46 protein-coding genes (1 of these 46 running past the window's edge) are annotated in these 57,671 nt (G+C 73.7%); 23 read left to right on the forward strand and 23 right to left on the reverse strand.

Features of this window, described 5'->3' with window-relative positions:
• The first annotated feature begins 422 nt into the window (after positions 1-422).
• Together E5083_RS25095 and ptsP are read left to right on the forward strand one after the other, a co-directional pair.
• On the forward strand, positions 423-872 hold the full coding sequence (locus tag E5083_RS25095) for a PTS sugar transporter subunit IIA (protein WP_135787980.1): 450 nt from the start codon (positions 423-425) through the stop codon (positions 870-872).
• A gap of 88 nt (positions 873-960) precedes the next feature.
• Complete coding sequence (gene ptsP / locus E5083_RS25100; RefSeq protein ID WP_135787981.1) at positions 961-2,631, forward strand: phosphoenolpyruvate--protein phosphotransferase; 1,671 nt, start codon at positions 961-963, stop codon at positions 2,629-2,631.
• 72 nt (positions 2,632-2,703) lie between these two features.
• Here the strand turns inward: ptsP and E5083_RS25105 are convergent, their stop codons facing one another.
• Both E5083_RS25105 and E5083_RS25110 read right to left on the reverse strand, forming a co-directional pair.
• Positions 2,704-3,600: a hypothetical protein gene (locus tag E5083_RS25105; protein WP_135787982.1), complete on the reverse strand. Its 897-nt coding sequence runs from the start codon at positions 3,598-3,600 to the stop codon at positions 2,704-2,706.
• 28 nt (positions 3,601-3,628) lie between these two features.
• Positions 3,629-4,900, reverse strand: a complete 1,272-nt coding sequence (locus tag E5083_RS25110) for an MFS transporter (protein ID WP_279632519.1) — start codon at positions 4,898-4,900, stop codon at positions 3,629-3,631.
• Positions 4,901-4,945: 45 nt separating this feature from the next.
• Between E5083_RS25110 and E5083_RS25115 the strand changes: the two genes are divergently transcribed.
• Positions 4,946-6,265 (forward strand): aminotransferase class I/II-fold pyridoxal phosphate-dependent enzyme, encoded by a 1,320-nt coding sequence (locus E5083_RS25115; RefSeq protein WP_135787983.1) that lies wholly within the window; start codon positions 4,946-4,948, stop codon positions 6,263-6,265.
• A 6-nt stretch (positions 6,266-6,271) separates the two neighbouring features.
• Here the strand turns inward: E5083_RS25115 and E5083_RS25120 are convergent, their stop codons facing one another.
• On the reverse strand, positions 6,272-8,239 hold the full coding sequence (locus tag E5083_RS25120; RefSeq protein WP_135787984.1) for an acetoacetate--CoA ligase: 1,968 nt from the start codon (positions 8,237-8,239) through the stop codon (positions 6,272-6,274).
• A 211-nt stretch (positions 8,240-8,450) separates the two neighbouring features.
• On the opposite strand from E5083_RS25120, the gene E5083_RS25125 reads away from it, so the two are divergent.
• The gene (locus tag E5083_RS25125) at positions 8,451-10,772 is read left to right on the forward strand and encodes a glycoside hydrolase family 31 protein (protein ID WP_135787985.1); all 2,322 of its coding nucleotides are present in this window, start codon (positions 8,451-8,453) and stop codon (positions 10,770-10,772) included.
• On the opposite strand, the gene E5083_RS25130 is transcribed toward E5083_RS25125, so the two are convergent.
• From E5083_RS25130 to E5083_RS25155, 6 genes are all read right to left on the reverse strand, one after another.
• Entirely contained in the window at positions 10,766-11,299 is a 534-nt protein-coding gene (locus E5083_RS25130) for an NUDIX domain-containing protein (protein WP_135787986.1), read from the reverse strand. The genes E5083_RS25125 and E5083_RS25130 overlap by 7 nt on opposite strands.
• A 75-nt stretch (positions 11,300-11,374) precedes the next feature.
• Positions 11,375-11,983, reverse strand: coding sequence for a GTP-binding protein (locus tag E5083_RS25135; RefSeq protein ID WP_135788291.1), 609 nt, complete (start codon positions 11,981-11,983; stop codon positions 11,375-11,377).
• A complete protein-coding gene (locus E5083_RS25140) occupies positions 11,961-15,629 on the reverse strand; it encodes a hydantoinase B/oxoprolinase family protein (RefSeq protein WP_135787987.1) in 3,669 nt (1,222 codons plus the stop codon). The genes E5083_RS25135 and E5083_RS25140 overlap by 23 nt, the downstream gene beginning before the upstream one ends.
• 24 nt (positions 15,630-15,653) lie before the next feature.
• Positions 15,654-16,052: a DUF742 domain-containing protein gene (locus E5083_RS25145; protein ID WP_135787988.1), complete on the reverse strand. Its 399-nt coding sequence runs from the start codon at positions 16,050-16,052 to the stop codon at positions 15,654-15,656.
• Between the two features lie 9 nt (positions 16,053-16,061).
• Positions 16,062-16,496 (reverse strand): roadblock/LC7 domain-containing protein, encoded by a 435-nt coding sequence (locus E5083_RS25150; RefSeq protein WP_030810398.1) that lies wholly within the window; start codon positions 16,494-16,496, stop codon positions 16,062-16,064.
• Entirely contained in the window at positions 16,493-19,192 is a 2,700-nt protein-coding gene (locus E5083_RS25155; protein ID WP_135787989.1) for a sensor histidine kinase, read from the reverse strand. Before E5083_RS25155 ends, E5083_RS25150 begins: the two co-directional genes overlap by 4 nt.
• A 416-nt stretch (positions 19,193-19,608) precedes the next feature.
• On the opposite strand from E5083_RS25155, the gene E5083_RS25160 reads away from it, so the two are divergent.
• Complete coding sequence (locus E5083_RS25160) at positions 19,609-20,139, forward strand: hypothetical protein (protein ID WP_135787990.1); 531 nt, start codon at positions 19,609-19,611, stop codon at positions 20,137-20,139.
• Positions 20,140-20,162: 23 nt separating this feature from the next.
• On the opposite strand, the gene E5083_RS25165 is transcribed toward E5083_RS25160, so the two are convergent.
• On the reverse strand, positions 20,163-21,323 hold the full coding sequence (locus tag E5083_RS25165; protein ID WP_208754152.1) for an NAD(P)/FAD-dependent oxidoreductase: 1,161 nt from the start codon (positions 21,321-21,323) through the stop codon (positions 20,163-20,165).
• Between the two features lie 31 nt (positions 21,324-21,354).
• On the reverse strand, positions 21,355-21,678 hold the full coding sequence (locus E5083_RS25170) for a bifunctional 3-phenylpropionate/cinnamic acid dioxygenase ferredoxin subunit (protein ID WP_135787991.1): 324 nt from the start codon (positions 21,676-21,678) through the stop codon (positions 21,355-21,357).
• 371 nt (positions 21,679-22,049) lie between these two features.
• On the opposite strand from E5083_RS25170, the gene E5083_RS25175 reads away from it, so the two are divergent.
• From E5083_RS25175 to E5083_RS25195, 5 genes are all read left to right on the forward strand, one after another.
• Complete coding sequence (locus E5083_RS25175; RefSeq protein WP_135788293.1) at positions 22,050-22,793, forward strand: IclR family transcriptional regulator; 744 nt, start codon at positions 22,050-22,052, stop codon at positions 22,791-22,793.
• A gap of 276 nt (positions 22,794-23,069) precedes the next feature.
• A complete protein-coding gene (locus E5083_RS25180) occupies positions 23,070-25,550 on the forward strand; it encodes a GcvT family protein (RefSeq protein ID WP_135787992.1) in 2,481 nt (826 codons plus the stop codon).
• 37 nt (positions 25,551-25,587) lie between these two features.
• Positions 25,588-26,757, forward strand: a complete 1,170-nt coding sequence (gene solA, locus E5083_RS25185) for an N-methyl-L-tryptophan oxidase (RefSeq protein ID WP_135787993.1) — start codon at positions 25,588-25,590, stop codon at positions 26,755-26,757.
• Positions 26,754-27,884 carry an aromatic ring-hydroxylating oxygenase subunit alpha gene (locus E5083_RS25190; RefSeq protein ID WP_135787994.1) on the forward strand — a complete coding sequence of 377 codons (1,131 nt, stop codon included), beginning with the start codon at positions 26,754-26,756 and terminating at the stop codon, positions 27,882-27,884. The genes solA and E5083_RS25190 overlap by 4 nt, the downstream gene beginning before the upstream one ends.
• 61 nt (positions 27,885-27,945) lie before the next feature.
• Positions 27,946-29,490 carry an APC family permease gene (locus E5083_RS25195; protein ID WP_135787995.1) on the forward strand — a complete coding sequence of 515 codons (1,545 nt, stop codon included), beginning with the start codon at positions 27,946-27,948 and terminating at the stop codon, positions 29,488-29,490.
• 59 nt (positions 29,491-29,549) lie between these two features.
• Here E5083_RS25195 and E5083_RS25200 read toward each other — a convergent pair whose 3' ends face one another.
• From E5083_RS25200 to E5083_RS25215, 4 genes are all read right to left on the reverse strand, one after another.
• Entirely contained in the window at positions 29,550-34,211 is a 4,662-nt protein-coding gene (locus tag E5083_RS25200; RefSeq protein WP_135787996.1) for a hypothetical protein, read from the reverse strand.
• A gap of 39 nt (positions 34,212-34,250) precedes the next feature.
• Positions 34,251-35,123, reverse strand: coding sequence for a hypothetical protein (locus E5083_RS25205; protein WP_135787997.1), 873 nt, complete (start codon positions 35,121-35,123; stop codon positions 34,251-34,253).
• 94 nt (positions 35,124-35,217) lie between these two features.
• Positions 35,218-36,747, reverse strand: a complete 1,530-nt coding sequence (locus E5083_RS25210; protein WP_135787998.1) for a hypothetical protein — start codon at positions 36,745-36,747, stop codon at positions 35,218-35,220.
• 96 nt (positions 36,748-36,843) lie between these two features.
• Positions 36,844-37,536: a GntR family transcriptional regulator gene (locus E5083_RS25215; protein ID WP_135787999.1), complete on the reverse strand. Its 693-nt coding sequence runs from the start codon at positions 37,534-37,536 to the stop codon at positions 36,844-36,846.
• 129 nt (positions 37,537-37,665) lie between these two features.
• Here E5083_RS25215 and E5083_RS25220 point away from each other — a divergent pair, with 129 nt between their 5' ends.
• The 5 genes from E5083_RS25220 to E5083_RS25240 are packed head-to-tail and all read left to right on the forward strand — an operon-like array spanning position 37,666 to position 42,079.
• Positions 37,666-38,970, forward strand: coding sequence for an MFS transporter (locus E5083_RS25220; protein ID WP_135788000.1), 1,305 nt, complete (start codon positions 37,666-37,668; stop codon positions 38,968-38,970).
• Positions 38,967-39,806 carry a putative hydro-lyase gene (locus E5083_RS25225; RefSeq protein WP_135788001.1) on the forward strand — a complete coding sequence of 280 codons (840 nt, stop codon included), beginning with the start codon at positions 38,967-38,969 and terminating at the stop codon, positions 39,804-39,806. Before E5083_RS25220 ends, E5083_RS25225 begins: the two co-directional genes overlap by 4 nt.
• Before the next feature lie 28 nt (positions 39,807-39,834).
• Complete coding sequence (locus E5083_RS25230; RefSeq protein ID WP_135788002.1) at positions 39,835-40,602, forward strand: LamB/YcsF family protein; 768 nt, start codon at positions 39,835-39,837, stop codon at positions 40,600-40,602.
• Positions 40,599-41,216, forward strand: coding sequence for a 5-oxoprolinase subunit B family protein (locus E5083_RS25235; protein WP_135788003.1), 618 nt, complete (start codon positions 40,599-40,601; stop codon positions 41,214-41,216). The genes E5083_RS25230 and E5083_RS25235 overlap by 4 nt, the downstream gene beginning before the upstream one ends.
• The gene (locus tag E5083_RS25240) at positions 41,213-42,079 is read left to right on the forward strand and encodes a 5-oxoprolinase subunit C family protein (protein WP_135788004.1); all 867 of its coding nucleotides are present in this window, start codon (positions 41,213-41,215) and stop codon (positions 42,077-42,079) included. Before E5083_RS25235 ends, E5083_RS25240 begins: the two co-directional genes overlap by 4 nt.
• A gap of 26 nt (positions 42,080-42,105) precedes the next feature.
• Here E5083_RS25240 and E5083_RS25245 read toward each other — a convergent pair whose 3' ends face one another.
• Together E5083_RS25245 and E5083_RS25255 are read right to left on the reverse strand one after the other, a co-directional pair.
• Positions 42,106-43,524 (reverse strand): HEAT repeat domain-containing protein, encoded by a 1,419-nt coding sequence (locus E5083_RS25245; protein ID WP_135788005.1) that lies wholly within the window; start codon positions 43,522-43,524, stop codon positions 42,106-42,108.
• A 306-nt stretch (positions 43,525-43,830) separates the two neighbouring features.
• Positions 43,831-44,223 carry an ankyrin repeat domain-containing protein gene (locus E5083_RS25255; protein ID WP_135788006.1) on the reverse strand — a complete coding sequence of 131 codons (393 nt, stop codon included), beginning with the start codon at positions 44,221-44,223 and terminating at the stop codon, positions 43,831-43,833.
• Positions 44,224-44,443: 220 nt separating this feature from the next.
• Here E5083_RS25255 and E5083_RS25260 point away from each other — a divergent pair, with 220 nt between their 5' ends.
• Positions 44,444-44,638: a hypothetical protein gene (locus E5083_RS25260; RefSeq protein ID WP_030810431.1), complete on the forward strand. Its 195-nt coding sequence runs from the start codon at positions 44,444-44,446 to the stop codon at positions 44,636-44,638.
• An 89-nt stretch (positions 44,639-44,727) separates the two neighbouring features.
• A complete protein-coding gene (locus E5083_RS25265) occupies positions 44,728-46,335 on the forward strand; it encodes an ATP-binding protein (RefSeq protein ID WP_135788007.1) in 1,608 nt (535 codons plus the stop codon).
• Positions 46,336-46,435: 100 nt separating this feature from the next.
• Here E5083_RS25265 and E5083_RS25270 read toward each other — a convergent pair whose 3' ends face one another.
• Entirely contained in the window at positions 46,436-47,941 is a 1,506-nt protein-coding gene (locus tag E5083_RS25270) for an SCO1417 family PLP biosynthesis transcription factor (protein WP_135788008.1), read from the reverse strand.
• A gap of 103 nt (positions 47,942-48,044) precedes the next feature.
• On the opposite strand from E5083_RS25270, the gene yczE reads away from it, so the two are divergent.
• The 4 genes from yczE (at position 48,045) to E5083_RS25290 (ending at position 51,530) form a co-directional block, all read left to right on the forward strand.
• Positions 48,045-48,713, forward strand: a complete 669-nt coding sequence (gene yczE, locus E5083_RS25275; RefSeq protein ID WP_135788009.1) for a membrane protein YczE — start codon at positions 48,045-48,047, stop codon at positions 48,711-48,713.
• A complete protein-coding gene (locus E5083_RS25280) occupies positions 48,710-49,477 on the forward strand; it encodes a glycerophosphodiester phosphodiesterase family protein (RefSeq protein WP_135788010.1) in 768 nt (255 codons plus the stop codon). Before yczE ends, E5083_RS25280 begins: the two co-directional genes overlap by 4 nt.
• 64 nt (positions 49,478-49,541) lie before the next feature.
• Positions 49,542-50,888 (forward strand): MFS transporter, encoded by a 1,347-nt coding sequence (locus tag E5083_RS25285; protein ID WP_135788011.1) that lies wholly within the window; start codon positions 49,542-49,544, stop codon positions 50,886-50,888.
• A gap of 267 nt (positions 50,889-51,155) precedes the next feature.
• A complete protein-coding gene (locus tag E5083_RS25290; protein WP_003977404.1) occupies positions 51,156-51,530 on the forward strand; it encodes an RNA polymerase-binding protein RbpA in 375 nt (124 codons plus the stop codon).
• A 99-nt stretch (positions 51,531-51,629) separates the two neighbouring features.
• On the opposite strand, the gene fxsA is transcribed toward E5083_RS25290, so the two are convergent.
• The 4 genes from fxsA to E5083_RS25310 form a co-directional block, all read right to left on the reverse strand.
• A complete protein-coding gene (fxsA, locus tag E5083_RS25295) occupies positions 51,630-52,205 on the reverse strand; it encodes an FxsA family membrane protein (protein ID WP_135788012.1) in 576 nt (191 codons plus the stop codon).
• A 33-nt stretch (positions 52,206-52,238) separates the two neighbouring features.
• A complete protein-coding gene (locus E5083_RS25300) occupies positions 52,239-53,027 on the reverse strand; it encodes a polyprenol monophosphomannose synthase (RefSeq protein ID WP_135788013.1) in 789 nt (262 codons plus the stop codon).
• A 534-nt stretch (positions 53,028-53,561) separates the two neighbouring features.
• Complete coding sequence (locus tag E5083_RS25305) at positions 53,562-55,166, reverse strand: amidohydrolase (protein WP_135788014.1); 1,605 nt, start codon at positions 55,164-55,166, stop codon at positions 53,562-53,564.
• A 62-nt stretch (positions 55,167-55,228) separates the two neighbouring features.
• Positions 55,229-55,672 (reverse strand): Lrp/AsnC family transcriptional regulator, encoded by a 444-nt coding sequence (locus E5083_RS25310; RefSeq protein ID WP_030810457.1) that lies wholly within the window; start codon positions 55,670-55,672, stop codon positions 55,229-55,231.
• 234 nt (positions 55,673-55,906) lie between these two features.
• Between E5083_RS25310 and E5083_RS25315 the strand changes: the two genes are divergently transcribed.
• Positions 55,907-56,350 (forward strand): hypothetical protein, encoded by a 444-nt coding sequence (locus E5083_RS25315; protein ID WP_135788015.1) that lies wholly within the window; start codon positions 55,907-55,909, stop codon positions 56,348-56,350.
• Positions 56,351-56,427: 77 nt separating this feature from the next.
• Positions 56,428-56,667: a hypothetical protein gene (locus tag E5083_RS25320; protein ID WP_135788016.1), complete on the forward strand. Its 240-nt coding sequence runs from the start codon at positions 56,428-56,430 to the stop codon at positions 56,665-56,667.
• On the opposite strand, the gene E5083_RS25325 is transcribed toward E5083_RS25320, so the two are convergent.
• Positions 56,630-57,671: the 3' portion of an acyl-CoA dehydrogenase gene (locus E5083_RS25325; protein ID WP_135788017.1), read on the reverse strand. It continues 131 nt past the right edge of the window; 1,042 of the gene's 1,173 nt are visible here — the last part of the coding sequence; the start codon falls outside the window, past its right edge; the stop codon is at positions 56,630-56,632. The two genes, E5083_RS25320 and E5083_RS25325, sit on opposite strands and share 38 nt — an antisense overlap.

A 57,671-nucleotide genomic window follows, 5' to 3' on the forward strand; every position in this document is an offset into this window, starting at 1 on the left:
AGTTCTCAAGGAACGGTCGCTTCCTTTGTACTCACCCTCTCGGGCTTTCCTCCGGGCTTCCCTTCGGTGTTTCCGACTCTATCAGATCTTTTTCCGATCCGATTTCCTCGGTGCTTTCCAGGTTTTCACTTCGGCGTTTCCGCTTCGGTGTTTTCCTTTCCGGCGGTCCAAACTCTAGCAGGGTTTTTCCGTGTCCCTGACCAGTCGATCGCAAGCATGCGAGAACTGATCCCGAGATAGGATCTGACGAGTTTGGGTGCTGCCGAGGGTGAGCGCGCTGTCGCGCCGCCCGGTCTCAGGCAGGACGATGACTGTACACAAGTCCGGGCGACGACGCAAACCCCCGAGGATGGTGGTCTAGACCACTAGCTGCTAACTTCTCTGGGGAACCGCCACCTACCCCACTCATCGGGAGGCCCCCCATGACCCACGTGACGTCCCCCCTTGCCGGACGCGCCATCGGACTGGCCAACGTGCCCGATCCGGTCTTCTCCGGGGCCATGGTGGGCCCCGGTACCGCGATCGACCCGGTGCGTGAGCCCTCCGAGGTCGTGTCCCCCGTGGACGGCGTCGTCGTCTCCCTGCACCCGCACGCGTTCGTCGTGGTCGACGAGAGCGGGCACGGTGTGCTCGTCCACCTCGGTATCGACACGGTCCAGCTCAACGGCGAGGGCTTCGAGCTGCTCGTGAACAAGGGGGACACCGTCGCACGCGGCCAGGCCGTCGTGCGCTGGGACCCGGCCGCGGTCGAGACCGCCGGCAAGTCGCCCATCTGCCCCGTCGTCGCGCTCGAGGCCACGGCCGAGTCCCTCGCCGAGCTGCGCGAGACCGGTGACGTGAAGACCGGCGACAGCCTGTTCTCCTGGTCCTGATCTCCTTGTCCTGACGGCTCGGCCGTCCTACGGCATGTACGACAACCAACGCGGCGGCGGGGGCCGCCGCATTAGCGGAGACGGTGAGATGGAGACAACGCTGCGAGGCGTCGGTGTGAGCCACGGTGTGGCGATCGGCGAGGTCAGGCACATGGGGACGGCCGTGCTGGAGCCGCCGGCCAAGCAGGTCCCGGGGCAGGACGCGGAGCGCGAGCAGGGCCGTGCCCGGCAGGCCGTGGACGCCGTCGCCGCCGACCTGACGGCCCGCGGCAACCTGGCCGGCGGCGAGGCGCAGGCCGTGCTGGAGGCCCAGGCCCTGATGGCCCAGGACCCCGAGCTGATGTCCGACGTGGAGCGGCGGATCGCCGTGGGCAGCACCGCCGAGCGCGCCGTGTACGACGCCTTCGCGGCGTACCGCGAGCTGCTGGCCAATGCCGGTGAGTATCTGGCGGGGCGGGTCGCCGACCTGGACGACGTGCGCAACCGCATCGTGGCGCGGCTGCTCGGGGTGCCGATGCCGGGTGTGCCGGACAGTGACCACCCCTATGTACTGGTGGCCCGTGACCTGGCCCCCGCCGACACCGCGCTGCTGGACCCGGCGCTGGTGCTGGGCTTCGTGACCGAGGAGGGTGGGCCGACCAGCCACAGCGCCATCCTGGCGCGGGCGCTCGGGGTGCCGGCCGTGGTCGCGCTGCCCGGCGCCGGTGAGCTGCCGGAGGGCACGGTCATCGCGGTGGACGGCAGCTCGGGCGACATCTTCGTGAACCCGACCGGGGAGACCACGGCCCGGCTGGAGTCTGCCGCCGCCGAGCGGAAGGCCGCGCTGGCCGCGTCGAGCGGTCCCGGTGTGACGGCCGACGGGCACAAGGTGCCGCTGCTGGCCAACATCGGCGGCCCGGCGGACGTGCCGGCCGCGCTGGAGGTCGGGGCCGAGGGCGTGGGCCTGTTCCGTACCGAGTTCCTGTTCCTGGACGACAGCAAGAACGCGCCGTCCGAGGAGAAGCAGGTGACGGCCTACCGGCAGGTGCTGGAGGCGTTCCCCGAGGGCCGGGTCGTGGTGCGGGTGCTCGACGCGGGTGCGGACAAACCGCTGGAGTTCCTGACCCCGGCCGACGAGCCGAACCCGGCGCTCGGTGTGCGGGGGCTGCGGACGCTGCTGGACCACCCGGAGGTGCTGCGGACGCAGCTCACCGCGCTGGCGAAGGCCGCCGAGGGGCTGCCGGTGCACCTGGAGGTCATGGCGCCCATGGTGGCGGACCGTGCCGACGCCAAGGCGTTCGCGGACGCCTGCCGGGAGGCGGGACTGCACGCCAAGTACGGCGCGATGGTGGAGATCCCGTCGGCCGCGCTGCGGGCGCGGTCGATCCTGCGGGAGGTCGAGTTCCTGTCGCTGGGCACGAACGACCTCGCGCAGTACACGTTCGCCGCGGACCGGCAGGTGGGCGCGGTGTCGCGGCTCCAGGACCCGTGGCAGCCCGCGCTGCTCGACCTGGTCGCGCTGTCCGCCGAGGCGGCGCGGGCCGAGGGCAAGAGCTGCGGGGTCTGCGGTGAGGCCGCGTCCGACCCGGTGCTGGCGTGTGTGCTGACCGGTCTGGGTGTCACCTCCTTGTCGATGGGTGCGGCGTCGATCCCGTACGTACGGGCGACGCTGGCGAAGCACACGCTGGCGCAGTGCGAGCGGGCCGCGGCGGCCGCGCGTACGGCGGACAGTGCGGACGAGGCGCGGGCGGCAGCTCAGGCGGTGCTGTCCGGCGAGTAGCCGGTGCCCACATGGGCGTTTGTGCTGGTCAGGGGCGTCCCATCCTTCGGGTGGGGCGCCCCTGGCGCGTTCTCAGTGGTGGTGTCCCCGGTCCTCCTGGTCGTCGTCCGTGAGGTCGGGGGCGGCTCGGTAGTCGACGCCCGATTCGGGGGCGATGAGGTCGCCGGTGTCGATGTCGGTGCAGTAGGCGTCGAAGACCTCGGAGGCGGTGAGCGGCTGGAGGTGTCCGGCGCGCAGGCGCCAGCCGTGGACGCGGTCGGGGCGGTCCGGTGCGCTGACCCGGATGACGAGTCCGCCGGGGCTGCGGGTGGCGAGGCCGAGGGCGAGGACGCTGGTGAATTCGAGTGCCTCGGCCTGGTCGGGTTCGGCGGTGCCGTGGGCATCGGCGTCGGCATGGAGGACGGCGACGAGGGTTTCGGGTGGTCCGGCGACGCTGCACACGAGGTGCCGGGCGCCGGGTGGCGCGGTTTCCAGGACGCGGGCGAGGAGGGCGGATGCGCGGATGAAGGCGGCGCGGCCGATGTCCTCGCCACAGGTGGCGCAGGGGCCCAGGCGGGTCAGGAGGGTGGTGGCGTACTCCCAGGTGGCCTGGCGGACGGCTTCACCGACGAGGGCGGGCAGCCGTGCGGTGAGGGGTTCGCCCTCGTAGGGGATGGTGGGGCCGAGGGCGGCGAGTTCGGCGGTGAAGCGGCCGCGGCTGGCGGGGGCTTCGGGGTCGATGCCGGTGGCGGTGCAGAACTCGGCGTACTCGTCGGGGTCGAAGAGGGCGAGTGCGGTGTGACTGCCTTGCGCGGCGCGGGTTTTGAGGACGGCTTCCATCTGGCGCAGGTAGGTGGTGTGGTCGTCGAAGGTGAAGCTGCGGTAGCGCCGCATGGCGCGGAAGTCGTGTTCGTCGGTGAGCAGGCCGACGGTGCCCGCGATCTCGCGGCGCAGGACGCGTCGCATGGTCTGGTGGTCGGTGTGCGCCATGGTTTCCCCCGTATGTGTGCGCTGTCGATCAGTACTCACTCACCGTAACCGGGGGCACTGACAATGGGGGCGGGCGGAGCCGGTCGCGGACCAGGCGGTGCTGGATTCCGCAGGTCAGGGCGATGGTGGTGCCGAGGGCGGTCCAGCCGAGGGGGCCGAGGGTGAGGGCGGCGGTGACGGCGAGGGGGCCGAGGGAGCGCTGTGCGGCCTGGGCGAGGCCGTGGACGCCGAGGTAGTTGCCCTGGGCGTCGTCGGGGGCGAGGGCGACGGAGAGTTCCCAGGAGACGGTGGCGTGCAGCATCTCGGCGAGGGTGAAGAGGGTGGCCGAGACGGTGAGCAGGCAGGTCGCGCGGAGCGGGTCGCCGGTGGCGGAGAGGGTCATGGTGAGGCCGCCCAGGGCGAAGAGGGCGGAGAGCGGGACGAGGAGCCGGCGGGACGCCTCGGTGGTGGCGCCGAAGCGGGCGAGCGGGACTTGGAAGGCGACGACCAACGCACTGTTGAGCACGAGCAGCAGGGGTGCGAGGCCGTGCGGGACGCCGGGGGTGTGGGCGATCCAGAGCGGGAGGCCGATCTTGAAGTAGGTGTCGTCGAGGAAGAGCACGGTCTCGGTGCCGACGTAGGCGAGGTAGGTGCGGTCGCGCCAGGGGGTGCGGGGGCGGGTGCGTGGCGCGTCCTCGGCGGTGGCGGCGACGCGGCTCGCGGAGGGGGGTTCGGCGCAGGTGAGGGTGAGGAGGGCGACGAGGACGAAGGAGAGCGCGTCGCCGGTGAGGAGCCAGCGGTAGGCGGTGGTGGTGCCGAGGGTGAGGGCGGCGGCCGCGGCGAGGCCGCCGAGGGCCCAGCCGGCGTTGGCCGCGGTGCGGTTGACGGCCTGGTAGCGGACGCGGTCGGGTCCGGCGACGCGGGTGGCGTACAGCTTGGTGAGGATGCTGGCGGCGCGGTCGCCGAGGGCGCCGACGGCCGAGTAGGCGACCAGCAGGCCGTAATGGTCGGTGGTGAGCAGGGCGAACGAGGCCACGGCGCGCAGGAGTTGGAGTGCGATCAGGACGTGGGTGAGCCGGAAGCGGTCGGCGAGGCGGCCGCCGAGGGGTGCGCCCGCGATGCCGAGGGCGCCGGAGACGGCGGCGAGGGTGCCGACCTGGGCGGCGGAGAGGTGGGAGACGTAGGTGAAGTACAGGACGGAGACGGAGGCCCACAGGCCGCTGCCGATGCGGTCGAGGAGGGTGACGGCGAGCATCCGGCGTCCGTCGCGGCCTCCCGGTATGCGTGCTCGGTGGTTGGCTGCGCCGGGCTTCGCGGCCACGGTTCCCCCTTGCCTCGATGTATGTACTGATACATAATCAGCTACGTGGCAACACAATATGAGATCAGCGGTGCGACCGCCAAGGGGATTACGCGTTCCGTCGAACAGGGCGTGTCCGAGGGCGCGTTGGCGCCGGGGGCGGCGCTCCCTCCGGTGCGGCGGCTCGCGGAGGAGCTGGGGGTGAGTCCGGGCACCGTGGCCACGGCGTACAAGGAGCTGCGGCGGCGCGGGATCGTGGTGACCCTCGGCCGGGGCGGGACGGTCGTGGCGGAGGCCCCTTCGGTGGCGTCCCGGCGCCCGCCCAGGGTGCCGGAGGGCCTGCGGGACCTGGCCGGCGGGCACCCCGATCCGGCGCTGCTGCCCGCCATGGTGCCCCCCTCGCGCCTCTCCCCCGGTGTCCGCTCGCACCGCTCCACTCCCCGGCTCGCGCGGCTGGAGGACGCGGTGCGGGAGTGGATCGGGGCGGACGAAGTACCGGTGGAGCAGGTGACGTTCGCACACGGAGCGCTGGACTTCGTCGGCCGGGTGCTCTCGGCCGAGCTGCGGCCGGGGGACGCGGTGGCGATGGAGGACCCCGGTTATCACCATCTGCTGGACTTGGTCGCGGCGTTGGGGCTGCGTACGGTGCCGGTCGCGGTGGACGGCGAGGGGATGCGCCCGGAGGAGCTGCGGGGCGCCCTGCGGGCCGGGGTGCGCGCGGTGGTGCTCAGTCCACGGGCGCAGAATCCGTTCGGCGGGGCCTTCTCACCGGCGCGCCGGGACGCGCTGGCCGAGGTCCTCCGGGAGGCGCCGGAGGTGCTGGTGCTGGAGAACGACCACGCGTCCGACGTCTCCGGTGCGCCCCTGCATTCGCTGGCCACGACCGGGCTGGCCCGCTGGGCGCACGTCCGGACGGTGAGCAAGTTCCTCGGCACCGACCTGCGGTGGGCGGCGGCCGCGTGCGACCCGGTGACGCTGGCGAGGCACGACGGGCGGCTGCTGCTGACCTCGGGCTGGGTCAGTCATCTGCTCCAGGAGACGGTGCACGGCCTGCTCACGGACCCCGCCACGGGCGCGCTGGTGGCACGCGCGCGTGCGGAGTACGCGCTGCGCCGGACCGCGCTGGCCCAGGCGCTGAGCGAGCGGGGCATCCCGGCGCACGGCGAGAGCGGGATGAACCTCTGGGTGCCCGTGCGGGACGAGTCGGCCGTGGTGAACGGGCTGCGGTCACGCGGCTGGTGGGTCGCGGCCGGGGCACGGTTCCGGCTGGCGTCGGCGCCGGGGGTGCGGATCACGACGACGGAGCTGGAACCGCCGGAGGCGGCCCGGCTGGCCTCGGACTTCGCGGCCGTGCTGGGCGAGTCCGAGGCCACCTACGGGGGCTGAGCGGGGTCAGGCGCGCTTGCGGGCGAGTTGCTCGTAGAAGCCGAGCAGGGTCAGGTCGTCGATGGAGCCGGGGTTGACCGCCTTCTCCAGCGGGGTGCCCTGGAGGAGGCGTTTGACCGGGACCTCGATGCGCTTGCCGGTGAGGGTGTGCGGGACGCCGGGCACCTCGATGATCTCGTCCGGGACGTGCCGGGGCGAGAGCTGTTCCCGGATGGCCTTCTTGACGCGGTCCCGCAGGGCGTCGTCCAGGGTGGCGCCGGGGGCGAGGTGGACGAAGAGGGGCATCCAGTAGCCGCCGTCGGGCTGTTCGATGCCGATGACCAGGGATTCCTTGATCTCCGGCAGGCGCTCGACCACCTCGTAGATGTCGGCGGAGCCCATGCGGACGCCCTGGCGGTTGAGGGTGGAGTCGGAGCGGCCGTGGATGATCACCGAGCCGCGTGAGGTGACGGTGATCCAGTCGCCGTGCCGCCACACGCCGGGGTAGGTGTCGAAGTAGCTCTCGCGGTAGCGGCTGCCGTCGGGGTCGTTCCAGAAGCGGATCGGCATGGACGGCATGGGGTTGGTGACGACCAGCTCGCCCACCTCGTCCACCAGCGGCTCGCCGCTCGGGTCCCAGGACTGGAGGTCGGTGCCGAGGCCGGGGGCCTGGAGTTCGCCGGTGTACACGGGCAGGGTGGGGACGGCTCCGGCGAAGCAGGAGCAGACGTCGGTGCCGCCGCTGACGGAGGCGATCCACAGGTCGTCGCGTACCTCGTCGTGCAGCCAGCGGAAGCCGTCCGGGGGCAGCGGGGAGCCGGTGGTGGCGACGCACTGGACGGTGGAGAGGTCGAAGTCGCGGGCCGGGTGGACGCCCGCCTTGCGGCAGGCCATGACATAGGCGGCCGAAGTGCCGTAGAGGGTGGTGCCGGTGCGTTCGGCGACCCGCCACTGGGCGCCGGTGTCGGGGTAGCCGGGGCTGCCGTCGTACAGGACGATCGTCGTACCCGTGAGCAGGCCGGAGACGAGGAAGTTCCACATCATCCAGCCGGTCGAGGTGTACCAGAAGAAACGGTCCTCCGGGCCGAGGTCGCAGTGCAGGCCGAGCTGCTTGAGATGCTCGACGAGGATGCCGCCCTGGGACTGGACGATGGCCTTGGGCAGGCCGGTCGTACCGGAGGAGTACAGCACCCACAGCGGGTGGTCGAAGGGGACCTGTTCGAAGACCGGCTCGGTGTCGCCGGCCGTCAGCTCGGCCCAGTCCAGGGCGCCCTCGGGGGCGTCGGTGCCGAGCAGCGGGATGTGCACGACCGCGCGCAGGGTGGGCAGTTCGCGGCGGAGTTCGGCGACGGTCTCGCGGCGGTCGTGCTCCTTGCCGCCGTAGCGGTAGCCGTCGACGGTGAACAGGACGACTGGCTCGACCTGCTGGAAGCGGTCCAGGACGCTGCGGGCGCCGAAGTCGGGCGCGCAGGAAGTCCACACCGCGCCCACGGCGGCCGTGGCGAGCAGGGCGACGACGGCCTCGGGGATGTTGGGCAGATAGCCGCTGACCCGGTCGCCGGGGCGGACGCCGAGGTCGCGGAGGCGGGCGGCCAGCGCGCCGACCTGGCGGCTCAGTTCGGCCCAGGTCACCGGGCGGGGCTCGTGGGTCTCGTCGACGTACAGCAGCGCGGGCTCGTCGGCGCGGTCGGCGGCGGCGCGCAGGGCGTGCTCGGCGTAGTTGAGGGTGGCGCCGGGGAACCACTCGGCGCCGGGCATGGCGCGGTCGCCGAGCACGCGCGCGTAGGGCGTCGAGAAACGGACGTCGAACCACCGGGTGACGGCCGTCCAGAAGTCCTCCGGCTCGGCGACGGACCACTGGTGCAGCGCCGGATAGCCGCCCTCGGCCGGGGCGCCGTGGTGCTCGGCGGCCCATGCCTGGAACCGGGTGATGCGGGCACGGGCGATCCGCTCGTCGGTGGGCTGCCAGAGCGGCTGCGGATGCGCGGTGGACATGATGCGGCTCCCGGACTGTACGCGTCGTTGCGTCGTCCGCGCACGGCTGAGGGGTGCGCGGGACAGGGCTGACAGGGACGATGCCATGTGATCGACTTCGGCACCAGGGCACGCCCCCACATGGTGCGTGTGTCAACGATGTGGTCCCACCACGGTGAACGGCAGTTGAACGGCACACGCGCGTGGCGCGCACAGTGACAGGGTGAGCAGCATGAACGGTCGTGACCTGGTGCGTTCGTGGGGCGGGGTCGGCGCGGGGCGCGCCGCGCGGGGGATGCGGGCGGTGCGGGCCGCCTGGCACCGCAGGCGCAGCGACGCCGTGGGGCTGCCGCCGAGGGGCGCGGAGCGGGCGCGGGTGCCGGGTGAGGTGCGGGAGGCGGAGCCGGAGCCGGGCGGCGGGGTGATCCGGTTCGCGCGCTCGGAGCTGCGGATCGTGGTGGCGGTCGGCGGGGCGGTGTTCCTCGGCTGGGACGGGGCGGGCCCGGAGCCGTCGTACGCGCTGGCCGGCGGGGCGCCCGAGGTCGATCCCCGGGCGCTGCTGGAGCCGGACAAGGACGGCGGCTGGCGGGTGGTGGCCGAGCGGGTGACGGTCGCGGTGTCCCGGCTCGGGGCGGTGGAGATCCGTACGCCCGGCGGGCTCGTGCTGCGCCGGGAGCTGCCGCCGCGCTGGTGGGAGCCGCTGGGCGGGGGTGCGGCGCGCTGGACGCAGCGGGCCGAGGTGGCGGCGGACGCCCGGTTCTTCGGGCTGGGCGGGCGCACCTCGGGGCCCCGGCTGCCAGGCGGCGCGTACCGGCTGTGGAACGGGGCGGTGCCCGTGGCGATGCCGGTGCAGCTCGTGGTGGCGGACGCCTCGGCGCATCTGGTGTTCCACGACACGCCCTGGGACGGGACGGTGGTCCTGCGGGAGGGCGAGGAGGGTGCCGGTTCCGGGCACGACCGGGCGGGGCGCTGCGAGATACGCATGGCCGGGGGTCCCCTGCGCTCCTGGGTCATCGTCGGCACCCCCGCGCGCGTGCTGGGCGCCTGGGCGTCGCTGACCGGCGCGCCCGCGCTGCCGCCCGCCTGGGCGCTGGGGCACCAGCACGCGCGGGACTTCGCGGGCGAGCAGGAGGTACGGGCGATCGTCGCGGGCTACCAGGAGCGCGATCTGCCCCTGGACGCCGTGCACCTGGACGCCGGCCATCACGAGGGCGGACGCCCCTTCAGCGTCGACCCGGACCGTTTCCCCAAGCTGCCGGTGCTCGCGGAGGAGCTGCGCCGGGACGGGGTGCGGCTGGTGTCGGCCGTCGACGCGGCGGTACGGGTGGTGCCGGGCGACGCGGTGTACGAGGGCGGCTCGGCCGTGGACGCGTTCGTACGGGACGCGTCGGGGCGGCCGGTACGGGGTGAGGGGCGGGCCGGTGAGGCGGTGTTCCCGGACTTCACGCACGCGCGGGCGCGCGCGTGGTGGGGCGGGCTCTACGAGGAGCGGCTGGAGCAGGGGTTCGCCGGGTTCTGGCACGGCGCCCACGAGCCCTCCGCGCGGGACGCGTTCGGGGAGCCGCCGTTGCCGCGCTCGGCCCGGCACGCCCTGGAGGGGGCCGGCGGCGACCACCGGGAGGCGCACAACCTGGACGCGCTGTGCATGGCACGGGCCGCCTACGAGGGGCTGCGCGAAATGGCGCCCGGGGAGCGGCCGTTCGTGCTCTCCCGGTCCGGCTGGGCCGGGACCCAGCGGTACGGCGGCATCTGGTCGGGGGACGTGGGGACGGGCTGGCCGGCGCTCAGGGCGTCGCTGTCGCTGGTGCTGGGGCTGGGACTGTGCGGGGTGCCGTACGCGGGGACGGACGTCGGCGGGCCCGGCGGTGACGTGTCCCCGGAGCTGTATCTGCGGTGGTTCCAGCTCGGCGCGTATCTGCCGCTGTTCCGCACGCGCACGGGCGCGCGTGCGGGGCGGGAGCCGTGGGAGTTCGGGGCGGAGGTGCTGGGGCACGCGCGCGTGGCGCTGCTCGAACGGCGGCGCCTGCTGCCGTACTTCGTGACGCTGGCGCATCTGGCCCGGTGGACGGGGGCGCCCGTCGTGCGGCCGCTGTGGTGGGGGGCGCCGGAGGACCGGGCGCTGCGGGACTGCGAGGACGCGTTCCTGCTGGGTGACAGCCTGCTGGTGGCGCCGGTACTGGACCCCGGCACCGAGCGGCGTGCGGTACGGCTGCCTCGGGGGCGCTGGTACGACACGGCGACGGAGCGGGCGTACGAGGGGCCGGGGCAGGTGCTGGTGGAGGCTCCGCGGGGGCGGATTCCGGTGCTCGCGCGCGCGGGTGCCGTCGTTCCGGTGCGGGGTGCGGACGGCAGCTTGGAGCTGGAGGTGTGGGCGCCCGCGCCGGGGCGGGCCGGGGGCGGCCTGGTGGTGCCCGACACCGGGGAGATCGAGCGGTACGTCACCCGCTGGGACGGCAGGCGCGTGGTCGTCACCCGGGAGACGGACGGCGGCCCCGCCGAGCCGTCCCGGCCGGTGCGGGTAAGGGGGGTGGGCGGGGCCGCCTCCGGTCAGTAACGGCCCTCGAACCAGGCGCGGACGGCCAGGGTGTGCAGCGGGAAGGCGAGTTCCTGGGGGCCGCGCAGCAGATGCCAGCCCTCGGTCTCGTCAGTGGCGGCGGAGGCCGGGAGCGCGTCGGCGGGGCGTTCCGGGAGGAGCCCGAAGAGCAGCAGGTGGCCGTCGGGTGAGCTCATGGCGTCGACCAGCCGCAGGTCGCGGGCGTCGGCCTCGATGCCGGTCTCCTCGCGCAATTCGCGGACGGCGGCGTGCTTCCAGTCCTCGCGGTCGTCGATGAAGCCGCCGGGCAGCGCTACCCCGCCGAGCTGCGGGGCGACGGTCCGGGTGATGACGACCAGGGCGGCGCCGTGGGTGTCGTACACGGGCTGGAGCACGACGGCCACCGGCAGCGGGTTGCGGTAGGCGGTGGTGCCGCAGGCGGGGCAGGTGCGCGGCCAGCCGGTGACGCCGTCCCCGTAGGGGGCCCCGCAGCTCGAACAGTGGGAACCGGGGCCGGAGTTGGCGGCCGGCTGCTGAATCTCGGACACGCGCGGACTGTATCCGATCGCGGCGGGCGTGTCGCGGGGTGCCGATGGGACGGGTGGGGCGGGGTGCCCCACGGGTCAGGTGGCGAGGGCGCGGCGGCGTTCGGCGGCCAGTTCCATGGCGTGCTGGACGACGCCGATCAGTACGGCCTTGACCGATTCCCGGTCGCGGGCGTCGGTCAGCAGCACCGGCACGTCCGGGTCGAGGTCGAGCGCCTTGCGGACCGACTCCGCCGGGTAACGGGCCGCCCCTTCGAAGCAGTTGACGCCGACGACGAACGGGATCGACCGCCGCTCGAAGTAGTCGACGGCGGCGAAGCAGTCCTCCAGGCGCCGGGTGTCGGCGAGGACGACCGCGCCGAGCGCGCCCTCGGACAGCTCGTCCCACATGAACCAGAACCGCTCCTGGCCGGGCGTGCCGAACAGATAGAGCACGAGGTCGGCGCGGAGGGTGATGCGGCCGAAGTCCATGGCCACGGTGGTGGTGCGCTTGCCCTCGACGCCGTCGGTGTCGTCCACGGGGCGCCCGGCCTCGGTCAGCACCTCCTCGGTGCGCAGCGGCCGGATCTCGCTGACCGCGCCGACCATGGTGGTCTTGCCGACGCCGAACCCTCCGGCCACCAGGATCTTGAGCGTGACGGGCTCGACGGGGGGCTTGCCGCGTTCAGCTCGTCGCTCGAAGACCATCGCTCGCTTCTCCTGCTCGGTGGGGATCGGTGGGTCGGGTGTCGGTGTGGGTGTCACGGTCGGAAGGGTCGGCCGGTGGCGTGCCGTAGCCCCCGCCACCAGGGGTTTCGACCACGAGTACGTCACCGGGCGCGACCTCGGCCGAGCCGCTGGCACCGAGGTCGGTGACCGTGCCGTCGACGTGCTCGACCCGGTTGGCGCCGAGGGCACCGGGTGCGCCGCCCGCCATACCGTACGGGGGGACGCGGCGGTGCTGGGAGAGGGCGGAGACGGTCATCGGTTCCAGGAAGCGGATGCGGCGTACCGCGCCGTTCCCGCCCCGCTGCCGACCTGCGCCGCCGCTCCCCCGCCGTACCGCGAACTCGTCCAGGCGGACGGGCAGTCGCCACTCCAGGACCTCGGGGTCGGTGAGCCGGGAGTTGGTCATATGGGTCTGCACCACATCGGCGCCCGGAAAGGTGTCGCCCGCACCCGAACCGGAGGCGATCGTCTCGTAGTACTGGTGATCGTCGTTGCCGAAGGTGACGTTGTTCATCGTGCCGGAGCCCTCGGCCTGCACGCCGAGCGCCGCGTAGAGGGCGCCGGTGATGGCCTGGGAGGTCTCCACGTTGCCCGCGACCACGGCGGCGGGCGACTCGGGGGCGAGCATCGAGCCGGGCGGTACGACGATGTCCAGGGGGCGCAGGCAGCCGTCGTTGAGCGGGATGTCGTCGGCGATCAGGGTGCGGAAGACGTAGAGCACGGCCGCGTGGACGACCGCGGAGGGGGCGTTGAAGTTGGTGCCGAGCTGGGCGGAGGTGCCGGTGAAGTCGATGCCGGCCCGGCGCGCGGCCCGGTCGACCCGCACCTGGACGTGGATGACGGCGCCCGAGTCGGTCTCGTAGGCGTACTCCCCGTCGTCCAGGGCGTCGATGACGCGCCGGACGGATTCCTCGGCGTTGTCCTGCACGTGCCGCATGTACGCCTGGACCACGTCGAGCCCGAACTCCTCGATCATGCGGCCCAGTTCGTCGGCGCCCTTGCGGTTGGCGGCGATCTGGGCGCGCAGGTCGGCGAGGTTGGTGTCGGGGTTGCGCGAGGGGTACGGGGCGTCGGTGAGCAGGCGGCGGGTCTCCTCCTCCCGGAGGCGGCCGTTCTCGGTGAGCAGCCAGTTGTCGAAGAGGACGCCCTCCTCCTCGATGGTGCGGCTGCCGGCCGGCATGGAGCCGGGGGCGATGCCGCCGATCTCGGCGTGGTGTCCGCGCGAGGCGACGTGGAAGAGGATCTCGGGGTCACCGGGCCCGCTGCCGAACACCGGGGTGATCACGGTGACGTCGGGCAGGTGGGTGCCGCCGTGGTACGGGTCGTTGACGGCGTAGCTGTCGCCGGGCCGCATCCGCGCGCCCCGGCGGCGGACGACCTCTTTGACGCTGGTGCCCATGGAGCCCAGGTGGACGGGGATGTGCGGGGCGTTGGCCACCAGGTTCCCGTCCGGGTCGAACAGGGCGCAGGAGAAGTCCAGGCGTTCCTTGATGTTGACCGACTGGGCGGTGGACTCCAGTTGGGCGCCCATCTGCTCGGCGATGGACATGAAGAGGTTGTTGAAGACCTCCAGCAGGACCGGATCGACTTCCGTGTCGGGCCGGGAACTCTCCGTGACGGCCGTCCGTTCCATCACCAGATGTCCGTGGTCGTTCGCGCTGGCCTGCCAGCCCTCGTCGACGACGGTCGTGGTGCCGGCCTCGGTGATGATCGCGGGGCCGGTGACGGTGCCGCCGGGCGGCAGGGCCTCCCGGCGGTGCAGGGGAACGTCGCACCAGGTGCCGCCGGTGTGCAGGCGGACGGTGTCGGGTGCGGCGGGGGTGCCTTCGTAGGGAGCGAGGGCGGAGAGATCGGGGGGCGGGGTGAGGCCGGTGGCTTCCACGGAGAGGGCTTCGACGACGATGCCGCGGTCCAGGGTGAAGGTGTAGGTGGCGCGGTGACGTTCTTCGAAGGCGCGCCGCATGGCGTCGGGTTCGGTGAGGTCGACGGTGAGGGTGGTGTCGGTGCCGTCGTAGCGGAGCTGGGCGCGGCGGGCGGTGCGGATACGGTCCTCCGGCACGTCCTCGGCGCGGAGTTCGGCGCGGGCGGCGGCCTCCAGCTCGTCGGCGGTGTCGCGGACGCCGGGCATGGCCGCCTCGGTCAGGGGTGCCTCGACGGACTGCTCGCGCATCGCCGTGATGTCGGCGAGGCCGATGCCGAGCGCGGAGAGGACACCGGCCATGGGCGGTACCAGGACGGTGCGGATGCCGAGCGCGTCGGCGACCTTGCAGGCGTGCTGGCCCCCGGCGCCGCCGAAGGTGGTGAGGGCGTAGCGGGTGACGTCGTGGCCCTGCTGGACGGAGATCCGCTTGATCGCGGCCGCGATGTTGGCGACCGCGATGCGCAGGTATCCCTCGGCCACCTGTTCCGGGGTGCGGTCGTCGCCGGTGGCCTCGCGGATCTCGCGGGCGAGCGCGGTGAAGTCGTCGCGCACGGCGTCGGCGTCCAGCGGCTGGTCGCCGTCCGCGCCGAACACGGCCGGGAAGCGGGCGGGCTGGATGCGGCCGAGCATGACGTTGGCGTCGGTGACGGTGAGCGGGCCGCCCGCGCGGTAGCAGGCCGGGCCGGGGTCGGCTCCGGCCGAGTCGGGGCCCACGCGGTAGCGGGAGCCGTCGAAGTGGAGCACGGAGCCGCCGCCCGCGGCAACGGTGTGGATGTCCAGCATGGGGGCGCGCAGCCGTACGCCCGCGATCCGGGTGGTGAAGACGCGCTCGTACTCGCCGGCGAAGTGCGAGACGTCGGTGGAGGTGCCGCCCATGTCGAAGCCGATGACGCGGTGGTGGCCGGCCAGTTCCGACATGCGGGCCATGCCGACGATGCCCCCGGCGGGCCCGGACAGCACGGCGTCCTTGCCGCGGAACTGCCCGGCCTCGGTGAGCCCGCCGTTGGACTGCATGAACATCAGCCGTACGTCCCGCAGTTCGTCGGCGACGTGCCGGATGTAGCGGTGGAGCACGGGCGAGAGGTAGGCGTCGACCACGGCGGTGTCCCCGCGCGGGACGAGTTTCATCAGCGGGCTGACCTCGCTGGACAGCGAGATCTGCGGGAACCCGACCCGCTCGGCCAGCTCGCCCACGGCCCGCTCGTGCTCGGGGTGGAGGTGGCTGTGCAGACAGACGACGGCGACCGCGCGGATGCCGTCCTCGTAGGCGCGGCGCAGCTCACCCTCCAGGGCGGCCAGGTCGGGGGCGCGCAGTTCGGTGCCGTCGGCGGCGATCCGCTCGTCCACCTCGATGACGCGCTCGTAGAGCTGCTCGGGCAGTTCGATGTGGCGGGCGAAGAGGTGCGGGCGGTTCTGGTAGGCGATCCGCAGGGCGTCGCGGAAGCCTCGGGTGATCACCAGGAGGGTGCGCTCGCCCTTGCGCTCCAGCAGCGCGTTGGTGGCGACGGTGGTGCCCATCCGGACCGCCTCGACGGGTTCCGAAGAGCCGTCGAGCAGTTCGCGGACGCCCGCCACGGCCGCGTCGGCGTACCGGGCGGGGTTGTCGGAGAGCAGTTTGCGGGTGAGCAGACCGCCGTCGGGGCGGCGCGCGACGATGTCGGTGAAGGTGCCGCCCCGGTCGACCCAGAACTCCCAGCCTGTCACGTCACTACCCCGCTTCCGCGCTGGTCACAGCGCCCGGAGGCCGTCGATCACGTCGCGCAGAATACTCTCGTCCGGCAGCTCGGCCGGGGGCACCGGACGCGTCACATGGACGAGTTCGGCGTGCACGAGGTCCCCGATCAGGACGCGTACGACTCCTACGGGCAGGTCGAGTCCGGCGGCGAGTTCGGCGACCGACTGCGGTTCGTCCCGGCAGAGGCCGACGATCTCCACATGCTCCGGCGCCAGCGTCGGGTCCTCCTCGGGGTCGCCGGCGTCCGGTTCGGTGACGACGACCGCGATCAGGTCGAGGACGTGCTGGCCGGGGCTGCTGGTACGGCCACGTGTCATGGCGTACGGGCGGACCACGGGACCCGCCTCGTCGTCGAACCAGTGGCCGCCGCTTCTCTGACCCTCTCCGCTCATGTCGTCCGACTACCCGCCCACGGGCGGCTCGCTGCGCGGGGCGCTGCCCAGATGGACGCCGACCCGCTTGACCAGCAGCGTCATCTCGTAGGCGACCTGGCCGACGTCGGAGTCGGCGTCGGAGAACACGGCGAGGCAGCTTCCGTCGCCGGCGGCGGTGACGAAGAGGAAGGCGTCGTCCAGCTCGACCACGGTCTGCCGGACGTTGCCCGCCTCGAAGTGGCGGCCCACGCCCTTGGCGAGGCTGTGGAAGCCGGACGCCACGGCGGCCAGATGCTCGCTGTCCTCCCTGGTCAGGTCGGTGGACACGCCCATGGCCAGGCCGTCGCCGGACAGGACGACGGCCTTGCGGATGCTGGCGACCCGGTCGACCAGGTCGTCCAGGAGCCAGTTCAGCTCCTTCTTCTTGCTGTCCGTGTGGCCGGTCGCGTTCGGTGCGGTCATCGACCGTCTCCCTCAGTCGTTCCTTGTGCTGTGCCGCTGTGGGCTCGGTCGCCCTCAGCGTTCTCCTCGCGGCCGCGCTCCCAGCCGCGCTGGAGCGACGCCATCCGCGAGCGGACCTCGTCGGCGTCGCGTACGGCGGGCTCGAAGGTGTTCTCGGGGCGCCGGTCGGGCTCGCGCCTGAGCTGCGGTGCCAGATTGGCCTGGCGTACGCGCTTGGGCAGCGGGGCGGTGCCGTCGGGCGCCGGGTCGGCCGGGGCCGGGGCTCCGTGGGCGGCCGCCGCGCTGATCGGGTCGGGGGTGTCCGGGCCGGTCCGGGTCCGGCGCGGCAGCTCCGGGGGCTGCGCGTCGGCGTCGGCGGACGGGGTCTCGGGCCGCTCGGCGGTGGCGGTGCGGGCGGTCCTCGGCGTGGGGCGCCTGCCGGAGTCGCCCCGGCGGCGGGTGGGCAGCGGGGGCGGTCCGTCGGGCTCGGCGCCGAAGGGTTCCCCGCGCGAGGCGACGGGTTCGCCGTGCGAGCTGACCAGCTTGGGCGGCTCGCGCCGGGGCGGCGGGATCAGCGCGGCCGGGTCGTGGACGTCGGTGGGGGCGAGACTGCGGGCGCGGAAGATACCGCCGAGTTCGCTGTCGTCGTCCGCCAGCACGCTCGGGAAGTCATCGGCGGGCGCGTCGAGGGCGGGGCGGTCCGTGGTGGCGCTCAGCTCGGCCGGCTCTTCGCGCTCCACGGGCCGGGCGGTGCCGCGCTCCCTGCTCCGCTGGGTCTCCTTGGAGAGGTCGCCGAGCCGGATGCCGATGCCGTTGGTGTCGGGGGCGTCGTCGGTGAGCAGCGCGTCCGGGATGAGGACGACGGCGGTGGTGCCGCCGTAGGGAGAGGGCTGGAGGGAGACGCGTACGTGCTGGCGGCGGGCGAGGCGGCTGACCACGAACAGGCCGAGCCGGTCGGTGTCGGACAGCTCGAACTCGGGGGTCTCCGCGAGCCGCAGGTTGGCGTCGAGGAGTGCCTCGGCGGTCATGCCGAGGCCCCGGTCGTGGATCTCCAGCGCGAAGCCGTTGGCGACCCGCTCTCCCACCACGTGCACATTGGTGTGCGGGGGCGAGAACAGCGTGGCGTTCTCCAGCAGTTCGGCCACGAGGTGGGTGAGGTCGGAGACGGCGGGGCCGATGACGGCGACGCGAGGCAGCCGCCGTACCTCCACGCGCTCGTAGTCCTCCACCTCGGCGACGGAGGCGCGGACCACGTCCATCAGCCGCACCGGGCGGCGCCACTGGCGGGAGGGGGCGGCGCCGGAGAGGATCACCAGGCCCTCGGCGTGGCGGCGCATGCGGGTGGTGAGGTGGTCCAGCCGGAAGAGGTCGGCGAGTTCGTCGGTGTCCTCGGTGCGGCGCTCCATGGTGTCCAGCAGGGTGAGCTGCTTGTGCAGGAGCACCTGGCTGCGGCGGGCGAGGTTGACGAACACCTCGGAGACCCCGGCGCGCAGCTCGGACTGCTTCACGGCGGCCTCGACGGCGGCCCGCTGGAGGGTGTTGAGGGCGCGGCCGACCTCGCCGATCTCGTTCTGGTCGTAGTCGGGCCGGGGCACCTCGCTCTCCACGTCGACCGGTTCGCCCGCGGAGAGGCGGCGCATCACGTGGGGCAGCCGGACCGCGGACGCCTCGTGGGCCTCCGTCCGCAGCCGCTTGAGGTCGCGGATGAGACGGCGGCCGACGCGCACGGACAGCACGAGGGAGATCAGGAGGGCCGCGAGGCCGAGGATGCCGGCGACGGCGGCCTGGGCGATGACGCCGTAGGTGACGGGCCGTACCCGGTCGCGGAAGCGGTGGCCGGCCTGGTCGTCCATGGTGCCGAGGTCTTCGAGGACGCCGCCGGCGACGGCGTGCCAGCTCGCGGTGGTGACACCGCGCGGGATGCCGGCGCCGGTGTCGATGACCTCGCGCTCGGCCGTCCGCAGGGGGGCCGTGGTGGCGTTGCGCCAGTAGCTCTCGTAGCGGTCGCGTTCCGGGGCGGGCAGCAGCGGGAGGCTGACGTCGTAGAGGAGGGTGCGCTGGGCGACGAGGTCAGAGACCTGGCGGGCCTCCTCGCGGGAGAGGCTGCCGACCACCAGGGCGGAGCCGAGGATGGCGTCCTCGCGGGAGAGGAGTTCGCGGGCGCGGCCGGTGTTGACGAGGGCCCCGGCCTGCTTGTCCATCTCCACGTCGTCGACGCCGTCGACCGCGGCGACCAGCGCGTAGCAGGGGTCGACCAGGCGGTTGTAGAGGTCGAGGGCGCCGGCGCGGGTGACGGTGCGCTCCTCGACGCTGCGGCGCAGGGATTCCAGGCCGCCCAGCGCGTCGAGCGCGGTGGTGAGGCGTTCGCCGTCCTCGCCGCGCAGCGCGTCGCGGGTCTTGGGGTTCCGGGCGTTGGCGCGGAGGGTGGCCAGCGCGCGGTCGGTGGCGGTACGGGAGCGGTGCAGCTCGGCGAGGGCGTCGGCGGCGCGCGGATCGGCGAGGTAGACGAGGCTCTGCCGGCGCTCGTGCTGGAGGTCGCGGACGGTGTTCTCGGTGGGGTGGCCGATGTCCTTCACGGCGCGTGAGACGCGCAGCGACCGGGCGACCTCACTTCCCGTCAGCACGGTGGCGAACGCCCAGACGACGGTCAGGGCCACCAGCGGCACGAGAAGCAGCGCCACGATCTTCCGGCGGATCGACTTCCCGCGAAACCGCATGGCCTCCCCCAGCTCGACCCCTCACCCGGGGTACGTGTGTCCGACTCGGAACGGCGCGAGCCTACTACCGCCCCACAGGTGTCTCGAAGGCACGTCTGATGCGTGAACTCCCTTATGGCAGGCGGTAGATGGCGAGTTGTCCGGGCATTGGGGGAGATTGCGGCCGTGACGGGAGGGGTCCAGGGGAAGCGGGCCGAAACAGTACGGACACCGGTTGGCTGGAAATTTTCACAAGTCGGGAATCTTCGAGACGCCTCGTTCGTCGTTCACATGGGGAGACGGGGAGGGAATCGGCCACACCAGCCGCATCCTTCGCCCCGGCCGCGTAAAACAGCGCAAGCCGGGCAGCCACTGGGGAGTCGGGGCCTTCGGGTTCCGGGGCGAGCGGTTTGCCGGCGGTGGGGAGTGACACGGTGATGGGCACGGCTGAGCGGCGCGATGCGCCCGAGGTGAGCGTGGCGGAGCGCCCGGCGCGGATTCCGGGCCAGGTGGGTCCGGAGCGCGGGATACCGGCGCGCACGCCGGGTGTCGGGAGAGCCGGGCGGCAGCAGGCGGCGTACCGGCCGCTGTGGGTGGAAGAACCCGCGAAGCGGCGCCGGATGGCGGACCCGGTGCGTACGGCCGCGGTGCGGGCGGTACTGATCATCGCGGTGACGCTGATCCAGGCGATGGTCGCGTTCCTGTGCACGCTGGCCGGGTCCTGGGCGGCGTTCCCGATGGTGATCAGCAGCGTGGCGAGCACGGTGGTGGCCACCTGGGCGGTGGTCGACGTCTGGGTGACCCGCCAGGTCTGGAACCAGCGGTACGGAGTGGTCTCCGAGCCCAGCAGCACGGCGCGGCAGCTCCGCCGGGAGCGCCGCGCGGCGCGGCGCCGCGAGCGCACGGCGCGGCGGGACCAGGAGCGGATAGCCAGGCGGGCCGGCGCGAAGCGGCTGTCCCACCCCTGAGGTCACGGGTGCCCCGCGCGGGCTCACGTCGTGGCGGTCTCCACGGCCCGCCCGAGTGCGCGCCGGGCGCGGGTGAAGGGCCGGGGGCGGTTCACCGCGAGTACGGCGACGGTGGTGCCCTCGCGTTCGTAGCGGGCCAGGAAGCCTCCGTCGCCCGGCCCTTCGTCGGAGAGTTCGCCCTCGGTCACACGGACGGTGTCCCCCGGCTGGCAACGGCCCGCGAACTGGATGCGGGAGCCGTACTGGTCGGACCAGAAGTAGGGCACCGGCCGCAGGGTGGCGAGGGTGCGTCCGGCGAGCAGGTTGGTGACGGCGACGCGGGGCTGCTCGGCGGCCGAGGTCCAGTGCTCGGCGCGTACGCCGCCCACGCGGGCCACATCGCCGACGGCGACCACCTGGGGCGACGCGGTCACGCAGCCGTCGTCGCAGAGCACACCGTCGCCGAGGGCCAGCGTCGAGCCCGCCAGCCAGGCGGTGTTCGGGACGGCGCCGATGCCGGCGATCACGAGGTCCGCGGTGAGGGTATGACCGTCGGCCAGCTCCACGGCCGTGGCCGACCCGGTGCGGCGGATGCCTGTCACTCCGATGCCGGTGCGGAGCCGTACGCCGCCCCGGCGGTGGAGCGTGGCGCACACGGCGGCCATTTCCGGGCCGAGTTGGGGCAGCAGGGGCAGCGGGGCGGCTTCGAGCACGGTGACGTCGTGGCCGAGGGCGGCGCAGGACGCGGCGGTCTCGGCGCCGATGAAGCCGCCGCCGATCACGACGACCCGCTGTGGGCCCTCGGCGAGCCGGGTGCGCAGGGCGCGGGCGTCGTCCACGGTGCGCAGGGTGTGGGCGCCGGGGAGTGGGCGGGCCTTCGCGCCGGTGGCGATGACCAGGCCGTCCGTGGCGAGGGTGCGGCCGTCCGCCAGCAGGACGGTGCGGGCCCCGGTGTCGAGGCCCCGGGCGCGGACGCCGAGCAGCCACTCGGCGTCGAGGCCGGCGGTCTCCTCGGCGTCCGTCAGGGCGAGTTGATCGTCGTCCGCGCGGCCGGTGAGGAAATCCTTGGAGAGCGGCGGGCGGTCGTAGGGCGGATGCGGTTCGTCGCCGACGACGACCAGGCGGCCGTCGTATCCCTGCGCGCGCAGCTCGCGTGCCGCGTACAGACCGGCGAGGGAGGCGCCGACGATGGTCACGGTCCTCATGTGCGGTGACTCCTTGTCCGCGGGGACGCGTTCAGGCGGCCGTTCCCTCGCGTGCCGTGACATGGACGTGGATCACGCCGTCGTCCACGGTGACGAGGTGGGTGCGCAGGGCGTGCCGGGCCGGGAGGCAGGTCGGGGCGCCGGTGCGCAGGTCGAACGCGGCGGCGTGCAGCGGGCATTCGATCAGGCAGCCCTCCAGCCAGCCCTCGGAGAGCGAGGCGTCCTGGTGGGTGCAGGTGTCGTCGACGGCGTAGAGGGAGCCGTCGTCGGTGTGGAACACGGCGATCGGCGGGGCGGTGTCCAGGCGGACGGACTCGCCCTCGGGGAGGTCTTCGAGACGGCAGACGGGAATCATGAGTCCCCCTCTCGGTCCGGGACGCTCGGTCCGGACCGGGCAGGTGCAGACGGCAGGGATGGCGAGGGTGCGGCAAGGGGCCGGTGACGCGGTGGACCGGGCAGGTCCAAGTGATCCGCACCCCTTCCGGGATACGGACGCTTCGGTAACATGATGTTCCGCAGGGCGCATCAACATGCGCTGTGCGCAACAGAATCCGCGCGGGACGGCCGTCGCGTCAAGGGCTTCCCGCAGACACGGCCCGAACCGGGCCGGCAGATGGTGGGAGTCGAGCCATGAGCCGCACGCAGAAGCGGTCCGACCGCGGCGACGAGACCAGGGCGGAAGACGATTCCCCGGAGCGGAACAGAGGTCGCGGCGCGGCCGGTTCCGTGCAGTCGGTGGACCGCGCCGTGAGCGTGCTGGAAATCCTCGCCCGGCACGGTGAGGCCGGTGTCACCGAGGTCGCCGAGGAACTGGACGTGCACAAGTCCACCGCGTTCCGGCTGCTCGGGGTCCTGGAGAACCGGGGCCTGGTGAGCCAGGCCAGCGACCGGGGCAAGTACTTCCTGGGCGCCGGGGTGCTGCGCCTCGCCGGAGCGGCGGCGGTCCGGCTGGACATCTCCCAGGAGGGCGTACCCGTCTGCCGCGAGGCCGCCGACGAACTCGGCGAGACGGTGAACATCGCGGTGCTGGACGACGACGCAGCCGTCAATGTCATGCAGGCCCGCGGCACCGCCTCCGTCACCGCGCAGAACTGGCTCGGCCGGCGCACCCCGCTGCACGCCACCTCCAGCGGCAAGGTGCTGCTCGCGCACATGCCGCCCACCCTGCGCGAGGGCTTCCTCGCCCGGCCGCTGCCCCGGTTCACCGAGCGCACGGTCACCGGCGCGGCCCTGCTGCGGACCGAGCTGGAGTCGGTGGTGGCGCGCGGATACGCCCTGACCACCGACGAGTTGGAGCTGGGTCTCGCGGCCGCCGCCGCGCCGATCCGGGCGCACGACGGCAAGGTCATCGCGGCGATCAGCGTCTCCGGGCCGGTGTACCGGCTGGGCCCGGAGCGGCTGCCGGTGGTGGCGAAGCGGATGGCGGCGGCGGGCGAGGAGCTGTCCCGGCGGATGGGCTACGGCTTCTGACGGAGGGCGGGGCGGACGTTCGGCCGGCCCGGCAATCACGGCGCGGCACCTGGGAGTTCCCGGTGCCGCGCCGCCGTGTGCAGGGGGTTCGGCCGGCCGTGTGTCCGGGCGGTTTCGGCGGCCCGGACGCGTTTTGCCGAGGCTTAACGCGCGCCTCTTGACGGTGCTGTCATGGCGTTCTCACTATGTTCCTCACCACGCAACCCATCGTGCACTGCGCAACAGCAGAAGAGCCCGGCTCCCGGCTCCCCCACCCCCGTCCGCACAAGGAGGGGCATGTCCGCAACGCCCGAAGCCCGTCCGCATCCGACCCCCGAGACCTCCCCGCGCGTCGTCATCATCGGCGCCGGAATCGTCGGCTGTTCCCTCGCCGACGAGCTGACCGCGCGCGGCTGGACGGACGTCACCGTCCTCGAACAGGGCCCGCTGCCCGCTCCCGGCGGCTCCACCTCGCACGCGCCGGGGCTCGTCTTCCGGACCAGCCCGTCGAAGACGCTGACCGAGTTCGCCCGGTACACCGTGGAGAAGTTCGGCTCGCTCAGCCACGACGGTGTCCCCTGCTTCGAGCCGGTCGGCGGCCTGGAGCTGGCCACCACCCCCGAGCGCCTCGCCGACCTGCACCGCAGGGCCGGGCTCGCCGCGGCCTGGGGCGTGCGCGGCGAAGTCGTGACCACCGCCCGCTGCAAGGAACTCTGGCCGCTGCTCGACGAGTCGGTAGTGCTGGGCGGCTTCCACACCCCGGAGGATGGCCTGGCCCGCGCGGTGCCCGCCTGCCGTGCCCAGCTCGACCGCGCCGCCGCGCGCGGCGCCCGTTTCCTCGACCGGCACACCGTCACCGGCATCGAGCGGGCGGACGGCCGGGTCACCGGCGTCGTCACCGACCGGGGCGTCTTCCCGGCCGACCATGTCGTCTCGGCGGCCGGCTTCTGGGGGCCGGTGATCGGCCGGATGGCCGGGGTCGACGTGCCGTTGCAGCCGCTGGCGCACCAGTACGCGCGGACCCGGCCGCTGCCCGAGCTGAGCGGGGCGCGTGCGGAGGCGACCCTGCCCATCCTCCGCTTCCAGGACGCGGACCTGTACTTCCGGGAGCACCACGACCGGATCGGCATCGGCTCCTACGCGCACCGGCCATTGCCCGTGGACCCGTTCGGCGTGCCGGGGTACGAGGAGGCGCGGGGGCGGGGGATGGAGATGCCGTCCTCGTATCCCTTCACCGAGGAGGACTGGGCGCCGAGCTGGACGGATGCCCGGCGGCTGGTGCCGGCGTTGCGCGAGGTGGAGGTGGAGAGCGGGTTCAACGGGGTGTTCTCGTTCACGCCGGACGGCATGCCGGTGCTCGGGGAGGCGCGTGAACTGCGCGGTTTCTGGCTGGCCGAGGCGGTGTGGGTCACACACTCGGCGGGTGTGGCCAGGGCGGTAGCCGAATGGATGGTTGACGGCCGATCATCGATCGACCTGCACGACTGCGTTGTCACGCGATTCGAGGAAGCGCAGCGTTCACCCGCGTACGTCCGTGAACGCGGTTCACAGCAGTTCATCGAGGTGTACGACGTCACCCACCCCCTCCAACCGATGGAGCGTCCACGCCCACTGCGCGTCAGCCCCTTCCACGCCCGGCAGGAGCAGCTCGGCGCGTTCTTCCTGGAGGGCGGCGGCTGGGAGCGCCCCCACTGGTACGAGGCGAACGCCCCGCTCGTGGCTTCTCTCGGCGCGGAGCCGCCCGAGCGCGACCCCTGGTCGGCCCGCTACTGGTCCCCCATCGCAGCCGCCGAGGCCCACGCCACCCGCGAGCGCGTCGCCCTCTACGACATGACTCCCCTGCGCCGCCTGGAGGTGACCGGCCCCGGCGCCCTCGACTTCCTCGACCGCATGACGACCAACAAGCTCCGCAAGAAGCCCGGCGCCGTCACCTACACCCTCCTCCTGGACGAAACCGGCGGCATCCGCTCCGACCTCACCGTGGCCCGCCTCGCCGAGGACCACTTCCAGATCGGCGCCAACTCCCCCGCCGACCTCGACCACCTCCTCCGGCACGCCCCCGCCGACGTCCACATCCGTGATGTCACCCCCGGCACCTGCTGCATCGGCGTCTGGGGCCCGCTGGCCCGCGCCCTGGTCCAGCCGCTGACCGGGGACGACTTCTCCCACGAGGGCTTCGGCTACTTCCGGGCCAAGCGCACCCATATCGGCCATGTCCCCGTCACCGCCCTGCGCTTGAGTTACGTGGGCGAGCTGGGCTGGGAGCTGTACACCACCGCCGACCTGGGCCTCAGGCTCTGGGACACCCTCTGGGAGGCGGGCCAGGAGCTGGGGGTGATCGCGGCCGGCCGCTCCGCCTTCAACTCGCTGAGGCTGGAGAAGGGCTACCGCGCCTGGGGCACCGACATGACCACCGAGCACACCCCGGCCGAGGCGGGCGTCGGCTTCGCCGTCCGGATGGACAAGGGCGACTTCGCAGGCCGCGACGCCCTGAGCGACCGTCCCGAGCCCGCCCGCAGGCTCACCCCGCTGCTGCTGGACGACCCGGCCGCCGTGGTACTCGGCAGCGAACCGGTGTCGGTCGACGGCACGACGGCGGGCTACGTGACCAGCGCGTCCTACGGCTACACGCTGGGCCGGTGCGTCGCCTACGCGTGGCTCCCGGCGGGCCTCGCCCCCGGCACCGGCGTACACATCGCGTACTTCGGCGAGAAGGTCCCCGCGACCGTCGCCGAGGAGCCGCTGTTCGACCCGGAGATGACCCGCATCCGCCGCTGACAGTCCGCCCGGAACCACCCCAGGAGGTCCGACAGAAGTGTCCCCCACCTACGACGTGATCGTCATCGGCCTGGGCGGCATGGGCAGCGCCGCCGCCCACCACCTCTCCGCACGCGGCGCCCGCGTGCTCGGGCTGGAGAAGTTCGGCCCGGTGCACAACCGGGGCTCCAGCCACGGCGGTTCCCGCATCACCCGCCAGTCCTACTTCGAGGACCCGGCGTACGTACCCCTGCTGCTCCGCGCCTACGAGCTGTACGAGGAGCTGGAGCGGGCCACCGGCCGGGACGTCTCCATCCTCTGCGGCGGCGCGATGGTCGGCCGCCCGGACTCCCGTACCGTCTCCGGCTCGCTGCGCTCGGCCACCGAGTGGGGCCTCCCCCACGAGATGCTGGACGCCAAGGAGATCCGGCGCCGCTTCCCCACTCTGGCCCCGGCCGACGACGAGGTGGCCCTCTTCGAGGCGAAGGCGGGGCTGCTGCGCCCGGAGAACATGGTCGCCGCCCACCTCCAGTTGGCCACCCGGCAGGGCGCGGAGCTGCGCTTCGAGGAGCCGGTGGTGCGCTGGGAGCCGTACCGGGACGGGGTGCGCGTGCACACCGGCGAGAACACCTACACGGCCGGGCAGTTGGTGATCTGCCCCGGCGCCTGGGCGCCCCGGCTGCTCGCGGACCTCGGGGTGCCGATCACCGTGGAGCGGCAGGTCATGTACTGGTTCCAGCCGACGGGCGGCACCAGGCCGTTCGAGCCGGAGCGGCACCCCGTCTACATCTGGGAGGACGCGGACGGCATCCAGGTGTACGGCTTCCCCGCCATCGACGGCCCCGAGCAGGGCGCCAAGGTGGCGTTCTTCCGCAAGGGGCAGCACACCACGCCGGAGACCATCGACCGGACCGTGCACGCACACGAGGTGCGGGCCATGGCGGACCACATGGCCCGGCTGATCCCGGACCTGCCCGGCACCTTCCTGAAGGCCGCCACCTGCATGTACTCCAACACCCCGGACGAGCACTTCGTGATCGCCCGGCACCCCGCGCATCCGGAGTCGGTCACCGTGGCCTGCGGTTTCTCCGGGCACGGCTTCAAGTTCGTGCCGGTCGTCGGCGAGATCCTGGCCGACCTGGCACTGACCGGCTCCACCCCGCACCCGACCGGCCTGTTCGACCCCGCCCGCCTGACCGCCCCGGCCGCCCGAGGAGCCCAGCCATGACGACGACTCCGGTCTCCCCCAGCCTGATCGCCACCCTCCCCGGCCGCTACTACACCGACCCCGAGGTCTTCCGCCGCGAACAGGAGGCGCTGCTGGAGTCGATGTGGTTCTGCGCGGTACGCAGCGCCGACCTGGACCGGCCCGGCGCCTTCCGTACCGTGCGGGTCGGCCGGGAGAGCGTGCTGGTCACCCGCGACCGCACCGGCGCGCTGCGGGCCTTCCTCAATGTCTGCCGGCACCGGGGCGCCCGGCTGTGCACCGAGGAGTCCGGCGAGGTCCGCCGCAGCCTCCAATGCCCGTACCACGCCTGGACGTACGGGCTCGACGGCAAGCTGGTCGCGGCGCCCAACCTGACGAAGATGCCGGACGTGGACCGGGACCGGTACGGGCTGATCAAGGTCGCCCTGCGGGAGTGGCTGGGCTACGCCTGGGTGTGCCTGGCCGACGAACCGCCGTCCTTCGAGGAGACCGTCCGGCACGCGGCCGTGGAGCGGCTGGGCGACCCGGCGGCCATCGAGCACTACGGCACCGAGCACCTGGCCCTCGGCAAACGGGTCACCTATGACGTACGGGCCAACTGGAAGCTGATCGTCGAGAACTTCATGGAGTGCTACCACTGCGCCACCATCCACCCCGAACTCACCGAGGTGCTCCCGGAGTTCGCGGACGGTTACGCGGCCCAGTACTACGTGGGCCACGGCGCGGAGTTCGGCGCGGGCGTGGCGGGGTTCACGGTGGACGGCAGCGCGGGCTTCGGCCGGCTCCCGGAGGTGGCCGAGGAGCAGGACCGCCGCTACTACGCCCTCACCGTCCGGCCCAACGTCTTCGTCAACCTCGTCCCCGACCACGTCATCCTGCACCGGATGTTCCCGCTGGCCGAGGACCGCACGGTGGTGGAGTGCGACTGGCTGTACGCGCCCGAGGTGGTGGCGTCCGGGGCCGATGTGTCGAAGTCGGCGGAGCTGTTCCACCGGGTCAACGTCCAGGACTTCGCGGCGTGCGAGCGCACCCAGCCGGCGATGTCCTCGCGCGCCTATCGCGGGGGCGGGGTGCTGGTGCCGACCGAGCACCACATCGGGGCGTTCCATGGATGGCTGTTGGAGAAGCTGGGCGAACAGGCTCCGTGAGCGCCGAAGCGGGGTAGGACACGGCCGCTCCCGTTTCCCTCTGCCCCCAGGAGTCACACCGATGACCAAGGCAGCACCGCCGTCCGGCACGCACGGGCACGACGACAGCGAACTCGCGGAGTTCGGGTACCGGCCCGAACTGAAGCGCACGCTGGGCAACTTCCACACCTTCGCCGCCGGGATCAGCTACATCTCGATCCTGACCGGCACCTTCCAGTTGTTCTACTTCGGCTACGGCAGCGGCGGTCCCGCCTACTGGTGGTCGTGGCCGATGGTGTTCGTGGGCCAGTTCGCGGTGGCCCTCTGTTTCGCGGAGCTGGCGGCCCGGCATCCGGTGGCGGGCTCGGTCTACAACTGGTCGAAGCGGATCGGCAATCCGCACCTCGGCTGGCTGGCGGGATGGATGATGCTGGTCGCGTCCATCGTGTCGATCGCTGCGGTGGCGCTCGCCTACCAGCTCACGCTGCCGCAGATATCGTCCGCCTTCCAGTTCGTCGGCGACGGCACCGGCACCTACGACGTGGCGACCAACGCGGTGGTGCTGGCCGCCGTGTTGATCCTGTTCACCACGCTGGTCAACGCCTTCGGGGTGAAGCTGATGGCCAGGATCAACACCGCGGGGGTGTTCATCGAGCTGGTCGCCAGTGTGGTGCTGATCGTCATGCTGGCCGTCCACATCACCCGTGGCCCGCAGGTCGTGCTGGAGACCAACGGCACCGGCGCGGGCCACGGCGCCGGTTACCTCGGCGCGTTCCTGGTGGCGTCGCTGGCGTCGGCGTACGTGATGTACGGCTTCGACACCGCCGCCTCGCTCGGGGAGGAGTCGCTGAACCCGTCCCGGAACGCGCCCCGCGCCATCCTGCGGGCGGTCATCGCCTCGTTCGTGCTGGGCGGTCTGGTGCTGCTGCTGGCGCTGATGAGCGTCTCCAGCCTCAAGGGCGACAAGCTGTCGACGGACGGGCTCCAGTACGTGGTGCTGGACGTGCTCGGGCCGACGGCCGGCAAGGGGATGCTGTGGTGCGTGCTGATCGCGGTCACGGTGTGCGCGCTGGCCGTGCACACGGCGGCGATCCGGCTGGCGTTCGCCATGGCACGGGACAACAACCTGCCCGCGTCCTCGGTGCTGGCCCGCGTGAGCCCGCGCTTCCGGACCCCGGTGGTGCCGGCCGTGGTGATCGGAGTGCTGGCGCTGGCGATCCTGGTGGTCAACATCCGTCAGCCGCAGATCTTCACCGTGGTGACCAGCATCGGCATCATCATGATCTACCTGGCCTACCTCGGGGTGACCGCGCCGATGCTGGTGGCGCGGCTGCGCGGCCGGTGGACCCCGGCCGGGGAGGGGCGGTTCTCGCTGGGCCGCTGGGGTCTTGTCGTCAATGTGGTCGCGGTGGTGTGGGGCGCGGGGATGACCCTCAACCTGATCTGGCCGCGCGCCGCCGTCTACAACGCGGCCCCGCCGCACCACTGGTACCTGCGCTGGGGTGCGGTGCTGTTCGTCGCGGTGATCGCGGGCGGCGGCTTCGCGTACTACTGGTTCGTCCAGCGGCACCGGACGGGGGTGCTGGCGGAGCACCGGCTGGAGACGCCTGTGCCCGCGTCCGACTGAACAGGGGCGCGGGGAACTGCGCGACCGGCCCCCACCGGCCCGCAGCTTCCCACTGCCTCCTACGACACGCCCGCCGAAGGCCGCTTGTACATCCGGGTCGCGGTGATCTCACTGCGTACCGCGTCCCCGTCCTGCCGCTGCTGCGGCAGACCGGGGCGGAGGTGCTCCTCCACGCTGATGTACTTCAGCCCGGCCCGGAGGTCGGCGTCGTTGCGCAGCCGGATGACCAGCGGGAACTCGGCCAGCGCGGTGGTGTCGAACAGGCCCGTGGTGTACAGGAGCTGAACACCGAGCGCGTCGGACACGGCCCGCTGCAGCTCCAGCAGGTACGTCGCGTTGGCGCGGCCGATGGGGTTGTCCAGGAACAGCGTGCCGGCGTGCCGGTGCTTGTCGCGGCCCCGGTCGTTGGAGCGCAGCGCGGCCATCGTGCAGTACAGCGCGATGGCCGCGGTGAGGAGCTGGCCGCCGGAGAACACGTCACCCATCTGGCCGACCGGGACCCGCTCGGCGCGCAGCACCGCGTCCGGCTTGAGGATCTCCACCGCGACGCCCTTGGGCTGGAGGGCGGCCGCGACCCCGCGCAGCAGCAGGGACATGCCGTCGCGGCGCAGGTCGGAGTTCTTCTTGACGGCGGCCCGGGTGGCCTCGTCGATGACCTCGCCGAGCCGCTCGGTGAGGGTCGCCTGGTCGGGCTCCTCGAACCGGATACGGAGGAACTCCTGCCCGGACCACTCGCCGAGCCCCTCCGGCAGCCGGGAGAGCCGCTGGGCGGAGCGCAGGGTGGCGAGGGAGGACTCGACCAGGCCGCGCAGCCGGTCCACGATCGAGTCGCGGTTGCGCTCAAGCTGGGCCAGCTCGTCGGTGAGGACGCGCAGCCGGGGCGCGAAGGCGTCGGCCCACTTCTGGGCGTGCTCGGGCAGCGCGGCGGCGGGCAGTTCGCGGATCTGCTGCCGGGCCGGGGTGCGGACCTGCTCGTAGCGGGTGGAGTTGGCGTGCCGGACCAGGATGTCGCTCGCCTCGCGGACGGCGGTGTCGGCGGCGGAGAGGTCGGCGGCGCAGCCGCGCAGCGAGCGGCGGGCCTCGGCGGCGGACTGCCGGGCCTCCTCCAGGGTGCCGGGGTAGGGCTCGGGGTCCTCCCGCTCGTCCCCTTCGTCCTGGGCGGCCGGTTCGCGCAGCAGGTCGCGGAGCATCGCCGCGATCTCGTCGAAGCCGCCCGCGCCGTCCTCGGCGGTGCGGTGCGCCTGCTGGAGTTCGGCGTGCGCGTCGCGGGCCTCGGTCAACGCCTGGGTGCGGGTGGCGAGTTCGGCGGTGGCGGTGCGCAGCAGGGCCTGGGCGTGCTCGGCGTCGCGCGGCTGAAGGTCCTCGGGCAGCTCGGTGTGGGCGTCGCCGTCCTCGGGGGCGAGCCGTTCGGTCTCGCCGCGCAGCCGGCCGAGCTGTTCGCTCGCCGTGGACATGCGGGTCTCCAGCAGTTGCACCAGCTCATCGGCGCGGGCGGCGGCCGCCTGCCGGGAGGGGCCGTCGGAGCCGTCGGTCGACTCAAGGAGCTGTTCGGCGCGGGTGCGGACCTTGTTGCTGAGCCGGTCCAGGTCGGTGCGGGCGGCGCTCTCGTCGCTCTCCGCGCGGGCCTGCTCGGCGCGCAGGTCGGCACCGACGCCGACCTTCTCGTACACCTGGGACGCGGCCCGGTACGCCTCGCGCAGCGCGGGCAGGGACGCCTTCGGGGCGCCGCCGTCGGTGTCAGGCGCCTCGGGCACGTCGTCCGGGGCGCCCGCGATCTCGGCGCGCTCGGCGCGCAGGGCGCGGGCGGTGCGGCGGGCGTCGTCGGCGCCGCGCTGGGTGGCGCGCCGGTCCTCGTCGGCGGCGCGGGCGCGCTCCAGGAAGGACTGGGTACGGGCCTCGGACTCGGCTGCGTCGTCGGCCAGTTCGCGGAGCTTGACCTGCCAGGTGGCGCGTTCGCGCAGCCGGTGCGCGAGTCCGGCGAGGGCATCGGCGACGCGGCTGGCGCGCTGGGCGGCCTCCTGGCGTTCGTCGCGCAGCCCGGTTGCCTCGGCGGCGGCCTCCTCGGCCTCCGCGCGGGCGGTGCGGGCCTCGGTGAGTTCGGCCTCGGTCTCGTCGGCGAAGGCGCGGGCCTCCTCGGCGCCGGCGGCGAGTTCGACGATCCGGCCGGCCGGGCAGCCGGTGCGCCAGGAGGCGAGCCGGGCGGCGAGTTCGCGGTCCTTGCCGAGGCGGGCGGCGAGCGCGCGGATCTCGTCGTCGCGTTCGGTGGCCCGCGCGCGCAGGGCCTGGCGTTCCTCGTCGGCGGCGTGCTCGTCGTGCATGGCCGGGTTCGGCGGCACGAGGAAGACGTCGGTGGGCTGTGCCTCGGCGGCGGGGGCCGGGGCGAGCAGGGCGGCGGCGGTGCCGACGGCGACGGCCGAGCGGGGCAGCAGGGCCGCCTCGCCCAGGGCCTCGCGGGCGCGGGCGTGGGTGTCCGGGTCGGTGATGATCACACCGTCGACCAGCTCGGGGCGGGTGGCGAGCACGCGCGCGTGGTCGGCGGGGTCGACGGCCTGGGCGAGGTAGCGCCAGCCGGGCAGCGCGGGGATGCCGTGCTCGCCCAGGTATTCCACGGTGGCCAGCACGTCGGGGCCGGGCGGCAGCAGGCCGCCGTCGCCGAGCGCGGAGAGGATGCGGGTGTCGTCGGCGGCGGCGGTGCGCAGGTCGAACAGGGTGCGCTCGGCGGCGGACACCGCGTCGTCCAGGAGGCCGCGCAACTCGTCGGCGTAGCGGTCGAGTTCCTCGGCGGTGAGCGGTCCCCCGTCGGCGCTGTCGCGTACGGGCTCACCCGACTCGGAGCCGTCGCGCGGGGCCGGGATGGCGGAGCGCGCGGCACCGGCGGCAGGCAGGCTGAGCAGCTCCGCGAGGCGGTCCTCGGCGGCCAGCGCCTCCGCGAGCCGGCGCTCGGCGTCGTGGGCGCGCTCGGCGGCGGTGGCCGCGTCGGCCGCGCGGGCGGCGGTGAGTTCGGCGCGGGACTCGGCGGCGGCCGTCTCGCGGGCGTGCTCGACGGCCGCGCGGGCCGCCTCGCGGGCGGTGTCCCAGGCGGCGACGGCCGTCTTCTCGGCGTCGCTCGCGGCGAGCGCGGCCCGCGCGGGGTCGGCGTCCGGGGCGCTGTCGTCCAGCCAGCCCGCGCGCACCGCCTCGGCCGTCTCCTGCTCGACCTCGGTGAGCCGCTGGCGCAGGTGCCCGATCTCGCTGCGGGCCCGCTGGGCGTCGGTGGCGGCGGCGGTGGAGTCGCGGTACGCGGCGTCGCTGACCTCCTGGAGCGCGGCGGAGCGCTCCTCCTCCTCGTTGGCGAGCGCCTCGGCGTTCTCGGCGGCCGCGTGCAGGGCGCGTACGAGGTCGACGGCGGCCCTGGCGCGGGCGGCGAGCGCGGGGGCGGCGTCCCGCTCGGCCTCCTGGATGGCGGCGGAGACACGGGCGACCCGGTCGGCGGCGGCGCGGTGCCGCAGCACGGCCTCGGCGGCCTGCCAGGCGGCGTACAGGGTACGGGCGTCGGCCAGCTCGCGCTTCTGCGCGGCGGCGGCCTTCTCGGCGGCGGCGAGCGCCAACGAGGCGTGCCGGTAGGCGAGTTCGGCCGCGATCAGCGAGCTGCGCTCACGGGCGCCCTCGGAGTGGGTGACGGTGTCGGCGGCGGCCGTGACCCGCTGGGCGAGGTCGGTGGCGCGGACCCGCTCGCGCACGGCCCGCGCGGACAGCCGCCGGGCCAGGGTGCGGGTACGGCGCTCGGCACCGGTGTGCACCTCCCGCGCGCGGGTGCGGGCGTCGGCGGCCTCGACGATCCGGCCGAGCAGGTCGACCGAGCCCGCGGTGAAGTCCCGTTCGGCGATGAGTTCGGCGCGGCGGCCGAGCTTGTTGCCGAAGCCGCTCACGAGGTCCGCGAGACCGTCGGTGTCACGGGTGTCGGTGACGGCGCGCAGCAGGAGGTCGGTGAAGTCGGAGTCCTTCTTGACCGCGAAGAGGCCGGCCGCCTCACCCTCGTCGGCGTTCATCTCCCGCTGGTAGCGGAAGAGTTCGGGGTCCAGACCCAGGTCGCCGAGGTGCTCGGTCCAGCGCTCGTGGGTCTCCTCCCAGTGCGCCTCCAGGTGCGGATAGTTCTTGCCCGCCTCGGTGAGGGCGTCCCGGAAGCCCTTCATGGTGCGCCGGCGCCCCTGCGCCCCGGAGGCGCCCTCCACCAGCGGCCGTACGGCGGTGGACTCCGCGACCGGCAGGTTGTCCAGGCTCAGACCGGGACCGGGCCGGAAGGAGTACCAGGCTTCGGCGAACTTGCGCGGGTCGTTGGAGACCTGGCGCCCGCGCCACTCGCTGACCTTGCCGACGACCACGCACTCGCCGGTCTGCACGTGCTGCCACTCCAGCGCGACATGCCCGCAGTCGTCGGCGAGCAGGAACTTGCGCAGCACGCCGGAGCTGGCGCCGCCCAGGGTGTTGCGGTGGCCGGGCAGCATCACCGAGAAGATCAGCTTCAGCAGGACGGACTTGCCGCCGCCGTTCTCCAGGAACAGCACTCCGGCGGGCGCGGGCCGGCGCGGCGGGCCGACCGGCTCCTCCTCGAAGAACTCCGCCTGCGTGGGCGCCGGATCGGGCACGGGGGCGCCCACGCCGCGCATGTCGAGCACGGTGTCGGCGTAGCGCGCGCCGGCGGGCCCGATGGAGTAGAGGCGGACGCGGGACAGCTCGTACATGGCGGACTCTCGTGAGGTCTTCGAAAAGGTGCGGGCGGGTCAGGAGTGGAAGGGCAGTCCGGCGTCGGCGACCAGGTCCAGGTCGTCGGTGTCCTCGGCGGGCAGCAGGGTGGCGGTGCCGCCGGTCTCGGTCACCACGCCCAGCTCCAGCAGTTCGCTGAGCGCGGCGCCGCCCGCCATGTCCCGCACCTGCAACTGGTAGCGGGCGGTGGTCCGGTAGGTGCCGCCGTGGTCGTCGCCGGTGCGCTGGAGGAACCCGGACTCGGTGAGGAAGCCGAGCGCCTTGGCGACGATGCCGGTGGTGGAGGCGGCCGGGCGGCGGGCGTCCTTGGTGGCGCCGGTGGCGCTGCGCCGGGCCCAGATCCGCCAGGCGGCCTCCAGACCGGGGGCGTCGGTCACCGGGTCGGTGTTCTCCCCGGACTCCTCGGCCCGCTCCTCCAGCCTGCGGCACGCCTGCCGTACGAAGGCGTCCACGCCGTTGACCGTGACGCGCCCGATGTAGGAGTCGTCGGCCAGGTCCTCGGGCCGGGGGAACGCCAGCGCGGCCACGGCCAGATGGGCCAGCCCGTGCAGGAACCGGTCGGCGGAGTCGGCGGTGGTACGGCGGGCGTAGTCGCCCATCCGCACCGCGAACACCGAGTCCTCGGCGGCCGTCACGGCCATCCCGGCCCGCGCCGACACCTCCAGCACCACGAGCCCCAGCCCGGTCGCCACGGCATCGGCCAGCCGCGCGAACGCCCCGTCCTCCCGGTACCGCCGCAACAGCTCGGTGTACTCCTGATCCCGCGCGGGCTGCAGCTTCGGCTGCAACCCGAACGCCACCAGCCGCGCCGCGTCGGCGGCGTCGGCGGGCGTAACGGCCGGCGCCGCCGCCGGCGCTTCGACGTCACTCCACTCGACGTGCTCGGTCACGACGCAAACTCCTCAACTTTGAAACGGGGGGCCACCGCAGCCCACCCAGGGGCGCGGGGAACTGCGCGACAAGCCACGACGGCGGGAAAGCCACTCACCCGGCCACCGCCCGATCGCTGGCCATCCCAACGGCGTCCAACAAGGCGGTCCCAACGATCAGATCCGCCCCACCGAAGTCAGGATCATCCAACTCCGTACCGTCATCGACGGCGAACAACAGCTTCGCCTCCCCCTGCCGATAAGCGGTCCCCACAGCCGGACTGGCCGCATGAATAGCCATCAGCGCAACGAGATACGCCAGCTCGAACCCCTCAGCGGCCCGAGCCTCGGCCAGCAGCCCCGACAACCTCCGAGGAGCGTCGGCCGGCAGATCCAGCAAGGCCCGAGCCGCAGCGACCTGCTCCTCGGAGAACCGACTGTCGTCCGGCGTGGCGATGAGATCCGGCTCCGGCATCTCCGCGCCCAAGTGCTCCCGCTCGACCGGCGGAGTCAGCAGAATGTCGACCAGATCCCCGACCCGCACCGACACCGGTGTACGCAACCCCACCCCGCTGCCGAAGAACGCGTCGGTGACCCGGATCGCCCGTTCAAGCGGCAACGGCAGGACGGGCGCGACCACATGCCCGTACAGGTCGAGCCCGGAGGTCCCGGTCGGCGTGGCGAACGCCTGCCGGTCCTGCTCCGCCCGGAACAGCGGCCCCGCCTCCAGCAGCCGCGACTGGAGCTGGGTGTGGCGCCGGATGCAGTCCTTGACGATGTCGACCAGCTCGGCCGCGCGCCGCTTGTGCTCCGGCTCCTCCGTCTCGTCGCGGGCCTTGCGGATGTTGGTGAGGATCGCGTTCTCGTGGCGGTAGCGGTCGGCCACGTGGTCCAGCGCCTCGGCGATCATGTCGGGCACGGAGTTGAGCCAGTCGACCGCGCGGACGTTGCGCCGGGTGGCGTCCAGGGCGCGGCGCAGGGTCTCGGAGTACTGCACGGTGCGGTAGCGGGCCTGCTCGGCGGCGAGCTGGGCGTCGGCCAGCCGGCCCCGGTTGATCAGCACCTCCAGCTTGACCTCGGCGGCGATCTGGGCGCTGGTGACATCGGTGTCGAGGGCGCCGACCAGGACGTTGACGGCTTCGTCGGTGGTGCGCAGGTACACCGTGCCGCCGGGGCCCGGGACCTCTTCGATGAGCTTGAAGTCGTAGTCGCGGCGGACGTAGCTGCCGTCGGAGGCGAAGGTGCCGTACACCGCGCGGAAGCCGCGGTCGGCGCTGCCCACGTTGATCAGGTTCTCCAGCACCCAGCGGGCCACCCGCTCGTGCTCGGCGGTGGTGCGGTGGGGGGCCTGGGCGGCGATGCGCGGGACGAGCCGGGCGACGATCTGCTCGTGGTCGGCGCCGGTGTCGAAGTCCATGTTGAGCGTGACGAGGTCGATGGCGGCGAGCGCCACCTCGGCCATGCCGTACGTCGAGTACTCACCGGCCAGGTTGGCCTTGCGGGCGTCCAGGTCGTGCAGCGGGGCCGTGCAGGCGAGCGCGCGCAGCCGCCGCGCCAGCCCCTCGTCGGCGGCCGGGCCCGGCGCGGGGCGCGGCGCCGCGCTGAGCTGGGGCGGAACGCGGTCCGTCGGTGCAGGCGAAGTCACGGTGCACAGATTAGGTCCTCGGTCCGACAACCACCCAAACGGTGTGGAAGCGACGGCCGTCACAGCGGCACGAGACGCCCCTGACGGGACGGCGTCTCACTGTTCGTCGACCCGGCGGCGGTAGACCTCCAGCACTCGTTCGAGGGAGTCCGCGAGATAGGTCGACAGCAGTTCCTCCGCCCCCGCCCGGTCGCCGGTGCGCAGGGCGTCGAGGATCTGGCGGTTGCGGGCGAGGTAGGGCTCGTGGAGGCGGCGCGGGTGGTCCACGTGGTGGAAGGCGAGCCGGAGTTCGGCGAAGACGCTGCGCATCAGCTCGTCGGTGCGCTCGCTGCGGGCCAGCGCGACCAGTTCCCGGTGGAAGTGGAAGTTGGCCGTCCCCAGCGATTTCCAGTCACTTTCCCGCGCCGCCGACTCCCCCTCGGCGACCGCCCCGGCGAGTCCGTCCAGGGCGTACGGGGGCTCGCCGAGGCCGCGTACGACGGCGCACTCGACCAGCGCGCGGGTGCGGTAGATGTCCTCCACGTCCGCGACGCTGAGCACCCGGACGAAGACGCCCCGGTTGAGCTCGTGGACCAGCAGCCGTTCATGGGTGAGCAGCCGGAACGCCTCGCGCAGGGTGTTGCGGGACACCCCGAGGGCGCCGCCGATGCTGTCCTCCGACAGCCGGGTGCCTGGCGGGAAATAGCCCTCCGCGATCCGGCTCCGGAGGATGTCGGAGACGCGTTCGGCGGTGCTGGTACGGCCCAGGAGGGCGCGGTCGTCGGCCAGTTGACCGAGTTGCTCTGCCATGCCCGGAATTCAACCGCAGAGCCGGGGCCGGGACAACGTACCCATTGAAGGATCGTTGAACGATCCTCTACGGTGCTCGGCACGGCTCACCGAACCGCACCCCCCTCACGCTTCTGCGAGGTGCCGCCCATGAGCACGACTCCCCCGCCCGAGCTGACCGCCGTCCCGGACCAAGCCGTCCACGAAGAAGGCCCGTTGGGCTGGTTCCGCGCCCTCGGCCCGCGTGGCCGCCGCGCCTTCGCCGGGGCCTTCGGTGGCTATGCCCTCGACTCCTACGACTACTTCACGCTGCCGCTGACCATGGTGGCGCTGGCCGCGTACTTCCACCTCGACAGCGGCCAGACCGGGCTGTTCACCACCGTCACGCTGGTGGTGTCCGCCGTCGGCGGCGCCCTGGCCGGCATGGTTGCGGACCGCATCGGCCGCGTGCGGGCCCTGATGATCACCGTCGTCACCTACGCGGTGTTCACGGTCGCCTGCGGCTTCGCCCCGAACTACGAGACGCTGCTCGTCTTCCGCGCCCTTCAGGGGCTCGGTTTCGGCGGTGAGTGGGCGGTCGGGGCGATCCTGGTCGCCGAGTACGCGAGCGCGCGGCACCGGGGGCGCACCCTCGGCGTGGTGCAGAGTTCCTGGGCGGTCGGCTGGGGTCTGGCCGCGCTCGTCTACACGCTGGTGTTCTCCTTCGTCGGCGAGGACCTGGCCTGGCGGGTGCTGTTCTGGACCGGCGCGCTGCCCGCGCTGCTGGTGGTGTGGCTGCGCCGCCGGGTGCACGACGCACCGCAGGCCGCGGCGGCCCGCGAACACAGCCCGGAGCGCGGCAAGTTCACGGCCATCTTCCGGCCGGGCACGCCCGAGGAGCCCGGTCTGCTGCGGATCACGCTCTTCGCCAGCCTGCTCTCCACCGGGGTCCAGGGCGGCTACTACACGCTGGCCACCTGGGTGCCGACGTACCTCAAGACCGAGCGCGGCCTCTCCGTCGTCGGCACCGGCGGCTATCTGGCGCTGCTGATCTCCGGGGCCTTCCTCGGCTATCTGACCGGCGGCCACCTCACCGACCGGCTGGGCCGGCGCCGCACCATCTGGCTCTTCGCGCTGCTGTCGGCGGTCTGCGTGCTGGCCTACGCCAACATCCCGCCCGGCGCGGGCACCCTGCTCCTGGTCCTGGGCTTCCCGCTCGGCTTCTGCATGTCGGCCATCTTCAGCGGCTTCGGCTCCTATCTGAGCGAGCTGTACCCGACGGCGGTGCGCGGTACCGGACAGGGCTTCACGTACAACACCGGGCGCGCGGTGGGCGCGGTCTTCCCGACGCTGGTGGGCTTCCTGGCCGAGAGCTGGGGCGTCGGCGGTGCGCTGGCGTTCGGCGCGGCGGGCTACGGGCTGGCGGCGCTGGCGCTGTTCGGGCTGCCGGAGACGCGCGGACGGGAGCTGGCATGACCCTCCCCGACCTGACCGGCGACCGCCCCGTGGCCCTGGCCGAGCCCGGCGCCCGCGACTGGAGCCCCCGTGCCGCGCGGGCCCGCTTCCGGGCGGGCCTGGCCGGCCCCACGGCCGGTGTCGCCGCGGGCCACACGCAGGCCAACCTGATCGCGGTGCCCGCCGACTGGGCCTACGACATGCTGCTGTTCTGCCAGCGCAACCCCCGCCCCTGTCCGGTGCTGGACGTGACGGACGCGGGCGCGGCCACCACCGTCCTCGCGCCCGGCGCCGACCTGCGCACCGATCTCCCGCGCTACCGGGTGTGGGAGGACGGCGAGCTGGTGGCCGAGCCCGCCGATGCCCGCGCGTACTGGCGGGACGACCTGGTGGCCTTCCTGCTGGGGTGCAGCTTCACCTTCGAGTGGGCGCTGGCCGGGGCGGGCGTGCCGATCCGCCATGTCGAGCAGGGCCGCAACGTGCCGATGTACGTGACCGGCCGGCAGTGCCGTCCGGCGGGGCGGCTGCGCGGGCCGATGGTGGTGTCGATGCGCCCGGTGCCCCCGGAGCATCTGCGGGCCGCGATCCGGGAGAGCGGGCTGCTCCCGGCCGTGCACGGCGGCCCGGTGCACTGCGGTGACCCGGCCGCCCTCGGCATAGCCGACCTGGCCCGGCCCGACTTCGGCGATCCGGTGGAGATGGCGCCGGACGACATCCCGGTGTTCTGGGCGTGCGGGGTGACCCCGCAGGCGGCGGTGACGGCGTCCCGGCCGCCGTTCGCCCTCACCCACGCGCCGGGGCAGATGTTCCTGACCGACGCCCGCGACGAGCAGTACCGCGTGGTCGGCGTCGACTGATGCGCGTACTTGAGGAGGTCCGTACCCGATGACCGTGACCGGACCGGTCGATCTCAACGCCGACCTGGGCGAGGGCTTCGGCCGCTGGCGGCTGACCGACGACGAGGGGCTGCTGTCCGTCGTCACCAGTGCCAACGTGGCCTGCGGCTTCCACGCCGGGGACGCGGCCACCATGCGCCGGGTGTGCGAACTGGCCGCCGCGCGCGGGGTGGTGATCGGCGCCCAGGTCTCCTACCGCGACCTCGCCGGTTTCGGCCGCCGCGCGATGGACGTGCCGTCCGCCGAGCTGACGGCCGAAGTCGCCTACCAGATCGGCGCGTTGGAGGTGTTCGCGCGGGCCGCCGGCGCTCGCGTGGCCTACGTCAAGCCGCACGGCGCGCTCTACAACCGGGCCGTACGGGACGAGGAGCAGGCCCGCGCGGTGGTGGACGGCGTGCTCCTGGCCGGCGCCCGGCTGCCGGTGCTGGGCCTGCCCGGCTCACGTCTGCTGGAGGCGGCCGGGAAGGCGGGCCTCCGCGCGGTCCCGGAGGCGTTCGCGGACCGCGCCTACACCGACGAGGGCACCCTCGTCCCCCGCGACCGGGAGGGTGCCGTGGTCAGCGACCCGGAGACGGTGGTGGCCCGCTCGCTGGACCTCGCCCGCTCCGGCGAGGTGACCGCGCTCTCCGGCGCCCGTGTCCGGGTGCGGGCCCGCTCCCTGTGCCTGCACGGCGACACCCCCGGCGCGGTCGGGCTGGCCCGGCGGGTCCGCACCAAGCTGGCCTCGGCGGGCGTGCCGGTGGAGGCGTTCGCGTGAGGGCGCTCCCGGTGGGCGCGCACGCCCTGCTGGTGGAGGTCGCCTCCGCCGAACAGGCGCGTGCCCTGCACGCCGAGCTGCTGCGGCGGCGCGCGGCGGGCACGCTGTCCGCCCGCGAGATCGTCCCGGCGGCCCGTACGGTCCTGCTGGACGGCGTGGACGACCCGGCACGCCGGGCCGCCGAACTGACCGCCACCGAACCGCCGCCCGCCCCCGAAGCCACCTCCGCCCCGGTCGAACTCCCGGTCCACTACGACGGACCGGACCTAGCCGAGGTCGCCGCCCATTGGGGTGTCCCGGTGCGCGAGGTGGCCGAGATCCACGCGGGTACGGAGTTCACGGTGGCCTTCTGCGGCTTCGCCCCCGGCTTCGGCTACCTCACCGGCCTGCCGGAGCACCGGTATGTGCCGCGCCGGGCCACCCCGCGCACGGCGGTCCCGGCCGGATCGGTGGCGCTGGCGGGGCCGTACACCGGGGTGTATCCGCGTGCGTCGCCGGGTGGCTGGCAGTTGATCGGCCGTACGGACGCCGTGCTGTGGGACACCGCGCGGGAACCGGCCGCCCTGCTGGCGCCGGGCACGCGGGTGCGCTTCATCCCGGTGGGGGCCGCGTGACGGACCGTGCGCTGGTGGTGGTGCGGGCGGGCGCGCTGACGACCGTGCAGGACCAAGGGCGGCCCGGCCACGCCCACTTGGGCGTCCCCCGCTCCGGCGCCCTCGACCCGCCCGCCGCCGCGCTCGTCAACCGCCTCGTCGGCAACTCCCCGGACGCGGCCGTACTGGAGACGACGCTCGACGGCTGTGCCGTACGGGCCCGTTCGGCGGTCACCGTCGCGGTGGGCGGGGCGCCCTGCCCGGTGCGGGTGGGCGGCCGCCCGGCGCCCTGGGGCGCACCGGTCCGGGTGCCCTCCGGCGAGGTGCTGGAGGTGGGCGCGGCGGTGGCGGGGGTGCGGTCCTACCTGGCGGTCGCGGGCGGGGTCGCGGTGGAGCCGGTGCTCGGCAGCCGGGCCACGGACCTGCTGTCGGGCCTGGGCCCACCACCGCTCACCGACGGCACGGTGCTCCCGCTGGGCCCGCCGACGGCCGCCCCGGCCCGCCTGGACACCGCCCCGCAGCCGGCGCCTCCGGCCGAGCTGGTGCTCCGGGTGACGCTGGGGCCGCGCGAGGACTGGTTCACCCCGCAGGCCCTCAGGGACCTGACGAGTCGTACGTACCGTGTCTCCCCGGCCAGCAACCGCATCGGCCTGCGCACGGAGGGGCCCACGCTGGAGCGGGCTAGGTCGGGCGAACTGCCCAGCGAGGGAATGGTGTGGGGGGCGGTCCAGGTCCCGCCGGACGGCCTGCCGCTGATCTTCCTGGCCGACCATCCCACGACCGGCGGCTACCCCGTCCTGGCGGTGGTCCACCCGGCGGACCTGCCGGGCGCGGCCCAGGCCAGACCGGGGACGCCACTGCGCTTCGTACCCGTACGCCGCTGAAGGGGGCCCGGCGGGCCCCCTTCGGCTCACAGCGTCTGCGGGTCCTGTTCGAAGCGGCTGCGGACCGCCGTCTGGACCTCGTCCTCCTCGGCGGGGTCGGCGGCCAGGCGGCGGAGGCGTTCGACGACGCGGGCGTCGCCGGTCTCGGCGTGGCGGGCGGCCAGTTCGCGGGTGGTCTCCTCGCAGTCCCACAGGCACTCGACGGCGAACCCGGCGGCGAAGGAGGGGTCGGTGGCCGCGAGGGCGCGGGCCGCGCGGCCGCGCAGATGGGAGGAGGCCGTCTCCCGGTAGATGTGGCGCAGTACGGGCGCCGCGCAGGCGATGCCCAGGCGTCCGGCGCCGTCGACCAGGGTCCACAGGGTCGGCGCGTCGGGCCCTTCGCCCCGTACGGCCTCGCGCAGGGCGCCGAGGACGAGGTCGCTGTCCTTGGCGCCGCCCCGGCAGGCCAGCACGCGTCCGGCGGCGGCGCCGAGCACGTCGGGCCGCTGGGCCCAGCGGCGGGCGCGGTCGACGGCGGCCGGGGTGCGCATCCGCTCGAAGGCGTCGAGCGCGGCGTCCACCACGACACCGGGCCCGTCCGCGACGGCGGCCTCGACCAGGTCGAGCGTCTCGGGCGCCCCGCTGTCGGCGAGATAGCGCAGCGCGGTGCAGCGGGCGCCGTCGGTGCCGGAGCGGGCGGCGGCCAGGATCTCCGGCCGGTCCTCGGGCGCGGCGACGGCGACCAGGCAGCGGGCGGCGGGGACATGAAGGGCTGCGCCGCGCTCCAGGCCCTGCTGGGCCCACTCGAAGACGGCGTCCACGCTCCAGCCGGGGCGGGGCCCGGTGGGCCGGAGCTGCCGCTGCCAGCGGTCGAAGCTGCCGGCCTCGCTGGCGGCGCGTACGCGGGCGGAGACGGATTCACGCGGGTCGTCGGCCCACAGCCGCCAGGGCCGGGGCTCGAAGGCGTCGCGTACGGCGGCGGCGAGTTCGGCCTCGCCGGCCGGGTCGGTGCCGAAGCGGGCCAGCACGGGGGCGGCGAGGGCGCGCAGGCCCGCGTCGTCGTCGCGCAGGGCCAGTTCGTCCAGCGCCCAGGCCCAGTTGGCGCCCTGGGCGGCGTACCGGCGCAGCAGGGCGAGCGCGTCGAGCCTGCCGTAGGAGGCGAGGTGGCCGAGGACGGCGAGGGCGAGCCCGGTGCGGGACTCCTCGGTGTCGAGGGCGTCCTCGGGGTCGAGGAGGTGGGCCTCGATGGCGTCCAGGCCGCCGTTCAGATCGAGGTAGAGGCGGGCGTAGTAGAGGGAGCGGTTCTCCACCTGCCAGTCGTGGCGGGGGTCGTGGAGAACACAGTGGTCGAGGGCCTGGAGCGCCTCGGCGCGGGGGGCGGTGAGCGCGTGCAGGGTGCCGTCGCCCCGGCCCCGCTGGAGCAGGCCGAGCAGGGTACCGCTGGGCGCTATGACCGGATCGAACATGGGAAACAGCCTCACATCAAGCGTCGACGCAACCGGGGACCACTCATCACCTGGCCGCGTGACACAACGTCGGAGCGCCCGCCGTCTCTTGCTTGCTGCTGCCCATTTCTCTCTGCCTCTCGTCGGGGCCCCTTGCGGGCCGCTTCACGGCCCGCGTGGTGCGGCATCTCCCGCCCGGCCATCACGTCCGTGAATCACGTCGTCATGATGACCCGCGGTTTGTGCCGCCGCGACCGTATTTACGGCGGTCCCCCTCCGCCTCCCCCCGTTGATCTCCGCCCCCCGAAGGGGCCGGTTGCCGAAGTGTCAGTGTGCGCCGAACAGTTCCAGTAGTTCGATCTTTCCGAACATGCGGGCGGTGTCGATGGCCGAGGGCGTGCCCGCGGCCGGGTCGGCGCCGCCGTCGAGCAGCGCCTGGATGACCGCCGTCTCACCCTTGAACACGGCTCCGGCGAGCGGGGTCTGTCCCCGGTCGTTGATCCGGTCGGCGTCGGCGCCGCGCTGGAGCAGCGCCCGGACGGCGTCGGCGTGCCCGTGGTACGCGGCGAGCATCACCAGGCAGTCGCCGCGGTCGTTGGTGAGCCCGACCGGGACGCCCGCGTCGACGTAGGCCACCAGTTCCTCGGTCCGGCCCTGCCTGGCCAGGTCGAAGATCTTGGTCGCCAGCTCCACGACCTGCGGGTCGGGGGCTTCGCTCATCGGCCGGACCGCCTCTCATGACTTCCGTTCGGGTGAATCGCCAGCGTACTGGCTCGCGCACCGGTGTGGGGGCTCTGCCCGGCCGGGTGACCGACGGCTCCACCACCCGTGGGAAAAACGCCGAATTTCACCCACTTGCACCTTTTATCGTATGGATACATTCTGTGATCCTGGAAGTACTCATGGTGACTGTCCCCCCTTCGACACCAGGAGGTCCCAAATGATCCTCTCCATGTCCGGCGTGGTCCTGCTCGGCATCATCGTCTTCCTGTTCTTCCGCAAGGACGGGCTCAAGGGATCGCACGCCGTCGTCTCGGCCCTGTTCGGCTTCTACCTGGCGAGCACGGCCATCGCGCCCAGCATCAAGGCGGGCGGCGAGAGCCTGGCGAGCCTCCTCGGCGGCATCAAGTTCTGACCGCGCCCCTCCCCCGAGGCCACGCGGACCGGCGGGTCCCGTCCGAGGGGGAGTCTCCCCACGCCCGTACCCACCTCCAGGAGACAGCAGTGGCCCGGCGCCCACTCCCCCGCATTCTGAGCAAGGACAGCGCGCAGCTCGCCCGCACCCAGCTCGCCCGGAGCCGGGAGCTGGCCCGGACGGCGGCCGACAGCGCCACGGACGTCCTCCACCCGCTGATCACCATCTCGCGCGGTCTGCGCCGGCTGGCCCTGGCCGGCCGGGCCAAGGTGGCGGCCACCCCCAAGGACAAGCGGGGCCCGCTGCTGTTCCTGGCGGCCGCCGTGGTCATGGCCGTCGCGCTGATGCCGTACGGCCCGCTGCTGGCCGCCGTGTCCCTGATGGTCGCGGCGGCCTGGTACGGACGCGATCACGCCCCGGCCGCCCCCGAGGGCCCCGACCCCGCGCGGGCCGAACGGCTCCAGTCGCTCTACGAGGCCCTGGTGCCGTGCTTCTCCACCGCCGAGGACCCGGCCCCGCTGTACGCGCACGGCGGCGCGTGGGACGCGGTCTTCACGGAGCACGAGTTCGACGAGGGCGGCCGGCTGGAGCGCATCGTCATCCGCTACCCGGCGTACTTCCCGGACGGCGACCCGGAGTCCCGCGCGCGGGTCGAGCGGCTGCTCACCGCGAAGGCGGGGCGCGGCCGGGAGTACCGCTTCGTCTGGGAGGAGGAGGGCAACCGGCTCACGCTGAGCGTCCTCGCCGCCCTGCCCACCGGCATCACCGCCCAGCACTTCGTCACCGCGCCCGGCGAGACGGTGCTCGGCTTCACCGACCCCGACGAGGTCCAGCGCACCCTCCCGCTCTCCTACGGCGAGGAGCGGTGCGACGTGCCTCCGGTGGTCTGGCGCACCGGCAGCCGCTCGCCGGAGCCCCATCTGCTGGTCATGGGCCAGCCCGGCAGCGGCACGTCCACGCTGCTGCGCTCCATCGCCCTCCAGGCGTTGCGGCACGGCGACGTGATGATCGTGGACGGCGGCGGCACCGGCGAGTACTCCTGCCTGATCGGCCGGGCGGGCGTGCTGGCCGTGGAGTGCGCGCCGGCCGGGGCGGTGTCCGGGCTCGAGTGGGCCGCGCAGGAGACCGAGCGGCGGCTCCTCGCGGTCAACCAGGCCCGGCAGGCGGGCGGTCCGCCGCCGGAGGACACCACGCGTCCCCTGTGGGTCCTGCTGGACCGCCCGACCGTCTTCACCCACCTCGCGGAGGCGGAGCACCGCACCGACCCGCAGGCCCTCCTCCAGGTCCCGCTGCGGCACGGGCGGGCGGCGGGGGTGACGGTGGTGGTGGCCGAGCAGTTCGACAGCGCGGACGCCCTGAGCGAGGCGATCGGCCAGCACACCCGCGCCCGGGTGGTCCTCGGCCCGGCCTCCCCGCAGCAGGTCGCCGCGTTCCTGGGCGCCCCGCCGCCCACCACCCCGCCGGACCGGACCCCGCCCGGCCGCGGCTACGCCCGCCTCGGCTCCGGCCCGGTCCACCGCCTCCAGGTCCCGGCCACCCCGGACCCCTACGACGAGACGACCCCGGAACCGGAGCGGCAGGCGGTGCTGTCCCTGCTGCCCGAGCGCGTCACCCCGGCGGAATCGGAGCCGACCCGCTCCCTGGAGGTCGTCTCCCCGGCCGAACCGGCGGACGCGGTCCCGGCGGACCGGGCCTGAACGTCTGTACACACCAGCGTGCCCGCTCCAACCCCTTGGAGCGGGCACGCTGGTGTGTACGGGGCCTCTTGGCCCACGCCCCGGTCACCCCCCGGCAGGGTCACGCCACGAACACCCCCGACGCCTCCCCGCCCCCGGTGACCCCCGACTCCACCAGCCGTGCGGCCGAGGCCAGGCGGGCCGCGGCCTCGTCGGCCACCGCGCCGCCGACCGTGAAGGGCAGCCGCAGGTATCCCTCGAAGGCGCCGTCGACGCCGAAGCGGGGCCCGGAGGGGACGCGGACGCCGACCCGCTCGCCCACCTCGGCGAGGCGGGAGCCGGAGAGGCCGCCGGCGCGGACCCAGAGGGTGAGACCGCCGGCCGGCACCTCGTACTCCCAGTCGGGCAGCTCACGCCGGAGCGCGGCGAGCAGGTCGTCGCGGTTGTCGCGGGCCTGGGAGCGGCGCAGCGCCACGGCCTGCTCCCAGCCGCCGCTGGTGAACAGCCAGTGCACGGCGAGCTGCTCGAGCACCGGGGTGCCGAGGTCGGCGTAGGCGCGCGCGGCGACCAGGCTGCGGATGACGTCCGGCGCGGCCCGCACCCAGCCGATGCGCATCCCGGCCCAGAACGCCTTGCTGGCCGAGCCGACGGTGATGACGGTCGAACCGGCCGGGTCGAAGCCGCACATCGGGCGGGGCATGTTCCGGCCCAGCTCCTCCTCGAACCACAGCTCGCTCATCGTCTCGTCGGCGACCAGCACGGTCCCGGCAGCGCGGGCGGCGTCCACCAGCCGGCGCCGCTGGTCCTCGTCGGCCAGCGCGCCCGTGGGGTTGTGGAAGTCGGCGACGACGTAGGCGAGCCGGGGCGCGGCCTCGCGGAACACCTGGCGCCAGCGGTCGAGGTCCCAGCCGCTGAGCCCCTCGGCCATGGCGACCGGGACGAGCCGGGCGCCCGCCTCCCGCATGAGCTGGAGGATGTTGGCGTAGGACGGCGACTCGACGGCGATCCGCTCGCCCCGGCCCGCGAAGAGGTGGCAGATGGCGTCGATGGCGCCCATCGCGCCGGTGGTGACCATGATCTGCTCGGGCATGGTCGGGATGCCCCGCGCGGTGTACCGCTCGGCGATCATCGCGCGCAGCGCGGGCAGCCCGGCCGGGTAGTCGCCGTGGGTGTGGGCGTAGGGCGGGAGGTCCTCCAGCGCGCCGGAGACGGCGCGGGTGAGCCAGGGCTCGGGCGCCGGGAGGGCCGCGCAGCCCAGGTCGATCATGGAGCCGAGCGCCTCGGGCGGCAGCGGCTCCAGGCCGCGCGCGGGCAGCGGGTTGCCCGCCGGGACGGCCGTCCAACTGCCCGCCCCGCGCCGGGACTCCAGGAACCCCTCGGTGCGCAGCGTCTCGTACGCGGCGGCGACGGTGGTCCGGCTGACGGAGAGGGCGAGGGCCAGTTCGCGCTCGGCGGGCAGCCGGGCGGCGACGGGGACGCGGCCCTCCAGGACGAGCAGCCGGATGCCGTCGGCGAGCGCCCGGTAGGCGGGCGGACGGCGTGTGCCGGGGCCACCGGGCCGTTCCTGCTGGGAGTTGAGGAGCCGGGCGAGCTGAGCGGCACCCACCGCAGAGGTCCAATGTGCCATGAAGATCAGTCCACCTTCCCCGGATTGGCCATGGATGGCGCTCCGTCCCACGCCACAGAGTGACACGAGCAAGGCCACTGTCACCACCCCAGGGGGGTATTCCATGTCCGCTCCGGGCGTGTCCACTCCGGGCCGTCTCTCCCGCCGGCTGTTCCAGCTCTATGCCGGTCTCGCGCTGTACGGGGCGAGTTCGGCGCTGCTCGTCCGCTCGGGCCTCGGCCTGGAGCCGTGGAACGTGCTCCACCAGGGACTCGCCGCCCGCACCGGCCTGAGCATGGGCGTGGTGCTGACCCTGCTCGGCACGGCCCTGCTGCTGCTGTGGATTCCGCTGCGCCAGCGCCCCGGCCTGGGCACGCTCTCCAACGTGCTGGTGATCGGCTTCGCCATGGACGCCACCCTGTCCGTACTGCCTCCCGCGCACGGCCTGGCCGCGCGGAGCGCGCTGATGGTCTCCGGCATCGTGCTCAACGGCGCGGCGACCGGCCTGTACATCGCGGCGGACTTCGGCCCCGGCCCGCGCGACGGCCTGATGACCGGCCTGCACCGGCGCACCGGCCGCTCGATCCGGCTGATCCGCACCTGCGTGGAGGTCACCGTGGTGGCGACCGGCTTCGCCCTCGGCGGCACGGTCGGCGTCGGCACCGTGCTGTACGCGCTGGCGATCGGTCCGCTCGCCCAGTTCTTCCTGCGCGTCTTCGCGCTGCGCCCGGCGCCCGTACCGAGCAGGGTGGTTGCCGCCCACGAGCCGGAGCGCGCGATACTGCGCCGGTGACCGAGCCGATACGCCACCCGTACCTGGACCATCCCGGCCCCATTCCCTTCGCCCACCGGGGCGGGGCGGCGGAGGGGGTGGAGAACACCGTGGCCCAGTTCCGCCGGGCGGTCGCGCTGGGCTACCGCTACATCGAGACCGACGTCCACCTCACCGCGGACGGCACGCTGGTCGCCTTCCACGACGACTCCCTGGACCGGGTCACCGACGGCACCGGCCGCGTCGCCGACCTGCCGTGGGCGGAGGTCCGGCAGGCCCGCGTGGGCGGCCGAGAACCCGTACCGCTCTTCGCGGAGCTGCTGGAGACGTTCCCCGGGGTCCGCTGGAACGTGGACGTGAAGGCGGAGGCGGCCCTGCTGCCGTTCCTGGAGCTGGTCGGGCGGGCGGACGCCTGGGACCGCGTCTGCCTGGGCTCCTTCTCCGAGGCGCGGGTGCGCCGGGCGCAGCGGCTGGCGGGGCCGAGGCTGGCCACCTCGTTCGGCACCCTGGGCGTACTGGGGCTGCGGCTGCGCTCCTGGGGACTGCCCGCGCCGGTGCGCGGCTCGGCCGTGGCGGCTCAGGTGCCGGTGGCCCAGTCGGGCGTCCCGGTGGCCGACGGGCGCTTCGTGCGAGCGGCGCACGCGCGCGGGCTCCAGGTGCACGTGTGGACGGTCAACGAACCCGAGCGGATGCACCGGCTCCTGGATATGGGGGTCGATGGCATCATGACCGATCACATCGACACGTTGCGCGAGGTCATGGAGGACCGCGGCGTCTGGGTCTGACCTGGCCCCGCGACACCTCCCCCGCCTTGGCACGGCACTGCGGCGGGGAAGCGAGGGGCGCGGGGTGGGTATCGACACCGTGCGGGCGGGGGCGTCCGAGGAGACGCCGGGTTCACGGCGCGAGCAACGCGGCTGGTACTGGTACGACTGGGCGTGCTCGGTCTACTCCACCAGCGTCCTGACCGTGTTCCTCGGCCCGTATCTGACCTCCGTGGCCCGGCACGCGGCCGACGCCGACGGCTATGTGCACCCGCTCGGGCTGCCGGTGCGCGCGGGCTCGTTCTTCGCCTACACGGTCTCCCTGTCCGTGATCGTCGCGGTGCTGGTGATGCCCCTGGTGGGGAGCCTGGCCGACCGTACGGGCCGCAAGAAGCCGCTGCTGGCGGCGGCCGCGTACACCGGGGCGGCCGCGACCACGGGCATGTTCTTCCTGGACGGCGACCGGTATCTGCTCGGCGGGCTGCTGCTGGTGGTGGCCAACGCGGCGCAGTCGGTCGGGATGATGCTCTACAACTCCTACCTGCCACAGATCGCCCCGCCCGCCGAACGCGACCGGGTCTCCTCGCGCGGCTGGGCCTTCGGCTACGCGGCCGGCTCGCTGATGCTGGTCGTGAACCTGGTGCTGTACCTGGCCCACGACTCCTTCGGGCTCTCGGAGCCGGCGGCCGTGCGGGTGTGCCTGGCCTCGGCCGGGCTGTGGTGGGGCGCCTTCGCGCTGATCCCGCTGCGCCGGCTGCGCGACCGCCGCGCGCGCGTGGCGGCCGCCGCCCCGACCGGGCTGCGCCAACTGGCGGCCACGGTGAAGGACATGCGCCGCCACCCCCGCACCCTCGCCTTCCTGCTGGCCTACCTCGTCTACAACGACGGCATCCAGACGGTGATCACCCAGGCGTCGGTGTACGGCTCGGAGGAACTGGGCCTCGACCAGTCCACCCTGATCGGCGCGGTCCTGCTGGTGCAGGTGCTCGCGGTCGCGGGCGCCCTGGCGATGGGCCGACTGGCGCGGACCTACGGCGCCCAGCGCACGATCCTCGGCTCTCTGGTGGCCTGGACGCTCACGCTGGCCGCCGGGTACTTCCTGCCCGCCGGGGCGCCGGTGTTCTTCTACGTGCTGGCGGCCGCGATCGGCCTGGTCCTCGGCGGCAGCCAGGCCCTGTCCCGCTCGCTGTTCTCCCACCTGATCCCGCCGGGCAAGGAGGCGGAGTACTTCTCCGCGTACGAGATGAGCGACCGGGGCATGAGCTGGCTCGGCCCGCTGCTGTTCGGGGTGACCTACCAGCTCACCGGAAGCTACCGCTCCGCGATCGTCTCCCTGGTGGCCTTCTTCGTGATCGGCTTCGTCCTGCTGGCGCGGGTACCGGTCCGGCGTGCGATCGGCGAGGCGGGGAACCCGGTCCCCGAGAGGATTTAGCGTTCAACACGAAAGGGCGGTAGTGTACGCGTTTGGCCTGCCAGGCGTACCGTTACTGCGCGTCAAAGACAGCGAAACGCTGGGTCATATCTGCGTGCAGATGTGACAAACCGGGCGTGTGTGGGTACAACAAGGGGCGGCTACGACGGCGACGCACGACCCGGAACGGGACTCGGAACGGGAATCTTTACCGCCGACCGGACGTTGACCGGATGACGACGACAGCGACACCTGTCCTGTGGGCGACAAGCCCGGGAGGCACGATTCATGAGTGAGCGAGCTCTTCGCGGTACGCGCCTCGTGGTGACCAGCTACGAGACGGACCGCGGCATCGACCTGGCCCCGCGCCAGGCCGTGGAGTACGCATGCGAGAAGGGGCATCGTTTCGAGATGCCCTTCTCGGTCGAGGCGGAGATTCCGCCGGAGTGGGAGTGCAAGGTCTGCGGGGCCCAGGCACTCCTGGTCGACGGCGACGGCCCTGAGGAGAAGAAGGCCAAGCCCGCGCGTACCCATTGGGACATGCTGATGGAACGACGCACCCGCGAGGAACTCGAAGAGGTCCTTGAGGAGCGTCTGGCGGTCCTGCGGTCGGGCGCGATGAACATCGCGGTACACCCGCGCGACAGCCGCAAGTCCGCGTAGCCCTCAGGGGCCGCGCCGGACCGAGCGCACAGAGAACCGCGGGCGCCGTACATCTTCAGGGATGTACGGCGCCCGCGGTTCTGTGCTGTCCGGGCCCGCTCAGCGGTTCAGCGGCGGCCGGGGCTCGTCGGTGGGGTCGTCGCGGCGCTCCCGGACGACCTCGCCCTGCACCACCTTGCCGTCCGGGCGGTGGATACGGGCCTGCTGGAAGGCGTCGCCGAAGGAGCCCGGCGTGGCCCCGCGCAGCTTGCGGCTCACCACGTGCTCGGTGCGCCGGCGGACCAGGTTCTGCACCGGGGGCAGCAGCAGGAGCAGTCCGGCCACGTCGGAGAGCATGCCGGGGAGCATCAGCAGGAGTCCGGCGAGCATCAGCAGGCCGTTGCTGCCGCCGCCCGAGGAGGGCGCCGTACCGCGCCGCAGGGCCTCGTCCAGGCTGCGGAAGGCGCGGCGCCCGGCCCGCTTCACCACGACCGCGCCCGCGACGAAGCTCGCGGCGAGGATCAGGAACACGGCGAGGCCCCCGGCCGCGTCCGCGACCAGGGTGAGCAGCCAGATCTCCAGCACCAGCCACGCGGCGAGGGCGAGCGGCAGATACCTGCGCAGCGCCGAACGCTTGGGCCGCCCGGACTGCCCGGACTGCCCCGTCTGCTGGGGGGTGGATGCGCCAGTCGTCATGCTTCCAGTGTGCCTGGGCCCCGCCCGGTACTCCTACTTGCCCTTGGCCTTGATCTTGCCGACGCGGTCGCCCACGCCCCAGGCGGTGACCCGCCACAGGGCCTCCACGAGGATGTCCCGGCTCATCTTGGAGTCGCCGAACTCGCGCTCCACGAAGGTGATCGGGACCTCCACCACGTGGTACCCGGCCTTGACCGCGCGGCGGGCCAGGTCGACCTGGAAGCAGTAGCCCTGGGAGGCGACCTCCTCCAGACCGAGCCCCTGGAGCGTCTCGGCGCGGAAGGCGCGGTAGCCGCCGGTGATGTCGCGCAGCGGCAGGTCGAGGGCGATCCGGGAGTACAGGCTGCCGCCGCGGGAGATGACCTCGCGCGACCGGGGCCAGTTCACCACCCGGCCGCCCGGCACCCAGCGCGAGCCGAGGACCAGGTCGGCGCCCTTGAGGGCGGTCAGCAGGCGGGGCAGTTCCTCGGGCTGGTGGGAGCCGTCGGCGTCCATCTCCACCAGCACGCCGTAGCCGTGCTCGAGGCCCCAGCGGAAGCCCGCGAGGTAGGCGGCGCCCAGGCCCTCCTTGCCCTTGCGGTGCAGCACCTGGACGTGATCGTCCGCGGCGGCCAGTTCGTCGGCCAGCTTGCCGGTGCCGTCCGGGCTGTTGTCGTCCGCCACGAGGACGTGCGCCTCGGGGACGGCCTTGCGTACCCGGCCCACGATGGTCTTGATGTTCTCCGCCTCGTTGTAGGTCGGAATGATCACCAAGGCCGTGCCGAGCGGACCGAACTGCCGCCCTCTGGCCTTGGCCGAGAGGGTCCCGTCGCCGTCGTTCACTGCTGCCCCTTCATGTCGTGCGCAGGCGTCCACCATAGTGGTCACGGCCTGCGATGACGCGGCGGCACGGGGCTCGGGCGGTGTCGGAAGCCGGTGAGCGGGGCAGGAGCCCGCGTTCCGGCGCGTTTCGCTCGGCGGATGGGGGCCCGCGCCGCCCTTCGGGCCGACCTGGGACCCGCTGGCTGCGGATCGACCGAGAGCCGTTGTCTACTGAGCGCGCGGGCCCCATCCGGGTCACACCTTGCCGACCGGCCGGAGCGCTCCCTCGTCGGCGCGAGCACTGCGCCTGGCTGCCGTCGACGGTGCCCCGGTACGGCACACCGTCCTGACCCAGTGGCGCCGCGACGAGTGTGCGAACACTCCCCGGTCGAACGTCCGTTGGTGGACTCGGCCGAACCTACCGGCCCCCCGCCGTCGGCTGTCAACAGCCCCCGGCCAGGGCGTACGCCGGGCAGGGCGCGGAAAAGCCCGAGGATACGCAGGTCGGGCGACCGGGCGGCGCCACCCGTTCGGCTCCACCGGCGGGCCGGGAGATCACTCGCCCGGCCGTACGAACACCGTCCGCCCCCCGACCACCGTCCGCAGGCAGACCGGGAGCCCGGTGCCGGGGGTGAGGTCGGGCAGGCCGGGGGTGCCCGAGCGGGGGTCGGTGGACCAGCGGGCCAGCCGGTCGTCGGGGGCCTGCACGATCAGGTCACCGGTGTGCCAGACCGCGTAGTCGGCGGGGGCGCCCGGCACCAGGACGCCCGCGTCGTCCCGGCCGATGGCGCGCCAGCCGCCGCGCGTGTGCGCGGTGAACGCGGCCCGCACCGACACCCGGTGCTCCGGCGTGCGGTGGAAGGCGGCGGCGCGGACGGTGCCCCAGGGGTCGAGCGGGGTGACCGGGCTGTCGGAGCCGAAGGCGAGCGGCACCCCGGCGCGCAGCAGGGCCGCGTACGGGTTGAGGGTGCGGGCCCGCCCCGCGCCGAGGCGGCGGACGTACATGCCGTCCTCGCCGCCCCAGATCGCGTCGAACGCGGGCTGGACGGAGGCGATCAGGCCCAGCTCGGCGAAGGCGGCGACGGTGTCGGGGGTGAGCATCTCGGCGTGCTCGACCCGGTGCCGGGCGGCCCGTACGCGGGCGAGGCCGACCTTCTCGGCGGCCGTGCGCACACCCTCGACCACGGAAGTGACGGCGGCGTCACCGATGGCGTGGAAGCCCGCCTGGAGCCCCGCCTCGGTGCAGGCGACGACGTGCTCGGCGACCGCGTCGGCGTCCAGGTAGACAGTGCCGGTGTGCGGGGCGTCGGCGTACGGCTGGTGCAGGCAGGCGGTGTGGGAGCCCAGCGCCCCGTCCACGAAGAGGTCGCCGGCCGCGCCGGCCGCGCCCAGTTCGCGGGCCTTGTCGACGTCCCGTTCGGCCCAGTAGCCGACGACGCGGGGGCCGGGCAGCTCTCCGGCGAGCTTCAGCAGGCCGGTGAAGTCGTCCTCGGAGGAGATCTGCGGGCCGCCGCACTCGTGCACCGAGCCGATGCCGAGGGAGGCCGCGTGCGCGAGCGCGGTGCGCTGGGCCTCGGCGCGCTGGGCCGGGGCGAGCGCGCCGAGGGCGGCCTCGCGGACGGCGTGGTGGTCGTCGGCGGTGAGCGGGGCGTCGGCGCGGCTCACCCCGGCCGGGACGAGGTCCAGCAGGGCGGTGCTGACGACGGCCGAGTGGACGTCGGCGCGGGAGAGGTACAGCGGGCGGCCTCCGGTGGCCGTGTCCAGCTCCGCGCGCGTGGGCGGACGCCCGCCGGGCCAGCGGGCGGCGTCCCAGCCGTGGCCCAGCAGGACCCGGTCGGCGGGGCGGGCGGCGGCGAAGTCCCGGACCAGGGCGAGGGCCGCCTCCAGGGTGGGCGCGCCGGAGAGGTCGAGGCCGGTCAGGGCGAGCCCGGTGGCGGTGATGTGCACATGGGCGTCGGTGAAGGCGGGGGTGACCAGGGCGCCGTCGAGGTCGATCACCTCGTCCACCCCGTCGGCGAAGGCGTCGGCGGCCCCCTCCGAGCCCACCCAGGCGACCTGGCCGCGCTCCACCACCATCGCGGTGGCGAAGGGGTCGGCGGGGCTGTGGACCTCGCCCCGGCGCAGGAGGACGGTCTTGGGGCCGGCGGGCTGCTCACTCATGCCCACCAGTCTCTCCCGTACCCCCGGCGCGCCCGGAACCGGGGCGCGCGGAAGGGGGGGCTTCAGGAGATCTTCGGCGGGCGGGCCTCGTACGGGGTGGAGAGCACGACCGTGGTGCGGGTGGAGACGCCGGCCAGGGAGCGCAGCCGGGCGAGGAGTTCCTCCAGTTCGTGCGGGGTGGCCACCCGCACCTTGAGGATGTAGTTCTCGTCCCCGGCGACGCTGTGGCACGCCTCGATCTCGGGGACGCCCGCGAGGCGCTCGGCGATGTCGTCGGGGGCGCTGGGGTCGAACGGTTTGACGGAGATGAACGCGGTCATCGGCAGCCCGACGGCCTCGGGGTCGACGACGGCGGCGTAGCCGCGGATGACGCCCCGCTGTTCGAGCCGGCGCACGCGCTGGTGCACGGCCGACGTGGACAGGCCCGTGGCCTTGCCCAGGTCCGTGTAGCTCATCCGCCCGTCCTTGACGAGCAACTGCACGATCTGACGGTCCAGCTCCTCCATGCGCCAGAACCTACCCTGCGGTCCCGCGCGCGTGCGCGCGGGCGAAGTTCCAGGGGCTCCACGGGCGCGGCACGCGGCATCTGGGCGGATATCCACCGTTAGCCTGTGACGAACGCCACACCATGTGACCGCGCTGCGTGAGGTTCCCACGATTACCGCCGAGAACCTGCGGGAAGTGCTTGCTGTGGTCGAGGCCGCAGCGCCTTCACGGCCCAGCCTTAGGGGGAGAATCCCATGCAGAGTGTCAAGCGCCCCGTTCGTGCCGCCGGCAAGCGGCAGCAGCTCGTCGTCGAGCCCGAGCCGGAGGGTGTCGAACCGGACTCCGGTGACGCCTACGGCCTCGACGCCGACTACGACACCTTCGAGATGTACCGGGTGATCTGCCCGGACTGCGCGCAGGCCATCGCGCTCCTGGCGGACGAGGAGTCCCTGCCGGAGCACGCGCTGTGCGCCTCGCCGTGGAATCCCTTCGGCCTGACGGCCTGTGCCGGTACGGGCCGCGCGGCGACGGACGCCCGCCCCGCCGACGCGTCCTTCACGCCGCAGGAGCAGGACACCGCGCTGCTGCTGACGCTCCCCCAGGGCCTGGACTGGCGCACCCAGCCGTTCTCGCACGTGGGCGGTCCGGGTTCGCGCCCGATGCGGGTGCCGTTCATGCGCGGCGACGCCGCCGCCTGAGCGGTGCGGACGGCGCTGAACTGACGCTCGATTCCGCCCGCCGGTGACCTGCCCGGCCGCGCTCGCGTTGGCCAGGCATGACTCCCACCCAGACGGCCACCGGGCGTCAGCGCCGCGTCTACGTGCCCCGGCCGGCGGACGCGGCTCCGCCCGCGCACCCGGACCCGCCCATCTACACCGAGCTGATGCGGGTCTGGGCGGACCGGGGCCGCACGCTGCCGGGGCGCCACGACCCGGAGTGGGCCGAGCTGGCGGCCCCGACGGTGCGCCGGGGGCAGTTCAGCGACTCTCCGGCCCCGCCAGATGACGAGCGATGACCATCCGCTGGATCTGGTTGGTGCCCTCGACGATCTGCAGCACCTTGGCCTCGCGCAGGTAGCGCTCGGCCGGGAAGTCGGCGGTGTAGCCGTAGCCGCCGAGGACCTGCACGGCGTCGACGGTGACCCGCATCGCGGTGTCGGTGCAGTGCAGCTTGGCCATGGCGGCCTGCTTGGCGAACGGCCTGCCCGCGTCCTTCAGTCGGGCCGCCGCCAGGTACAGCGCCCGGCCCGCCTCGATCTGGGTGGCCATGTCGGCCAGCAGGAAGCGCAGCCCCTGGAAGTCCGCGATGGGGTGCCCGAACTGCCGGCGCTCGGTCGCGTACGCCACCGCCTGGTCCAGGGCCGCCTGGGCGACGCCGATGGCGCAGGCCGCTATGCCGAGCCGGCCCGAGTCCAGTGCCGAGAGGGCGATGCCGAAGCCCTGGCCCTCCTCGCCGATGCGCCGCTCGTCCGGGACGCGTACGCCGTCCAGGTGGATCTGGGCGGTGGGGCTGCCCTTGAGGCCCATCTTCTTCTCCGGCACGGCCGCGCTCAGGCCCTCGGCGTCGCCGGGCACCAGGAACGCGGTGATGCCGCGCGGGCCGTCGGCGCCGGTGCGGGCCATCACCGTGTAGAAGTCCGCGATGCCGCCGTGGGTGATCCACGCCTTGGTGCCGCTCAGCACCCAGTCGTCGCCGTCCCGGACGGCCCGGGTGCGCAGGGAGGCCGCGTCGGAGCCCGAGGACGGCTCGGAGAGGCAGTAGGCGCCGAGCAGACCGCCGCCGAGCATGGCGGGCAGGTGCTCGACCTGCTGCTGCTTGGTGCCGTGGGTGGCGAGCGCGTACGAGGCGAGGGTGTGCACGCTGACGCCGAGGCCGACGGTGAGCCGGGCCGCGGCCAGCTCCTCCAGCACCTGGAGGTAGACCTCGTAGGGCTGCTCGCCGCCGCCGTGCTCGGGGTCGTAGGGCAGGCCCAGCAGGCCCGCTTCCGACAGGAGGGTGAAGACCTCGCGGGGGAAGCGT

This window comes from Streptomyces bauhiniae (assembly GCF_004784475.1).
Lineage (GTDB): Bacteria > Actinomycetota > Actinomycetes > Streptomycetales > Streptomycetaceae > Streptomyces > Streptomyces seoulensis.

Excerpts from the sequence above, each read along its gene's own strand:
- E5083_RS25310 (WP_030810457.1), bottom strand. The coding sequence starts at position 55,672 with ATGGAGGAGCTGGACCGTCAGATCGTGCAGTTGCTCGTCAAGGACGGG.
- E5083_RS25320 (WP_135788016.1), top strand. The coding sequence starts at position 56,428 with ATGACTCCCACCCAGACGGCCACCGGGCGTCAGCGCCGCGTCTACGTG.
- E5083_RS25160 (WP_135787990.1), top strand. The coding sequence starts at position 19,609 with ATGGGCACGGCTGAGCGGCGCGATGCGCCCGAGGTGAGCGTGGCGGAG.
- E5083_RS25150 (WP_030810398.1), bottom strand. The coding sequence starts at position 16,496 with ATGACCGCACCGAACGCGACCGGCCACACGGACAGCAAGAAGAAGGAG.
- E5083_RS25255 (WP_135788006.1), bottom strand. The coding sequence starts at position 44,223 with ATGAGCGAAGCCCCCGACCCGCAGGTCGTGGAGCTGGCGACCAAGATC.
- E5083_RS25245 (WP_135788005.1), bottom strand. The coding sequence starts at position 43,524 with ATGTTCGATCCGGTCATAGCGCCCAGCGGTACCCTGCTCGGCCTGCTC.
- yczE (WP_135788009.1), top strand. The coding sequence starts at position 48,045 with ATGTCCGCTCCGGGCGTGTCCACTCCGGGCCGTCTCTCCCGCCGGCTG.
- E5083_RS25315 (WP_135788015.1), top strand. The coding sequence starts at position 55,907 with ATGCAGAGTGTCAAGCGCCCCGTTCGTGCCGCCGGCAAGCGGCAGCAG.
- fxsA (WP_135788012.1), bottom strand. The coding sequence starts at position 52,205 with ATGACGACTGGCGCATCCACCCCCCAGCAGACGGGGCAGTCCGGGCAG.
- E5083_RS25180 (WP_135787992.1), top strand. The coding sequence starts at position 23,070 with ATGTCCGCAACGCCCGAAGCCCGTCCGCATCCGACCCCCGAGACCTCC.
- E5083_RS25170 (WP_135787991.1), bottom strand. The coding sequence starts at position 21,678 with ATGATTCCCGTCTGCCGTCTCGAAGACCTCCCCGAGGGCGAGTCCGTC.
- E5083_RS25270 (WP_135788008.1), bottom strand. The coding sequence starts at position 47,941 with ATGGCACATTGGACCTCTGCGGTGGGTGCCGCTCAGCTCGCCCGGCTC.
- E5083_RS25230 (WP_135788002.1), top strand. The coding sequence starts at position 39,835 with ATGACCGTGACCGGACCGGTCGATCTCAACGCCGACCTGGGCGAGGGC.
- E5083_RS25135 (WP_135788291.1), bottom strand. The coding sequence starts at position 11,983 with ATGGTCTTCGAGCGACGAGCTGAACGCGGCAAGCCCCCCGTCGAGCCC.
- E5083_RS25305 (WP_135788014.1), bottom strand. The coding sequence starts at position 55,166 with ATGAGTGAGCAGCCCGCCGGCCCCAAGACCGTCCTCCTGCGCCGGGGC.
- E5083_RS25095 (WP_135787980.1), top strand. The coding sequence starts at position 423 with ATGACCCACGTGACGTCCCCCCTTGCCGGACGCGCCATCGGACTGGCC.
- E5083_RS25165 (WP_208754152.1), bottom strand. The coding sequence starts at position 21,323 with ATGAGGACCGTGACCATCGTCGGCGCCTCCCTCGCCGGTCTGTACGCG.
- E5083_RS25145 (WP_135787988.1), bottom strand. The coding sequence starts at position 16,052 with ATGAGCGGAGAGGGTCAGAGAAGCGGCGGCCACTGGTTCGACGACGAG.
- ptsP (WP_135787981.1), top strand. The coding sequence starts at position 961 with ATGGAGACAACGCTGCGAGGCGTCGGTGTGAGCCACGGTGTGGCGATC.
- E5083_RS25215 (WP_135787999.1), bottom strand. The coding sequence starts at position 37,536 with ATGGCAGAGCAACTCGGTCAACTGGCCGACGACCGCGCCCTCCTGGGC.
- E5083_RS25190 (WP_135787994.1), top strand. The coding sequence starts at position 26,754 with ATGACGACGACTCCGGTCTCCCCCAGCCTGATCGCCACCCTCCCCGGC.
- E5083_RS25155 (WP_135787989.1), bottom strand. The coding sequence starts at position 19,192 with ATGCGGTTTCGCGGGAAGTCGATCCGCCGGAAGATCGTGGCGCTGCTT.
- E5083_RS25220 (WP_135788000.1), top strand. The coding sequence starts at position 37,666 with ATGAGCACGACTCCCCCGCCCGAGCTGACCGCCGTCCCGGACCAAGCC.
- E5083_RS25290 (WP_003977404.1), top strand. The coding sequence starts at position 51,156 with ATGAGTGAGCGAGCTCTTCGCGGTACGCGCCTCGTGGTGACCAGCTAC.
- E5083_RS25200 (WP_135787996.1), bottom strand. The coding sequence starts at position 34,211 with ATGTACGAGCTGTCCCGCGTCCGCCTCTACTCCATCGGGCCCGCCGGC.
- E5083_RS25105 (WP_135787982.1), bottom strand. The coding sequence starts at position 3,600 with ATGGCGCACACCGACCACCAGACCATGCGACGCGTCCTGCGCCGCGAG.
- E5083_RS25225 (WP_135788001.1), top strand. The coding sequence starts at position 38,967 with ATGACCCTCCCCGACCTGACCGGCGACCGCCCCGTGGCCCTGGCCGAG.
- E5083_RS25195 (WP_135787995.1), top strand. The coding sequence starts at position 27,946 with ATGACCAAGGCAGCACCGCCGTCCGGCACGCACGGGCACGACGACAGC.
- E5083_RS25260 (WP_030810431.1), top strand. The coding sequence starts at position 44,444 with ATGATCCTCTCCATGTCCGGCGTGGTCCTGCTCGGCATCATCGTCTTC.
- E5083_RS25125 (WP_135787985.1), top strand. The coding sequence starts at position 8,451 with ATGAACGGTCGTGACCTGGTGCGTTCGTGGGGCGGGGTCGGCGCGGGG.
- E5083_RS25120 (WP_135787984.1), bottom strand. The coding sequence starts at position 8,239 with ATGTCCACCGCGCATCCGCAGCCGCTCTGGCAGCCCACCGACGAGCGG.